Below are 57,671 nucleotides of genomic sequence, written 5' to 3' on the forward strand. Positions count from 1 at the left end.
TGCTCAAATAAACTTCGAGAAATTTCTACCAATCATCAATGATAATATATATCGATCAATCAACCAGTAAAAATCCACACAAGTTGTTCTTCATAATCTCTTAATGATCTTTCTAACATCTCGTCAATGCTAGAAGCTGGACTCGAAACACTTAACAACTCAGCAACTTGCTTCGTTCGTTTCCGTGTATCTCGTCGGTATGGGGTGCATTCTATAGATTTTTTCCTCCCTTGCAACCCCTTATTTTAACAAAAACTCATGCATGTTTATTTTTTAAGCAAATTTACGTTTTTTACACTAAAAAATAGACAAAAACGATTAATTAAATTAAAAAACCCCAATTAAATTGGGAATTTTCAGATCAAAAAGCTCTAAATCTTATTCTATGTATTTTTGAGTACTATAATATGAAGTAGATAATTTTCGAATTGTTTTCATTTCTTGATCACCATCTATTGAATTTAAGTAATTTAAGAATGCTTCTGCATAGTCCAATCCAACTTCTATTCGACGCTCACCTGTAATTTTTTTCAATGTATGATAGTAATCAGCACCATCAGCTAAAAAATTGATGGTTACAATTTTATATAACTGATTTAAATCTAATGGCACAAGCTGGTCAGACCCATTTCTGACTTGAATATTTGTAATACGCTTTCCAATAGGCTGCGTCATATCAACTTGCCAAGTTAATCCAGCCGTATACGGATAACTTCCAGTATTTTTTTGTTCAATCACGCCTGAAATGGCATCTTCAAGCGTATCTTTAATTTCTTGACCAGTCATATTCAATTGAACGAGCGTATTTTTGAAAGGTAAGACTTGGTAGATATCTGCTACAGAGATATTTCCTTTCGCCAAATCAACTCTTACTCCACCTGCATTTTGAAATGAAATATCAGCATTAAAATATTCTTTGCCTTGTTTAAGAAATGCTTCGGCAACCATTTGTTGAATATCACCACCATGGGCATCGACATGCGCATTCAAATTACACACATCACCTAAAGATGATCGTGAGCGATCAAATTGAGTTCCCGGCACACGTCTTGAACATAAATTATCAACTGCCTGTCCAACAACTTTGACTGCAAATAATTTTTTAGATTGCTTATAGGGCTCTAAGACACTCAAAATATTTTGATCTTCTTTAATAATAGAAAAAGGAGCTCGTTCTTTTTCGAATTGATGTTCTATATATTTTTTTTCTTGATCACTGACTCTTTCATTATTTTGCTTACGTTTAAAATCATCGCCAATTAACACATGCGGTTTACCCACACAACTTTGAACCGCACCATCTGCATTAAATTTTACGTTAAGTTCACCAACCACATAACTGTATTGCCATGCTTGAGCAACACAAACAGATTCGCCATTTTTATTTTTCAATTGTAATGGGTAGGTAGCGACAGGAGACATACCATACTTTTCTAATATATGAGGTCCAAACAATGTGTGAGAGTCGCCTCCAATTATCACATCCACATCCGTAAGTTCTTGTGCTAATTTTTGATCAAGTTCATAGCCTACATGTGTTTGTAAAATAATTTTTTTAATTCCCTGTTTTTTGAGTTGATTAATCTCATTTTGAGCTACTGTAATTTCATCTCGGAATAATGTGTCTTGATTTGGTTGAGAGGAGTTTTTAGTTTTTGATGCAATGGTGAGCCCCACAACCCCATATTTTTCCCCATTCCGCTCAAGAACAATAGATTTTTGAATCCGATCTGTCTGATATAAAGGTGAACTCACCCCAAATTCAACATTTGCAGAAAGAATCTCTGTTTGCTCTTTACAGTGTCCTTCGTCTAAAAAACCAATAAAATCTTTTAAGCCTTGATCTTTTGCATCAAATTCATGATTTCCCAAGGTAAAAGTATCAAAACACACTGTATTCATCATTTCAGCGTCAGCTTTTCCATTTGAGAGGTTATAATACAAATCTCCTGTTATCGCATCACCAGCATGAATTTTCACTACATTCGGATGATTTTCTGCCATTAGATTCATAAATGTTGCTACACGAGAAAATCCACCACGCGAAACGACTAGTTGTTCTTCACCATGACCTAAATCAAAATTAAAGCTAAGCTCTTCACCATCTAAATGGGAGTGATGGTCATTAATATGAAGAATTTTTAACTCTGAGGGTTGTGTAATATTAGGATTAGATTTTTGGTCATCTCCACCACAACTACTTAGCAATAACGATGTCGTTAAGAGAAGAGCTGTTATTTTTTTCTTGTTCTTCATTTGAATACTCCTTATTTAAACCAAGAGTATTCAACGAAGATATGACATTATGATGGTGGATTTATGACACTTTATCGAAATGACTGATTTTATATTTTTCCGCAAATCGCTCAGCTAATGCCGTAATGGTCAAACTCGGATTAACACCGACATTCACAGGAATCGCACTTCCATCAACTACATATAAGCCTTGATAGCCAAAAACCTGATGATTAGAGTCAATCACACCTTTAGAGGAATCTTCAGCCATAACTGCACCACCCAATATATGCGCTGTAACAGATAAGTGCCCCATACTTTCCAATATATTATTCTGTGCTTGACCACCACTTACTTCAGCAAATTTTTCCGCAGCTTCATTTGCTAACGGTATAAAAGACGGCGCTCTTTCTCCAACTGAAACCTGCGTTTTCAAAAAACGCCTAAAACCTCTGAGTGCAGTACGTCCATATACAAATCGTAGTTGATTGTCTGCCTGTTGCATGACGGTTAATACAGTGACACGTTTATGCCAGTTTTTAGAACGCCATGATCGAGTTGAAACAAAGGGGTGCAGAAAAAAATGCTTTAAAACATGGAGTGCACGTTTTACAGGTTGATCGCCATTGACCAGTGGTCCCATATAAAACTTCATAAACTCATAACTTGCTGGAAATCGATTCTGAGTAATATGTGTTTTGTCATCTGCATGAAAATGACTGGAAATGGTCGTCCCTCTCGTTAAATCTATTGTTTTATCATTATTAGAGATCGCAACAATCGCCTCACTATTGGTTCGAATATGTTCACCTAACTGACCAGAAATATTCGGTAAGGTTTTAAACACATCTCTTGAAGCAAACAAAATTTCAACAGTTCCTATAACACCTGCGGATAGAATGACCTGTTTCGCAGAGTAATCTTGTTTTTCTTTGGAGTTAAATGACTGATATGTATGAATGATATATTTTCCATCAACATGTGAAAGATGAGTTACTTTGGTTTCTGGAATAATCTCAACTCCATTGTTCTCTGCAAGATATAAATAGTTTTTATCCAAACTATTCTTCGCACCCTGCGCACACCCCGTTATACAATTTCCGCACTGATTACAGCCTATTCGTTCGGGACCTTGACCATTCAAAAGCGGATCACTCACCCATTGATGAGGATCACCAAAGTAAATTCCCTGTGGTACAGTGTCAAAACTATCTCCAGAACCCATTTGTTCTGCTGTTTGTTTTAACCACTCATCTTGCTGACCTTTATATGGATTTAAACTTACACCTAGCATGGACTGAGCCATCTGATAGTGCGGTTGTAATTCCCTCTCCCAGTCTTCTGACAAATGACTCCAAGTTGGATCACGATAAAACTTTTGACCTGGTTTTAACAACACAGCAGCATAAACAACACTGCCACCACCAACGGCAACCCCTCGAACCACACCCATATGTTGGAATACGTCTTGTGCAAGAAAACCCTTCATCCCTAACGTCGGTGCCCAATTTAAGTATTTAGAACTCCGACTTGCTCGATGTAAATCATCTTCAGTGAGCCTTCTTCCCTGCTCTAGCACAGCTACTTTTAATCCAAGCTCAGACAATCTTAGCGCAGATACACTTCCACCAAAGCCTGAACCTACAATAATGACATCATATTCAAATTTTGATTTCATACATCACGACTTAGAATAAATGGAAATGAAAAATGCTTTAAAAAAGGAAGATTAATGATAGTCATACACAACATCGTATGTTCATCAAGCTGTCTTAACTCATCAACCACCCAACGCCATGGAATTGGTGCTGTCTTGCCATAATACAAGGCGATCGTTTGTTTTCCATCAATCAAAGACGCCTCTTCTAGACACTCCATTTGAAGCTTTTCACTTCTCTGCCCGCGATTGAGTAAAATATTAGTGACTAAATTTTGACTGATGAATTTTTTCCCAAACCACCCCCCCAATCCACTTAAAAATAAACTCGGTGCTGCAGACACTCTTAACCACCAAGGACCAATAAACTGAGCCTGATATTCTCCTTGTCTCATGGCAAGTGGCGCGGATGAAAGTTGTTGATAGGTTGCCTTAATCGAGGACAACGAAGCAGTGATTAAATGCTCCTTACGGATCATGAATTTCTCCCTCAATGATTTTTGTTTTATTCAGCATGTCCTATGCTTCTTTATGAAATATATCAATCGTTTAAATTTTATTCCACATACATACTTTGATCGATTGCATAAAAAAAGCCGAATGTATGTCACCTCCGGCTTTTCAACTCAAATTAATTTCACTTTATTTCTTTAAAAATCCTGATACAAGATTCAACACATTTTGTATATCTGAATTCGCTTCTTGTGGATCGGTCTTATTTGCTTGAGGTGTAAGCGAATCAATAATTTGTGGTAAGACTGAAGAAATCGCATTGTATACATCCTGTTTAGGAACTTGCGCTTCTTGTGCAACTTGCTCTACATCTTGCTGATCAAATAAATTTTGAACTTGTTGCGTGCTGACATTGGCATTTTCGCCAGGACCAGTTGAAACCCAATCATCCACTTGACTCGTCAGCCCCTGACCTTTCAGTTGATCAAGCGCACCTTGCAAACCGCCATTCTTTTGAATCCAATTAAGAATTAAAGGAACTACTGCGATTAATAAGGTTTGAGCGTTTAGACCTGATGATTTGCCAACACCACCAGATTGACTACCAGATAGACCACCAAGTACAGATCCCAAAATCCCTCCCAATCCACCTTGTTGTTGGTTTTGATTGGTCTGATTATTTTGTCCCGTTAAACTCCCGAGTACCGAACCAAGTACACCACCCAATCCCGATTGATTAGATTGTTGATTACCGCCTAAAGCCTGTTTCGCTAAAATTTCAACGATATTACTTAAATTTGTCATCAAGACACCTTTAGATTCTTATTTTCATTAATCAGCATATCGTTAAAAACATGGCTTTGTACATTGAAATTGTTGTGTTTTGATAAACTCAAAGTTTGCCATTACCATCGAAACTTATTCCAATTTTCTGGATTAGCCCAAAACTTAGAATTGAACCAATCTGGCACATGCTTATAATTCAAAATATTGAATTGCCATAAGGCGAAATCTTGCTCTGTATTCTTTTGCTCAATGAGCTGCGTGAATCCAAGACTTCTTAATAATTGTTCATCTGCAATATGACTCAACACGACGATTCTTTTTGCCATTAAATCACGCAGTTTTACCAGCATTTGTGATTTATGATGGGTTGATAGTGTATCCATCTGTTCATTATTTAAAATCACAACACCTAGATCATAGCGTTGCTGAAAAGGAAGCATTAAAAATTCAGTTACGTTAAAATGATTCCACTGGATTGTTTGAGCATAGTCTTGGCTGAGATCCTGACCAAGACATACGGCAGTTTGAATTGGCTGTTCTTTAGATAAATCGTCTAGCATTGACGTGATGACATTTTTCTCAGCCATGAGCTGCACCTTATTTGAGTGAGATTAAAGCATGGAATTACAGGGCATTTGTCATAAAATGCACGCTGGTTTAACCAACCTAAGTGTAACTGAACAACAAACACAACAGGCAAATGTTGAATATAAATTTATTTTAGATCGTTCAGAAATCAATCTCCCGTTCAACTTAGGTCAAGAAATTGAAATTGAATGGACCGGCAAAATTTACTGTGTTTCCTGTGGGAATAAAACACCAAAATCATACTCCCAAGGTCACTGCTTTAAATGCATGAAAACGAAAGCAGCCTGTGATATGTGTATTATGAAGCCAGAAACATGCCATTACCATTTAGGGACTTGTCGTGAAGAAAGCTTTGCTCAAGAAGTATGCTTTCAACCCCATATTGTCTATCTTGCCAATTCAAGTGCATTAAAGGTTGGCATTACCCGTTTAGGTCAAATGCCAACACGTTGGCTAGATCAAGGGGCTACCCAAGCTTTACCTATTATGAAAGTGGGCTCTCGTCGGTTATCAGGACAACTTGAAGTCATGTTTGGTACGCAAGTCGCTGATAAAACAGACTGGAGAAAATTGCTGAAAGGTGAAGCGGAAAAGGTAAATTTGTTAGAGATCAGAGATGAATTGCTCACGGAGTTTGAACCTCAAATTGAAACTATTCGAGATGAGTTCAGCATGAGCCTAGATTTCAATGAAAATGTAGAAATTTTAGAAAACGAACTTCCTCGTGAATTCATTTATCCTGTCGATCAATATCCTGAAAAAATTAAATCGCATAACTTAGACAAAACGCCAGTCATACGTGGAAAACTGCACGGTATCAAAGGACAATATCTGATTATGGACACAGGTGTAATCAATATACGCAAATATACGGGTTATGAATTAAAAATTCGTGCTGATTCATAATACTAAATCAATAAAGCCTCAATATGAGGCTTTTTTTAAAGGATAGATAGAATTGCGTGCACTGGATCTTCATTTTGATCCGACAATAGTTGCTTGTGCATCGTCAACAATTGCATAGATTGTATTTTTGAGTTTTCGATATTCATCAACAACTCAATCTCATGTGCTAAGTTTTCTGGAGTTGCATCATTCTGGATTAACTCCTGAATTACTTTTTTACCTGCAATAATATTAGGTAAAGAATAATAAGGAATTTTCACTAAAAGTTTCGCAATCCAGTAGGTCAAACTATTTAACTTATAAAAAGTCACCATGGGACGATGCAATAACATCGCCTCAAGTGTTGCAGTACCCGATGCCAACGCCACAATATCACTGGCATCCATGACCATCCGACCTATTTTAGATTCCGCATCAATATTTTCCATTAACTTGATATTATCTCTGAGCCTATCTGGGTAACCTATTAAGATCTGCTCAATTTGTTGTTTACGAGCCTCATTGATGGCTGGAATTAAAAATTGATACTCAGGATATTTTTGATGGACAATCTTCGCTGCATCTAATACAAGTGGCCCTAACTTATCAACTTCACCACGACGACTTCCAGGCAGTAATGCGATATGTTTTTGTGCAGGATTTAAACCAAGCGCCTGCTTTGCATCGAGTATATGATTTTCCAGCGGTAATTGATTAGCGAGAGGATGTCCAACAAATACCGCTGGCACATTAAATCGATCATAAAAAGTTTTTTCGAATGGGAATAGGCAAAGCACCAAGTCAATTGAGGCTTTGATACCATGAACACGACCTTGACGCCATGCCCAAACCGAAGGACTCACATATTGAACAGTCTTAATTGGCAACGATTTTTGCTTTATTTTCTTTGCTAAGCGCAAGTTAAAATCTGGTGCGTCTATCCCTATAAAAATATCAACAGGTTGTTTAGTCCATTGATCAACCAAGCCATCTCGAACCGCAAAAAGTTTTTTAATATCTTTTAATACTTCAACAATTCCCATCACCGATAGAATATCCATCGCATAATAGCTTTTAAAACCCTCTGCAATCATTTGAGGACCGCCAATTCCTTCAAATTCAGCATTAATTCCCTGCTCTCGAAAACGACGTATTAATTTGGCGCCTAAGGTATCACCTGAAACTTCACCAACCACAATGCCAATTTTAAGTTTTCGATTTTGCAAATGAATATCCTCTTTCATGCTCTATAAGTATCTTAACATAAGCATCTCATAACAGATTGAGTTCTTGAAATATCCTAACTTAGTAATGCTTTATCTTATTTTTGAATAAGTAAATGAATAATCAAGACAACAGCTTATATTCAAAAATCATAAGATATGCCGGTTTTCTGATAAGTAGCACAAACGATGTACGGTTCTATTGAATATATTTTAGCAGGTGTTTTAGTTGGTTTCTGTGTAGGGGTCACTGGCGTGGGTGGTGGCTCACTTATGACGCCTATCTTAATTGGTTTATTTAAAATTGAACCACATATTGCAATTGGTACAGATCTACTTTATGCCGCGATTTCTAAGTTTTGCGGCTCTTTTGTACATGCAAAAAAGCTTAATATTGTTTGGCCCATCGTCATTTGGCTTGCGATCGGAAGTATTCCAGCCTCTTTAGCCACAACTTGGGTTTTAGACAACTATTTGAGTCAATCCACACATTACAAAGCCATTCTCACGATGGTTTTAGGCTTTATGCTCACCATTACTGGTATTTCAATTGTATTCCGTACACAGGTAGAAAAATTCTTCAAAAAATTTTCCAAAGAAGTTACTGAAGAGGAAGTTGAATTAACTCGAGAAAAATTAAAGCAGAAGCGTTTATATATTGCTTTAATGGGTATTATATTGGGCATTTTTGTGACCTTATCTTCAGTTGGCGCGGGTGCATTCGGCATTATGGCGCTGATCATCATGTTCCCTAATTTACCTATGATTAGAATTATTGGTTCAGATGTTGTCCATGCAGTTTTACTGACGCTCGTGGCAGGTATGGGGCATATGAATTCAGGTAATGTGGATTTCAATTTATTGATGTGGCTTTTAGTCGGATCGATTCCTGCAATCATCGTTGGTACGCTGGTGAGCTCCCATTTACCTGAAAAAATTATTCGCAAGGTACTAGGCATCACCTTATTTGCCATTGGTGTTAACTTCATGCTTAATCCAGTCAAAGCGAAACCTGTGACCGCACCTGAGGCAGTTATTGAAACCTCAACTCAAGCCCAGTCTTAGTTAATATCATGTTCAAACTGTAACCTCAGTGAAGCTGTATAATTCACTGAGGTGAAATTAAATGATTTATTCAATTTAATAATTTTCAAAAATTAAATCATTCTATACAATACAAGTAGAAACTCTGATTAATACCAAAAAGACAATTTGATTACTTTTTTTTATTAAATCCATTCAACTTTTTGATAACAAATGATCTACTGAATCATGCTATATTCAATAGATTGAACATTTTCTTGTAAAAACGAACCAGTGACGGCAATGAATACTTTACAGTCAAATTCTATCACCCAAAACGACATTGATGACGTGAATGTACAAAGCATTCAGCCTCTTGTTACTCCTGCTGAATTAAAAACAGAATTACCGTTAACTGATAATGCATACCAAACAGTCCTAAAAGGTCGTGAAACTGTACGTAATATCTTAGATGGCAACGACAAACGTTTATTCGTAGTCATTGGACCATGCTCTATTCACGATCCTGCAGCAGCTCATGATTATGCTGATCGTTTAAAAGTTTTAAGCGAAAAAGTGAAAGACACGCTTTATATCATCATGCGCGTGTATTTCGAGAAGCCTCGTACAACAGTGGGTTGGAAAGGCTTAATTAATGACCCTGACATGAATGACTCTTTCAATATTGAAAAAGGTTTACGTTTAGGCCGTAAATTGTTGCTTGAACTCAATGAGAAAGGTCTGCCATGCGCAACTGAAGCGCTTGATCCAAACTCTCCACAGTACTACCAAGACTTAATTTCTTGGTCAGCAATCGGTGCACGTACAACAGAGAGCCAAACACACCGCGAGATGTCTTCAGGTTTATCATCTCCAGTCGGCTTTAAAAATGGTACGGATGGCGGTCTCACTGTTGCGACCAATGCGATGCAATCTGTAAAACATGGCCATAGTTTCCTTGGCTTAAATGACCAAGGTCAAGTTTCGGTGATTCGTACTAAAGGTAACCAATATGCCCATGTCGTGTTACGTGGTGGTAATGGCAAACCAAATTATGATGCTGGCTCTGTAGCAGAAGCTGAAAATGCATTAGCGAAAGCAAAAGTAAGCAACAAGATCATGATTGATGCGAGTCATGCCAACTCTAATAAAGACCCATACCTTCAGCCATTGGTTCTAAAAAATATCACTGAACAAATTTTAGATGGCAATAAATCGATCGTAGGTATTATGGTTGAAAGTCATTTAAAAGGTGGCCGCCAAGATATTCCTGCAAATCTTTGCGATTTAGAGTATGGTAAGTCTGTTACAGATGGATGCATCGATTGGGAAACAACTGAAAAAGTTCTGTTGGAAATGGATGCAGCTTTGAAAGACGTTCTACCACAACGTTAATCAGATAAAACGCCATCACACGATGGCGTTTTTTTATAAGGTTAAATCATGGATCAACTCGAAAAAGAACTAAGCTCAATCCCCCATTTTCAATTTGTTCATGAGCATTTGTTTAGCTCAGGTCAGCCAAACGAAGAACAACTTAAATCAATTAAAGCCTATGGTATCGATACCATCATTAATCTCGCTTTTAATGATGCTACACCCAACTTAAATCATGAAGATCGCTTGAGTGCTGAAATTGGTCTTAACTACATCCAAGTGCCTATTGATCCAGAATTTCCACATGATGATCAATGTTTATTTGTACTCGATCTGATCGATCATCTCGTTAAAGAGAGAATGGTCTGGATACATTGCACCAAAAATCATCAATGTAGTTCATTAATCTATCTGTACCGACTACATTATATGAATATGGATTTACCTACAGCACATGAGCTATTACACCAAGTATGGGAACCCAACAACACTTGGACTGGGTTAATGCACGCGGTCGGCTTACAGTTGCAAGGACGTAAAGCCACTCAAGAACTGCAAGCCTCTTTGATGAAAGCGCAAAACTTTGAATGATCAAAATTGTTTATTGATGACTAATTAATACGGTCGCTATAGACAGAATTCCTTCCTGACGACCAGTAAATCCTAATTTTTCAGTGGTGGTGGCTTTAATACTAATCTGATTGATATCCACATCAAGTACATCTGCAATACTTTGACGCATATCTAAATTATGTTTCGCTAATTTTGGACGCTCACAAGCCACTGTAATATCCGCATTATTCAGTTGATAACCACGATCCAATATCAACTGATAAACATGCTTTAATAAAACCTTACTGTCCGCGCCTTTGAACTGTTCATCAGTATCTGGAAAGTGCTGTCCAATATCACCGAGCGCTAAAGCACCCAACAATGCATCACAAAGTGCATGTAAAACTACATCTCCATCAGAGTGTGCTTTCAAACCATGTGTATGCGGAATACGAATACCAGCCAATGTGACATAATCGCCTTCCTCAAAAGCATGAACATCAATACCTTGACCTATACGAATAGCTAAGCTCACATTGAACTCCTTTACACAGTTTTTGAAAATGAAATCTTGTATTCTTTGATTCTTGTTCGCTATAGTAGATGCGCAAACATTTGAAAGTATAAGCGATGATGTTGTCAAAAAGCGTATCAAGTTGGATGAAACCTTTAATTTCTATCTTTTTCATTGGATTAAGCAGTGTTTCTGTCGCACAGGCACAACTTATTCAATGTGATAAGCCGCAATCAAGTTTTAAAAATTCCATGATTTGTGCTGCTGATTTTTCATCTTTGAGAGATGAATTGAATGAACGCTTTTTAACATCCTACTTAGTTACTGATGCACCAACTCGATTAATTCAAGATACACAACAGCTTTGGCTGAATCGACTGCAGCAGTGTAAAAATAAAAATTGTGTGTCATTACAAATCAATCAACGCATTGATGATTTAAACTTTTACATGTCGATGAATCAAACGCTTACTCAGCATTACATCAAGTTTGAACAAGGTAAAATTGCAACGCAACCTGTACACCTTAAGATTCATCAATTAAGCAAGGATCGCGTCAAAATTGAAGGTATTGCTTATCGTAGCCCTAACAATCGCCTAGAAACTCAAACGATTCCGTTATTGGCTTATACGACCACTCAAAGCAAACACGAAATTATTGATAATGAGCATGATTGTCAGTACAAACTCAAATATCAAAAATCATTACTAATTGTCTCAACTGAGCAAACAGGCTGTGAGCGCTTTAGTGGAATCTATCGACTATATGATTAAACAGAATGTATGCAAATTCACAGTTAAATAGCGAATGCTAAACACAACACTCCTGTGATCGCTAACAGAATCCCCAAGCTATTTTTTAACGTTATTTTTTCTTTAAAAACTAATATACCTGCGATCACACCTAACACTACGACCAAAATATTCATGCCAGCGAATACAATTGCGGGTGAATCCTTTAACAACATATGTGCTTTCACATAAAGTGCAATATTGGCAAAATTCAATACACCTAAACTTAGTCCAGCAAGAAAATTTTGCAATGTCCATGATGTTTGACGCAGGGACAAATATCCCATAGAAATAATGAAAGCAAACACAAACATCAAGTTTAAACTGACTGCAAATTTTAATCCTAAACTTGTACTGTATTTTAACAGAACATCTACGAGTGCATAGCCAAGCCAAACTGCGAGCAAATACATTCCTGCTTTTTTTGTTTGCAATGTTGGTGTCGATGTTTTAGAGAAAATGATCAAAACAATTGCACCCAAACCCAATGCAATACCAATCAATTTCAGGGTGCTAAATTTTTCTTGGAAAAGAAAATAGGCTGCCAACAATGAAAGAACAACGGATAATCTTTGCGCGATTTCAGTTCTGATAATTCCAGCTTGATCAAGTGATTTGGAAAGCAGCAAGAATATTGAGGGTAAAGCTATTCCCAACAACCCAATAAGCCACCAAGGTGTGGAGGTTAATGATATTTGGTAGAGATCTGGCTTAAACCAAAAAAAACAGAGTATCGTGGCGATAGCATAATTCCATGCAATCATTTGCATGTCATCAAATCCACGAGATTTACTAAACTTCAGTAAAATCGATACTAGTACGCTGCACAAAGCTGCTGAAAAAATCAGTTCCATAATTTGCTCTTATTTTTTTATTCAAGAAAAAGCCCACAATCACTGTGGGCTTTTTAAAATTATAAATAATTTTATTAATTATTTATAACGATCTACCATTTTCTCTAAAGAAATTGGACGAATCTTGTCAGCATGACCTGCTGTGCCAAATGCAGTATAACGATCTACACAGATTTGCTTCATTGCTTCAACAGTTTGAGCAAAGAATTTACGTGGATCAAATTCGCTTGGTTTTTCAGCCATCATACGACGCATAGCACCTGTTGAAGCTAAACGTAAGTCAGTGTCGATATTGATTTTACGTACACCGTGCTTAATTGCTTCAACCAACTGCTCAACAGGAACACCGTAAGTTTCTTTGATGTCACCACCGTATTGGTTAATAATCGCTAACCATTCTTGTGGAACTGAACTTGAACCATGCATTACAAGATGAGTATTTGGAAGTGCGGCGTGGATCTCTTTAATACGATCAATCGCTAAAATATCACCTGTAGGTGGACGCGTAAATTTATAAGCGCCATGTGAAGTACCAACTGCAATTGCTAACGCATCAACGTTAGTATCAGCGACAAATTGAGTCGCCTCTTCAACCGAAGTAAGGAGTTGTGAATGATCTAGAACACCTTCAGCGCCAACACCATCCTCTTCACCAGCCAGACCAGTTTCAAGGCTACCTAGGCAACCAATCTCACCTTCTACAGATACACCACACGCATGTGCCATTTGAACAACACGACGAGTTACATCTACGTTGTAATCATAAGTTGTTGGTGTTTTACCATCTGCACCTAATGAACCATCCATCATTACTGATGAAAAGCCCAATTGGATTGAGCGTTGGCAAACGTCAGGATCAGTACCATGGTCTTGGTGCATCACAACTGGAATGTGTGGCCATTCTTCGATTGCAGCCAAAATAAGATGGCGTAAGAATGGAGCACCAGCATATTTACGAGCACCAGCAGATGCTTGAACAATAACAGGTGAATTTGTTTCATCTGCGGCTAACATAATCGCGCGCATTTGTTCTAAGTTGTTTACGTTAAACGCTGGTACGCCGTAACTATGTTCTGCGGCGTGATCCAAGAGCTGGCGCATTGAAATAAGAGCCATAATTTCCTCCCAGGTAATGCTCCATATTCTAACCTGACCTGTGTTTCAATTCAGCAACAATTGACAGTATTTCATAAAAAATCCCTGCAATTGCAGGGAGATTTTCAATTTAATACTTATTAAAGTAGAAAATCACTCCGCCGTTGCTTGATCAGCAGGTGCATTTGCAACTTCTTCTGGAACATCAGTATTATTTTCATCTTGTAATGGCTGATCAATAGCATCGATAGCCGCTTGTTGTTCAGCACTAATATCTGATGCTTCAACAGCAACTTCTGATGTTGATGTATGATCTGCAGCTGGTGCACTTTCTTGTTTAGAACAAGCCGTCATTGCAAGAGTAGCAGCCAATAGTGTAATTACGCCTAATTGTAATTTCATGATGTTATTCCGCATGATAAATCAGATTATGATCATAATATTTCAAAATTATTTCATTTTCATGACGAAAATTAGTCATAAAAAAAGACCTTCTTAAAAGGTCTTTTTTCTTAAATCCAATTAAGCGCGTTCAAGTAGAACAGCGACTGCTGGTAATGTCTTGCCTTCTACAAATTCAAGGAAAGCACCACCACCCGTCGAGATATATCCAATTTTGTCAGCCACTGCATACTTATCAATCGCAGCTAAAGTATCACCACCACCGGCGATAGAGAAACCTTCAGATTCTGCAATCGCTAAAGATAGCGCTTTCGTGCCCTCACCAAATTGATCAACCTCAAATACGCCTACTGGACCATTCCAAAGAATTGTTTTTGAAGTTTTTAAAATTTCAGCAAATGCTTGAGCTGTTTCTGGACCAACATCAAGAATCATGTCATTGTCAGCAACATCTTCAACTTTTTTCACTACGGCTTTTGCTGCCGCTAATGAGCCAAGGAAGTCATCAAAGTTAATTTCTGATGCGTCAGCAACAACAACATCTGTTGGCAATGGAACCGATACTTTCGCAGCAATTGCTTTAGCTGTATCGATTAAGTCATTTTCACAAAGTGATTTACCAACGTTATAGCCCGCAGCTGCTAAGAATGTATTCGCTATACCACCACCGACAATGAGCTGATCACAAATAACTGATAACGATGTTAAAACATCTAGTTTAGTCGATACTTTTGAACCCGCTACAATAGCAACCATTGGTTTTTCAGGCGTCTGAAGCGCACGACCAAGTGCATCTAATTCAGCGGCAAGTAATGGACCTGCTGCTGCAACTTTAGCAAGACGAGCCACACCTTCTGTTGATGCTTCTGCACGATGTGCAGTACCAAATGCATCCATCACAAACACATCACAAAGTGCTGCATATTTTGCTGCCAACTCTGGATTATTTTTCTTTTCGCCTGTGTTAAAGCGACAGTTTTCAAGTAACACAACTTGGCCTGGTGCAACTTCAACACCATCCAAATATTCAGTGAGTAATTTAACTTCTTGACCCAATGCTTCAGTTAAGTAGGCAGCAACAGGTGCAAGTGATTGTTCAGCTTTAGGCTCACCTTCAACTGGACGACCAAGGTGAGAATAAACCATTACTGCTGCGCCTTTTTCAAGAGCGGCTTTAATTGTTGGTAATGCAGCGCGTAAACGTGCATCACTCGTAATCACACCATTTTTAACAGGAACGTTTAAGTCTTCACGGATCAGAACACGTTTACCTGCTAAATCGAGGTCAGTCATACGCTGAAAGTTCATGTATAGCTCACTTTATAGATATCAAAACCGCATAGATTCTAAATGATTATGCTAAAAAAAGTGAGTAAAATTTCAGAAAAGCTGTAGAAATCTTTAGATTTGATTATGATAGATGGAGTCGAACCACAAAGTGTTGCTATGTCTATCCATCCAGATCCAAGTATTAATCGTTTAAATGTTTTCGGCGAACCGCTCGCCAGTTGTTGTTTTGATCCTATCACAGGATATTTCAGAAATGGTTTTTGCCACACTGCACCCTCTGATTTAGGTCAACATACAGTCTGTGCCGAAATGACGTCTGAATTCTTAAGTTTCTCGCAACGAATTGGGAATGATTTAACAACACCACTACCCGAAGTTGGTTTTCCCGGTTTAAAACCTGGTGATTTCTGGTGTATTTGTGTGACGCGCTGGGTCGAAGCTTATCAGAATGATATGGCACCGAATCTAAAACTTCAGGCATGTCATCAGTCAGTACTTGCTTATGTCCCGATCGATATTTTAATGGAATTCTCTGTGTAATGAATCATCATGTTGCTTCAACGTCAGCAAGAATTATTTTAGCTTCTGGCAGTCAGACACGTAAGGAATTACTTAATCGATTACATATCGATTTTGAACAAATATCACCCGATATCGATGAGACTCCGCGTGGGGAAAGCCATGCCGATGATCTTGCCTATCGACTTGCATATGAAAAAGCAAAATATTTTGCTGAGAAAGATCCAGATGCGATCGTTATTGGTTCTGATCAGGTGGCTTGGCGTGAAGGCGCACCTGACATATTTATTGGAAAACCTTTATCTCCTGAAAAAGCAATCAAACAGCTTCAAGCAAATTCAGGAAAAATTGTTTATTTCAGTACTGCATTGAGTGTTCAACACGCTTCATCTGAGTTTGAAGAAACCATTGTTGAACATTACAAGGTCAAATTTAGGCATTTGAATCTGGAAGAAATTCAGCGTTATGTCGCACTTGAGCAACCTTTGCAATGTGCTGGAAGTTTCAAATGCGAAAGTTTAGGAATCAGCTTATTTGAAGAAATGATCGGACAAGACCAAACCACGTTGATGGGTATGCCGATGATCCAATTGTGTAAGATTTTACGTGAATTGAAAATTCTAGTACCTTAATTCTTTCTTAGATTTGCAAAAACCGAGCATGATTGTTCGGTTTTTTGGTTCATTTTTCAATATTTCAATAAATTTATAATTTTTTAAAAAACTTAAACTAATGAGAAATAATATTATTTAAGTGTATTTGAACTCCTCAAAAATATCTTTATCAAATTTAATTTCTGCATAAGAAAAATCATATTTTTCAGAATCTACTATGTTTTTAGGATATTTAACTCTAAAGAATCCACCAATACTTGACTCAAACTCATCTGTTTGACGTCCATTTTCTACAGTAAACACATTAGAACCTGAACTAAATGACCAAGTATAAAATTGAGATGCCATCAAAACTGCTAATCCAGATACTGCATTTATTAAATTTTTAAGGTTTGCTTCTTCAAATTTTTCATGGCGATCGTGTTTAGTGCTGTTATATGCTTGATACCAAGACAGAGGTGCTGAATTTGAAAACTCTTGGAATGGTACTGTAGTACCATCATTGCCTTTCCAATTTGGTATACATACCTTATATTGAGAAAGATAATGACTTTGCTCAACTTTTCTATAGTCCTTCATATTCCAATTCTTCGGATTAATAGGATATTTATTTTCTTTAAGAATAGCAGTAAAGTTAGCTTCTACTTCTATACACGTCCTTACAAGTAATTCATGAATTCTATGAGAATAAGTATTAGAGTTTTTATCTGCAGGTTCTATGTAATTAAAAATTTTTTTCAGATCTTCCTGTATCAATAAAAAAGCTCTAATAAAATCTGCAGGAGATTTTGCATATCGTTCATGCTGAATGTACTCCGATTTTCCTCCATACCCATACGTGTTATCTGTAAACATTCTAACTGTTCGTCTATAAGGTTTTTTAATACCCATTTTCAATTATTCTCTTAATTTTTTTTAAAACATCAATCGCTTTTAACACAATTTTATAAAAATAATTCAAACTTATATAGCTTATCCAAAACAATATCCCCACTTATTAATTTCCATCACTTGCAGAGCTTCCACAGTTCAAGAGACAATAAGCCAAACTAAATTGTAGTCCTTATCATGTCCCAAACTTTAGACGTTCTCGGCGGTATTAGCGCTGAACAATTCCTTACGGAATATTGGCAAAAAAAACCGCTCCTCGTACGTAATGCAGTTCCTGAAATTGTGGGTTTACTTGAGCCCAATGATGTTATGGAGCTTGCACTCGATGAAAACGTTACTGCGCGTTTAATCAAACAAAAAGATCGTGACCCTAATCAATGGAATGTGAAGTCATCACCACTACTCAAAGCAGACTTCCAAAAAATGCCAAAATTATGGACACTGCTAGTTCAAGCGGTCGATCACTATTCGTTTGATCTTGCTGAATTATGGAAAAAATTTCCTTTTATTCCTCAATGGCGTCGTGAAGATATTATGGTGTCTTACGCACCACAAGGTGGTTCTGTCGGTAAACACTTCGATTTTTATGATGTATTTTTAGTTCAAGGATACGGACATCGCCGTTGGCAATTAGGGCAAATGTGTGATGAGCAGACATCACTCGTTGCAGGTCAGCCTTTAAAACTTTTGCAAGAAATGGAAGTTCATTTTGATGAAGTTTTGGCGCCAGGAGATTTACTATACGTCCCACCTGGTCTTTCTCATTATGGCGTAGCTGAAGATGAGTGTTTGACCTATTCTTTCGGTTTCCGCATGCCAAATATCTCAGACATGATGGATAGTCTTGGTGATTCTTTTTCAGAACAAGAGCAACTGAAAAAACCATTATTAGATATCACACGCTCTGTCAGCACTGCTGTCGGCGAAATTACTGATCATGAGCTTAGTTATCTGCGCGAACAACTTTTAGCTCAACTGCAAAATCCTGAGATGCTTAATGAAGCCATCATGTGTCTCGCTTCGCAACCAGGTTATCCAAACAATATTCCAGAAAGTGACGAAATTGGAACAGGTGATTTAGAAGAAGCACTTGAAGAAGGTTATTTATTAAAAATCGAACCTGCTTCACGTTTGCTTTATAGCAACTTCAATGATGAACTTAACTTTTGGGCGAATGGAGAGCGCTTATGTATCTCCGAAGAATTTAAACCTCATTTAAAACGTATCGCTGATGGTGAAATGATCGCTTTAGATGAAAGTTTATATGATCAACATATTCTTGAAGATCTCGCAGAACTTTTGAACAGTTCGATCATTATGTTGCTGCCTTCCGAAGAAAACTAAACCCATAAATATAAATTGTTAGCTTACAGCTGTAAGCTAACAATTCACTACTTGTCTGATTCCATAGAAGTTCGTAAGGTAATTACAGTAAAGAACGATGGAAAATAAAAATGGCAAGTCCTGCTCAAGCAATAAGACATAAATTACTGAACACTTTTTTTTCAAGACATTCTGTATGGTTCGCATGTATTATCATCGCCCTAAGTATTACGTGGCTTAGGCTATTTTACAGTCCCCATTATATTTATTATTTTCTATCCGACAGTGTCATTAATATTATTTGGCTACTGACCAGTTTACTCAGTGTCTTAGGCCTATATGATGTACTTCAAAATAAACATTCGATTTTAAAGAACTACCCAATCATGGGGCATTTTCGCTTCTTATTTGAAGATTTCAGACCCGAAATTCGTCAATATTTTATTGAATCAGACCAAGACGCTTTACCCTTTTCAAGAATGCAACGTAGCTTAGTTTATCAGCGTGCAAAGAATGAAAATGCTGATAAGCCTTTTGGTTCAATTATTGATGTATATCAAGATGACTATCGTTTCATTACTCACTCTCTTGCACCGAAACTCCCAGCTGATACCAGCACCTTCCGTATTAAAGTGGGTAATGATCAGTGCGCTCAACCTTATAGTGCATCAATCATGAATATCTCAGCAATGAGTTTTGGGAGTTTAAGTGCTAATGCAATACGCGCACTTAATCTCGGTGCCCACATGGGTCAGTTCTATCATGATACTGGCGAAGGAAGCCTAAGCCCCTACCATCTTGAAAATAATGGAGATATTGTTTGGCAAATCGCCAGTGGATATTTTGGTTGTCGAACTGAAGACGGTCTATTTGATCCTGAAAAATTTAAAGCTCAAGCCAAACATCCCAATATCAAAATGATTGAGCTAAAACTGTCTCAAGGTGCAAAACCAGGTCACGGCGGTATTTTACCCAAACATAAGATTACAGAAGAAATTTCGAAGATTCGTGGTGTTCCTCGTGATCGCGATTGTATTTCCCCGCCAAGCCACCCTAGCTTTAATACACCGATTGAAATGATGCATTTTATTCAAAAGTTACGTGAACTATCAGGTGGTAAACCTGTTGGATTCAAATTATGTATCGGACAGCCTTGGCAATTTATGAGTATTGTCAAAGCAATGCTTGAAACCAATATTGTTCCTGATTTTATCGTCGTAGATGGATCAGAAGGTGGAACCGGTGCTGCACCGATTGAATTTAGCGATAATATCGGAACACCACTGCGTGAAGCGCTCTTGTTTGCACACAATACCTTAGTAGGTGCTGGATTAAGAGATAAAGTAAAAATTGGTGCAAGTGGTAAAATCATCAGTGCTTTTGATATTGCAAGTACCTTTGCCTTAGGTGCAGATTGGGTGAATTCAGCTCGTGGATTTATGTTTGCTGTCGGTTGTATCCAAGCTCAAAGTTGCCATACCAATCAGTGTCCAGTTGGGGTAGCAACACAAGATGCTGAGCGCCAAAAAGCAGTACATGTACCAACGAAAGCAGAACGTGTTTATAATTTCCACAAAAATACATTACATGCACTAGCGGAAATGATAGCAGCTGCAGGTTTAAATCATCCGAGCGAAATTAAAGCTCATCATCTCGCGCAACGTATAAATGATCGTGAAATCAAAAATTATGCTCAATTACATTTTTGGTTAGAATCAGGTCAATTATTAAACTGTAAAGATAGAGATGAAGAAAATTTCTATTTCAGAATGTGGAATTTGGCAGATGCCAGCAAATTCTAGTTTCATCAAAAAGGTGCTGAAACCAGCACCTTTATTTTAAAAGTATCCTTTGTGACTTTGAGCATGCAAGAACGCTGGGATTAAACCCGTTAATGCTGCCCGTATATCCGCACGCTCATTGATCAACTGATGAGATCCCTCCTCTAACATGAGCAAGGTCTGAAGGCGAAACTTTCTGCGTATAAATTCGATATTATAACGCCAGTCTACAGTTTGATCTTGGGCACCTTGAGCGAGCCAAACTGGAATTCGGCATGCAGGTCGATTTTCCATTTCCAACATCCACTTTGACATTGCTAATATCCAATCCATCCCCATCATGCGCGGTTGTAATGGATCTTTTAGACGTACAAATCTTAAAAATTCAGGATTGTGATTATTGCGTTTAAAATGTCTTGGAACTTCACGTTTGATACGGCGAATGATGCCCAAGCCTACTGGATTATGCCACCATGCTGTTTTTGCAGGTCTGACTAATGGCGACAAGAGTAATACACGTTCTACAATTGGATTTTTACGTTGTTCAGCAAACTCCAACAAATGATGCATCCAAATTGCACCACCAGTACTCTGTCCAATACCTAGCCATGGTTTAGGCAATTGATCAGCTTGTTTTACATATTGGTGAACCGCATGGAGTACTTGCTGATAATGATCAAAATTCTGAATGCTGGCAGCATTGCCATCACTTAACCCATGTCCTGGCAAATCATAGGTCAAAACACTAAAACCTTGATCCAGCAATTCACCAATAATTGGTTGGTAAATCCCACTGTGTTCCAAATAGCCATGCAATAAGAATACAGTACCTTTCACCTGCTCTATGCGAGGTTGATACACCTGCACATGAAGTTTGAACAAAGGCATTTTGATATAACCCTGCCAATAATTCGCTTCAAGACGATCAAGTGCATAAAGATGACGATAAGCTTGAATCTCTTTCGAAGGAGAATAAGGTCGATTTAAGTTTAAAGGTTCCAACCTTAATGGTGTTTGTTCTCGATTCGGAATGGGTAAATCGAGTTGTTTCAACACATTTGGATTCAGAAACGGAATATCAGACATTATGGCACCTCCCGACAACCGCTAGAGCCAAACATTACATCTCTGATCGTGGCAAGTAATTCATAATTTGCACGACGGCTGTGATCGTAATTTAATTGGCTAGGACGCCATGTTGTCAGCATTGTAGGCATGGGCGCTTCAACAGGAATTGTTTTGATACCGTTCAAAGCAAAAAGACGTCGTGTACGTGTCATATGATAACGATCGGTAATCAAAATCACTGTCGGCGCTCCTCCTTTTTTTTGTAATAATAATGAACTAAAGCGTGTATTCTCACAGGTATTCATGCTGCGTTGCTCTAATAGATTCGCTTCTACCCCACGCGATGCTAACCACGCTTGCATGTACGGTGCTTCAACACCACTCAACACAATAGGTAAATCCGTTTGCTTCTCAATCTCAAGTGTTTTTTCTAGTCTAGAGCGTGTGTAATCATTAACTACGATATCAATTTTATTATCCCCTAGCGTCAACCCACCACCCAACACAACTATCGCATAAGGTTTATCTTTCTGATTTGATAAAGTTTTATTTTCATTTTGAATCAACGCGATATCTTTATAGATTTGCGGATCTAATGTTTGAACCTCATCTTCTTCTAAGGGATGATTTCTAAGGAAAAATTCATATTTTTCCATTAAAGCCAAGCGCTGATTTTTTTCTTCATTGATGGATGAATTTGTTGAATCAGTTTGGCTTATGGCAACATCACTGGCTAAATCAGGCTGATCAATTGCGAAGACAACATCCTCTTTAGTTTCATTCTTTGTATTTATATCTGTAAGCAATTCATCTTTAATTTTTTGTTTTAATAACACATAGCGAGTTTGAATTTCAGCAAGCTGTTCAGCCCCTTGATCATTCAATTGTTCTTCAATAAGTTTGAGATAAGCTTGTCTTGCAATCCACAGCCTTGAACCAGGCTCCAAATCCTCCTTATCAGTTAACGCTGCCATTTGCTGGCTCTTGGCCGCAATTTCGTCAACTTTGATAGGGACAAATGCGTGAAGTGATTTCACAACAAGTGCTGAATAAAATGGTGTATACCAGAAAACCATGAGACAGCCCAAAAGTGCGAATATGATCGCCATCATACGCACCGTTGCCACCATCCAATGTTTTCTAGACATACTGTCCTTTTTAAACCAAATGAGATTGAATAGAACCTTTTTGATCGAACAAAACAGGCTCAGGTTCTAATAAAATACCAAACTTATTTAACACATCTTGCTGCACAGAGCGATAGGTTGCTTGCACATCTGTGAGAGATGCATCGGCGTAATTGACTAAAACTAAAGCCTGTCGATCAAACATTCCCACTTTTCCTAATTTTTTTCCTTTCCAGCCTGTTTGGTCAATCAACCAACCTGCTGCAACTTTTACAGAACCATCCGCTTGAGGATAGTGTGGAATCGTGGGATGAAGCTGTAAAACTTCCTCAAATTTCGTTTTAATTAAAATCGGATTTTTAAAAAAGCTCCCTGCATTTGGATATTCTGCAGGATCTGGAAGTTTACTTTTACGAATTTTGATCACTTGTTGCTGTAAATTATATGGCGTAATGTCATCGCCCATCGCAGCTTTTAAATCTCCATAATTCATTTTGAGTTGTGGCTGTTTAAGTAATTTAAAGATGACCGCAGTAATAACAAACCGCTCAGGCTGATCTTTAAAAATGCTGTGTCGATATGAAAAATGACAATCACTCGCTTGGATTTGAACGATTTCATTTTTAGTACGATCAAAAGCCTCTACAAATTCAATAAATTCACCGACTTCAACGCCATAGGCACCAATGTTCTGAACAGGTGCAGCACCCACCCACCCTGGAATCAATGCGAGATTTTGCAATCCATAGAAACCTTGCTCTGTTGTCCATAGCACGAACTCATGCCAGTGACGTCCAGCACCTACTCGAATTGTTACATTGGTATCATCTTCAGCAAGCAGGACAAGATCATTTAAATGTAATTGAACAACTAAAGCATCTAGATGCTCAGGGAGCAACATATTACTCCCCCCTGAAAGTATCATCATGTTTAATTGAGCTTGCTCAGCAAATTCAATTGCTTCACGCAAATCTTGAAGAGATCGCACAATACAATAATGAGATGCAACAGCATTTAAATTCAACGTATTGAAAGACTGGAGTTGTATATTAGTTTGAATATCAATCATATTTTTATCTTACTCAACGTTTGACTGCTGCAACATTGGTTTTAAGTAACTAATCCATGCTTTACTATTCGACTCACATTGATCTAAGACCAACTCAAAGCCATCATCTCCACCATAGTAAGGATCTGGTACGGGTTGATTTAAATATGAAGGATCTTTGGCACTCATGAGCTCTATTTTTGCTCGCAATTCATGGTTTTGAAATATCTGCGCTGCTTCAACTTGCAGTTTCTGAATATTTACTAGATTTTCATGATCCATCGCCAAGATTAAATCGAATTCCTTAAAGTCTTCAATACGAATCTGTCTCGCACGTAATGAAGATAAATCATACCCTCGTTTCAATGCGTGCTTTTGACTTCGATGATCAGGCGCTTTGTTTGGGTGGTAGTTACTGGTTCCAGCTGAATCAACTTCAATATTTAATTTTTCTAAATCAGCAAAGTGTTTCATTACCACTTCTGCTGTTGGGGAACGACAAATATTTCCTAAACATACACATAAAATTTTGTATGGCATTTTCGTCGTCATCTTCGCCTCAAAAATACATATACTTTCGCAGTGCATATGTTAAGTTATTTAAGGAGTGAATCCTATAGAACTGTAAAACAATAATCTTATTTAAAGCGCAAAAAGGATGTGTGATGAGCCAATTTCAATTTCAAACTGTCGGGAATATTATTTCTGGTTTAGGGAGTATTCAACAGCTTGGCTCAATTTTAAAACAACATCGATTTAATAAAGTTCTTCTCGTCACAGATCAAGGAATGATTGATCATCACCTCCACCAACCTATTCTTCACATTTTCAACGCTACTGGGACTGAGTTCAGTATTTTTTCCGATGTCGTTGCAGACCCTCCTGAGGAAGTCATCTTAAATGCAGTAGATGAAGCAAAACGTTTACACATTCATGCAGTCATTGGTTTTGGCGGTGGTAGCTCCTTAGACGTGGCAAAAATTATTGCCGTACTTGCACACCCCAATCAAACCCAAACGATTTCTGAGTTATATGGCGTCAATCAAGCTCAATCGCCACGATTACCACTTATCTTAGTGCCTACAACTGCAGGTACGGGTTCTGAAGTTACACCAATCTCTATTGTCACTACAGGCAAAACAACAAAAACAGGAATTGTTTCACCCGTTCTGTATGCGGATACTGCCATTTTAGATGCAACTTTTACTCAAGTTCTTCCGGCTCACATCACTGCAGCAACAGGAATTGATGCAATGGTGCATGCAATTGAAGCCTACACCTCAAAACTAAAGAAAAATTTCTATTCTGATTTGCTCGCTAAACAAGCATTGGATTTATTGAATCAAAATTTAAAACTTGTTCTAGAGCAACCCCAAAACCTAGAAGCGCGCCAAAAAATGCTCTTAGGCTCTATGTTGGCTGGACAAGCATTTGCAAATGCTCCTGTTGGAGCTGTTCATGCGCTTGCCTATCCTTTGGGCGGGCATTATCACTTATCGCATGGTCATACCAATGCAATCGTGCTTGTTGAAACACTGAAATTCAATGCACCTCAAGCGAAGAAATACTATGCTGAACTGATGCAATGGATTGACCCATATAGCAAAGGCAATACTGATGGCTTATGTGATTTATTTATTGATCATATGGAAAGGCATGTTAGCCAGAGTGGGTTGAGCTTAAAACTCAATGAGCTAGGTGTACAAGAATCAGATTTAGAGATGTTAGCTAATGATGCGATGCAACAAACACGCCTCTTACAAAACAATCCTAGAGCTCTAAGCTATGCTGATGCTTTAAGCATCTACCAAGCAATTTATCATTAAATGACTCGAAATCTTTAATCAACTTTCTGAATAAAATATGACAACTATTTCAAAAAAAACTAGAGCAGACTATCAATTCTTTTTTCCCATCCAAACCCGTTGGGCTGATAATGACGTGTATGGGCATGTCAATAACGTCACTTATTACAGCTACTTTGACACCGCCGCAAATGCGCTACTTATTCAACACGCACTATTTGACTTTAAAACTTCGCCTATCATTGGACTCGTTGTTGAATCAAAATGTACATATTTTTCTGAACTATCCTACCCCGAAGTGATTGATGTTGCTGTCGCTATCGAAAAGATTGGACGATCTTCAGTGACGTATAGCATTTCAATATTTAAGAAAAATCAATCAGAGCCTGCTGCTCAAGGTTATTTTGTCCATGTATTTGTCGACCGTGACTCTCGTAAAAGTATTGAATTACCAAACTCAATACGCGAAACCTTAACTACGTTTATGACGAAATCAACTTAAGACTTAAGCTGAATATTATGTAGCTCACCGCCGAAAATTTTTAACAAGTCTTCCACGACGGGTTCTTGATGAATCAATTCTTCAGCACGTCGATATGCCTTTTGCTTACGCTTTTCCTGCAGATCGAAAGGCGTCTCACCGTTTGGTTCGTTGTATTTTACGATTAATTGAGATTTTGAAAATGATTGCTTGAGTACTGCTTCTAAACTCGGAATGAGTGAGTGCAATAAAGCTTCGTATTTTGCAGGGATATAGAATTCACATGTTCCATCAATTTGACCTTGCATAAGACCTTGTTGTGCTAATTCTTGTACCGCAGGTGTTAATGGACTATTTCTGAACCAATATTCCCACTTTTGAGTATCCCATTCACCTACCAATTCGACAGGCTCAAGCCTTAAAATATCTTGAGGCATTAAACCTTTTAAGCCAGCATCTGCGACAACATTTTTATTCTCATCAAGTAGATCTAGACTTGGGCAATGAGTGCCATTCGATGATCCTTCTTCTTGAACTGACAATTCAGCGCTTTCAGCAGAATGTTCACTTGGCTTAGGCTCTAAAAAGAAAATATTGTCTTGATCAACAATAGAAGATTCAACAGGCTCTGAATTAAAGCTTGCTCCAAATGAAGTCAGCTCAATCTCCCCACTGCCTACCACAGAGTTGGTTAAATTCTCTTGTTTCACTTCAACAGATACAGACTGACCGACATCATCCGCATGATTTAATTCTGTTGAATGCAAGCTTTCAGATTCAGATTTTTCAGGATGAACTGACTCCGTAGGAACAGCCTCATCATCAGATGCCATCATCTGCTGAAATAAGATTAGATCCGTATTTTCCTCATCATTTACATCACGACTACGCTGAATCGAACTCGTATTATTCTCAGGCGAACTGATTTTCGATCCTGCTTCTTGATGATCAGCCGATATAGATTCTGAATTCTCTGTCGAAATCTGATTGAAATTTTCAGCTTCTTTTAAGACATTTGATTGTTCTGGAGGTGCTTGAGTGGTCAGCTGCTCATTATTCGCCATCGGGCGGAATGCCAACAACCTGAGCACACACATTTCAAAGCCTTGCTCTTGAGTCACTGCAATTTGTAATTCAGCACGACCTTTACATGCAATTTGATAATACAATTGTAGATCTTGAGCAGAAATCATGCTCGAAAGCTGCATAATTTTCTGATTAATCTCAGTACTATATTTTAAACTCAAGTCTGGTAAGTATTGGAGTAAAGCCAACTCATGTAAAGTTGAAATGAGTTGATCCAACACCAAAGAAACATCAAGTGCTTGTTGACGGAATTGGTGTAATAAAGCACTGACTTTAGCACGTTGATTTTGATGTATCGCCAAAATAAGGTCGAAAATAATCGTGCGATCAATCAAACCCAGCATTTCTTTCACATCTTGGTGGTGAATCGCACCTTGCCCATATGCAATTGCTTGATCTGTTAGCGACAGTGCATCACGTAAAGAACCTTGTGCTGACTCAGCGATCTGCCAAATCGCATCAGTTTCCGCATTAATTGATTCTTTAGTTAAAATTTGTGTGAGATGTGAAGTGATTTCATCAACCGCCAATGGGCGTAAAGTAAATTGCAAACAACGTGAAATAACCGTAATTGGAAGTTTTTGAGGATCTGTCGTCGCAAATAAAAATTTGACATGTTCAGGCGGTTCTTCAAGTGTCTTGAGTAAAGCATTGAAAGAATGTGTGGACAGCATGTGTACTTCATCAATGAGATACACTTTAAAACGACCTTGCGTTGGTGCATAAGGTACGTTATCCAATAATTCTCGTGTATCCTCAACTTTGGTTCGGGATGCTGCGTCAATTTCAATTAAGTCTATAAATCGACCTTCATTGACTGCGGTACACGTTGGGCATACTTCACACGGTGTAGATGTTACACCTGTTTCACAGTTCAGACATTTAGCAAGAATCCTTGCAATCGTTGTTTTACCAACGCCACGCGTCCCCGTAAAAAGATAAGCATGATGCAGTCGACCACGCTCTAAAGCACTGGTTAATGCACGCGACACATGGTTTTGACCAACCAATTCTAAAAAATTACGTGGACGATATTTACGCGCAAGAACCTGATACATGAATGCTCCCTAATTACAGGACTAAGCATACTGTTTTTTTTGGCAAGAGTGAATGCGTTACAGATCATTCATACATTCAAAAAACAATTTAAACCCAACTCTTTTTTCTTGGGAAAATTTAACCTGTTAAATTCAAACTAAAATCATCAAAATTTTCGTATTCCTCACCAGTCCCATCGATACGAATTTCTAGCATTTTGTTGACCAAATCGACAAGAATGATATTTCTGGTTGGAACACCGTTTAATTGAATCAAAGACTTCTCAGTATTAATGAATTTGAACTGACCTTTGATTTCTTCTGCTTGGTTATGACCGCTTAGACTTAATCGTGACAACACATACGTTTGGTCTGCGTTAAGTTGTAAATCAACAGCCATACCAGGACAATCATCACAACGCGAAAAACACCCCATACATGGCGTAGTACCTTGATATAAACCAATATATTGAGGTGTTACTTGATTTTTTATTGAATCATTCTGTTTCAAGAGTTGATTTGATTGCGTGGACTGATCGCAAGAAGCCATATGAATCGACGATATCAAAACGAATGGGATGACAGTACTACGGCGCATAATCACAAATCAATTTTAACAATTTTGTGAAAATTACCATATCTCAAGTCTGCATATGAATCAATGCGTATGTTGGTGCACGTGAACCCCATCATCATGTAAAACTTGATCAGGGTAAGCGAGTCCAATCCCTTTAATTACTTCAGCAAAATATGACCCTTTATCTGTATAAACTTTAATAATTGCATATTGATCTTCAATACTTTGAGTAATCGTAAAATAGTTTAGATCAGCAGGATAATCCTCAAATTGCCCCTTATATCTCACAATTCCATCCTCAACTTGTTCAATCTCAGTAATTTCGGCCACACGATTGATACCAAATTGCAAAAGTTTCAAGGGAAATTTACTGCCCTCTTTCATGCTCGCCACTTGATCAGGGCTAAACTTAAATAAATAACCCGTGTCAGCCCGATGCTGAAAACTTTCTGGAAGAATCATATGCCGTTCAACATTTTGTTCTAGTACAGGCATAAGCTCAGGCATCAGATGAGAACTCGATGACTCATTCTTATTTTTAAGGCGTTCGTCATGAGCATAAACATTTTGACCCAGTTCATTTTCAACTTGATGCTGCTGTAAGCTTGCAGATGGTTTGTCTTTTTCGGGTTTTAGATATAACGTAAATGTAGCAGTCACAAAAACTGCTACACCCAATAAAATATAAATTACTTTCATAAATTATTTGAATAGCGACACTGCTTTAGCATTTTTATTAATCATAGTGACAGCATCACGATCATTCGTACCCCCTAATTGGTATCCATACTTTGGATGGAATAAATCTGGGCTTGAGAAATAAGAGATACTATTACCTCCCATAATCGTACTACCCAAAGGATGCTCCAAACCACGTGCTGGTCCAGCGGTATCATGATGATCCACCCCCATATTATGACCGAATTCATGTCGTAAAACCGTGATTCCACAGTTAATACTTCCACTACCGATCATATAATTGGAGTTAGGGTTTACAAGTAAGTACGCTAAACCACAGCCCTCTTCATCACCTTCATAATATATAGCATCAGCTTTTAAGCGATTACGCTCATTCTGAATAACTTTGTCCACACGACCAATATCAAGGACATTGTTTAATGTTTTAGAACCTGGTGTTTTATATTGCAGATAACCAACGTTGCGTAGATAAAACTTGGCATTTGAATTCTCTGCAGACACATTCGTTAGGTCAAAGCCTTCAATCAATCTAATTTTCGCTGCATTTGCACCTAATTTCTCTGCAACAGCAGGACTACTCACCAAAAGCATGTCAATCGTTGAACTATCAGCTTGCCATCCTTGAGATGTATAGACAAAACGTAGTGTTTCACCAGTTTGAATCGTTTGTCGTGAATTATTGGATGCCTGAATTGTGCTGCTCCACGCCGCTCCAGAACTTATGATTATCTTGTCATTGATTTGAGCACGATCAGGTAAATTAATTACTGATTGCCAATTTCCATTTGCCAACTTAACACGTGTCACTGGTTGTTTAGGATCAGGAACTTTTTGATTATTTAAATCTTTCGCTTGTATCACACGTTCTGGTGCAGAAACTAAAATCCACTTCGCTAATTCTTTTACAAACATAAATTCATATCGATCACCTCTATTTATTTTTAAAGTTGCTGAGGTATTGATATTCTGATTTGAAATAGTAGCTTCCCATGTTGCAGTCGACTTCACGATCACACGATCACGGTCATATGCTGAACTTGGTAACGTGAATTGTGACACCCAGTTTCCATTACCAAAAATAATTTCAGTTAAAGGGCTATCGGTTTTATTTAACTGAGTACCCACTGAACTAACATTTATTTGCCTCGGCTTGATATATTCAGGAACCCATTTTTTTAGTTTTTGATTAAATACAAACCAATAGCGATCTCCTTTTTTTAAATTAAAATTACTCGAAAAAAGAAGATTTGTTGTATCAATTGATGAATCCCAGCCTGCATCAGATTCAATCAACATTACCGTATTGTTAGTTACATCGCTCGGCAATACTATTTTCTTTGCCCAAGCGCCATCTTTTAGATGAACTCGCTGTATGATTTGTTGATTAGATATAATATTTTGTACACTTGAATTATCGACAATGGCACTTGGTGTACTGTTGATTCGCCATTTTTTTAAAGATTCACTATAAATAAAGTCGAATGTGTTTCCTCTATTGATTTGAATTGATTCAAGTGGAATATCTATATTGGAAGTATCTAGATATGCCGTATATCCCGCCGATGAAGAAATTCTAATCTTGTCATTATTTTTTGGATTGTTTGGCAGATAGATTTGCTTCGTCCAATTTCCATCACCTAATTTAAATTCTAATTCAGCATAACCGCTCGGAATCTGACCGCTTTGCTGATTTTGGTTTGGTGTAAGTACTGTACTTGCCACAACACCACTCATCAAACAACCCATTAGTAAAAAGGTAATTTTTTTATTCATCATGTCACTATTTGTTTATTTTAGTTAAAGTTAGTGTACATTATAAATACAAATCCCCCTTTGTAAATGTTAAAACCATCCCTTTTTACCATTATTAATGTGATCCACACATCTCAATGCCTCTTGCGATAAACTCCACAAACGATAATCCCCTGTAATTGACCCAACAGGATAATTATGGGTATAGGCAAAACTTAATTTTCTTTCAGGATCACACCAAGCTCCTGATCCGTTGTAGCCCATATGACCAAAACCATTTTTTGCACTTTTACCGAGCGTGATAACTCTGTGATAACCCAAACGCCAATGCATAGGTATTGGCATCACCTTGTCTCGATCATAACTTTGAATTTGCGAAAGTTGTTTGAATACAAGTGGCTTGATAAATTGTCTTGATTCGAACTGACCATAGTGCGCCATCATGGCATAGATTTTCGCTAAACTTCTGGCTGTAAAGACACCATTAGCAGCAGGAATGGGTTGAGTCAGAACACGATCATCAAAAAAGCTAAACCCCTTCATTCCCTTTGGAATCATTGCATCTATAAAATCATCAGGATTTTGACCAGAATATTGAATGATACGATCCGAAAATGAAACTTTCTGTTTTTTCTTCTTTTGTTGTGCAACTTGAGTAGTTGATGACTTTCTTTCAATATTTGTTTTTTCTAAAGGTTTGGCTATTCTTGAAAGTTGATCCTGAGGGACACCAAAATAGGCACCATCTAATTGAAGTGGTTCTACTAAATATTGATTCATCAGCTCAGAAAGATTTTGCTGAGTCGCTTTTTCAATCAGCCCTCCTAATAACCAGCCATACGTAAGTGCTTGATATGCATAATTTGAATTGGGTTTAAAACGTGGTGTCGCGCTAGCCATCACATTGAGCATGTGATCCCAGTCTGCCATTTCAGATGCTTGAGCAATGACATTTCTAACATCATATAAACCACTACGGTGACTCAATACGTCAGCCAAAGTAATATTAGATTTTCCATGTTCAGCAAATTCTGGCCAATAATCAGCTATGGGTTGACGATAGTCTAATTTCCCTTCACTCACTAGAATATGCGACAAAGTCGCTAAGATCCCTTTTCCGGTGGAATAGCACATCGCCATCGTGTCTTCTGACCACTCTTCACTCGAAGACTTTTTTCCAACATAAATATCAACCACTTTTTCTTGACCATAATATACAGCCAATGATGCACCACCTTGTTCAGTACGAGAGTCTTGTAAACGACTAAATAAATGTGCCAAATCTGCAAACTGATGGTGAACGATACCCTTATAATTATGTGTGTCAGCGTAAATTAAATCTTTTAGAATTTTCATCTTCTATCCTTGATTTATAGTTATAAAAAAGCCTAACAAACATGTTAGGCCTAGAGCATCTATTAAAGTGGTTTCACAACACCAGAAACATGAGGTTTTTGTGATTTTGCATTACGAACTAACAAATATGTCGCTTGATCTCGCTCACCCGTTAAAAATTCAACCTCAGATGGTAAAAACATAGGCAACTTAAAATAAACATCAGCATCATAAGCATCCGGTAAACTAATACTTGCTAATGCTTTAGCTTTACTCCACATGCCATGCGCAATCGCTTGTTTAAAACCAAATGCTTTCGCTGTAACTGCATGAATATGAATGAGGTTAAAATCACCTGAAACGAGCGCATAGAGACGCCCCGTGTTTTCAGCGACTTTCCAATTACCCTGTGATTTAAATTCAGGCAACTGATCTTCTTTCGCCTTTGAAGCGGATGAAGTATTTGTTTTTTGACGAGAAAGATAGGTCGTTAAACCTTCCATCACTACATCATTTCCTACTTTTGCAGTCGTAATGAAGTCAAATTGCAAACCTTTGTCATGTGGTTTTAACTCACCAAATTTGCATGATAGCGTGATAGTTTCATTCACTCCAATTTTGCGATACTGCTTAACTTGATTACGAATATGAACCAAACCCAGCAAAGCAAATGGGAAAGGTTCTTGTGTCATCATTTGCATCTGCAAACTTTGAGAAATGACTGCCAAGTAAGTCGATGGTACATATCCATTATTCTTATAACCACAAATTTCGTTATAAGATTTTAAATGGTCATGATCAACACGATATTCATCAACGATGTAATCCACTTGTGGAAGTGTCTTTTCGCCTTTCGGTTTTTTAAAAATTAAACCTTTAATGACTTTAGGATAAGCTAAATAAGCTTTTGGCAATTGACTAAAGTGACGTGTTTTCATGTTAAAAATTCCCATTTATCTTTATAAAAAATTTACAGTTTGCAGCTCAACAAAACGATCATAACAAATCATACGAGCAATAAAGAGAGCAATGCCTGAACATTACTCTCTTTCATTTAACAATCTATGACCACTAAAGCTTAAGCACCTAATAAACTTTGACCGCACACACGTACAATGTTTCCATTCAGCCCCGTTGAAGCAGATGAAGTAAATAATGCGATTGTTTCAGCCACATCAACTGGTTGACCACCTTGACTCATCGAATTCATACGGCGACCCGCTTCACGAATTGCGAATGGAATCGCTGCTGTCATTTGAGTTTCAATAAATCCAGGAGCAACAGCATTAATCGTTACACCATTTTTCAAAATTGGTGCTGTAAATTTCACTAAACCAATCACACCAGCTTTAGAAGCTGCGTAGTTCGTTTGACCGAGGTTACCCGCAATACCTGAAATCGAAGATACGCAAACGATGCGACCATTTTCATTGATGCCTTCATTAGACAACAAATATTCATTCACACGCTCAATCGCAGATAAGTTAATGTTAATCACAAGATCCCAAAGCTCTGGCTTCATATTAGCAAGCGTTTTATCACGTGTAATACCGGCATTATGGACAATCACATCTAGCCCGCCTTGAGCAGCCGCTGCAGCTTTGATTTTTTCTCCAGCATCTGGTGCAGTGATATCAATCGCTAAAGTCGATCCACCAATTTCACTCGCAACACGATCAAGATCTGCTTGTTGTTGTGGTACATCTAAGCAAATGACATGAGCACCATCACGCGACAAAACATGCGCAATCGCTTCACCAATACCACGACTTGCACCTGTGACCACTGCAGTTTTGCCCGCAAGTGGTTTAGTCCAATCAACATCAACAACATTTGCTTTTGAAACACGAATGACTTGACCTGATACATACGCTGAGCGCGGAGAAAGTACAAAACGAAGTGTAGATTCAAGATTTAAAGCAGCATCTTGATCTACATAAACCAATTGTGCAGCAATACCTTTCTTAAATTCTTTACCTACAGATTTCACGAAACCTTCTAATGCACGTTGAGCAATCGCTTGTTTCACTGTAGGTGCTGATTCTGGTGTCAAGCCAACGACGACTACACGACCTGAAGTTTGAATTTGGCGAGCAATTGGATTAAAGAATTTATACAATTCAATTAACTGTTCAGAGTCCTGAATACCCGAAGCATCAAACACAACTGCTTTGAATTTCGACTCTTTATCGCCTTCATTAAACGCACCTAAGTTCAACCCTACTTTAGCTGCAGCTTGTTGTAACTCAGCATTGTTTCCCGCATAGCTGTTGGCATGAATATTACTCAGAACTTGCGCAATTTCACCATTAAAAAGACTTTTAGACGCAGAACCGAATAAAACAGCGCCTTGAACAACAGGCGTTGCTGATTCAAAGCGATCTAAGTGAATTGGAGATGGTAAACCTAAATTTTTGATGACAAATTTACCAATTGGAGATTTTGCAAAAGCTTGATATTGGTCAGTCATGAATATGATCTCTCGATAGAATAATTTTTTGAAGGATCTATGATGTAGATGAAGTTCAGTTCAAACTCTGATACTTAGTAAATTAATCGATCCCTGCGTTTCAGTTAAATAATACTTGAGTTACTCTATGTATGTCTTGACCTGAAAGCATTGCTAAATGTCATTTTAGTCAATACGACCTCTTAGCGATTATGCTAATGTAGCACTCAAGAATATCCCAAATATGCTTGGAAAAGCCTTATGAGCAAAACAACTCAAGAAAATCCAACAACTGAGAATTCTGCGAAAGCGACTGTGTCAAATACATCAAAAGCTCGTTCAAATGCGAGTAGTGGTAATGCAAACAGTGCCAACAACGCAAATACTCCAAAAGCGACTCGCCCTCGTACGTCGACGACTCGCAAAAAAACAGCAGCAACAAATAAAACTAAAGCTGAAAATCAAACTTCAGCAACTACGACTCAATCTTCCGCTGAACAGGAAAAAACTATGACTCAAAATACTGTACGCCGTGTTGCAATTATCGGTGGTAATCGTATTCCTTTCGCACGTTCTAATGGTGCTTATTTCACAGCCACAAATACGGATATGCTTACAGCAGCATTGAATGGTCTAGTTGAGCGTTTTAATCTTCAAGGTCAACGTCTGGGTGAAGTCGTTGCTGGTGCTGTACTAAAACACAGCCGTGATTTCAATATGACGCGTGAATGTGTGTTAAGCACAGAGCTTGCACCTGAGACTCCAGCTTACGATATCCAACAAGCTTGTGGTACTGGGCTTCAAGCTGCTTTCCTCGTAGCGAACAAAATTGCATTAGGTCAAATTGAGGTGGGTATTGCAGGTGGAGTAGATACCACTTCAGATGCTCCTATCGCATTTGGTGATGGATTACGTAAAGCCCTCTTAGAACTCAACGTTGCAAAAACAGGTAAAGATCGTCTTAAAGCGTTAACTAAAATTAACGTAAAAGATTTGCTAGATGCTCCTAAAAATGGTGAACCTCGTACTGGCTTATCTATGGGCGATCACCAAGCGATCACAACACTTGAGTGGGGCATTTCTCGTGAAGCTCAAGATGAACTTGCTGCATCGTCTCATCAGAAAATGGCTGCAGCTTATGAAGCAGGATTCTTTGACGATTTAATGACGCCATTCCTTGGCCTTGAGCGCGACAACAACTTACGTCCTGATTCAACTGTAGAAAAGCTTGCAAAACTTAAGCCAGCGTTTGGTAAAGGTGATGCTCGTACAATGACTGCTGGTAACTCTACTCCACTTACCGATGGTGCTTCTTGTGTATTATTAGCATCAGAAGAATGGGCTAAAGCAAATGGTCACGAAATTTTAGCGTATTTAAGTTTCTCTGAAACTGCTGCTGTAGATTTCATTGGTAAAAAAGAAGGTTTGTTAATGGCTCCTGCTTACGCAGTTCCACGTATGCTCGAGCGTGCTAATTTAAAACTTCAAGATTTTGACTACTATGAAATTCATGAAGCATTTGCATCTCAAGTTCTTTCTACATTAAAAGCTTGGGAAGATCCTAAATTCTGTAAAGAACGTCTAGGCTTAGATGCGCCTTTAGGTTCAATTGATCGTGCGAAGTTAAACGTTAAAGGCTCTTCGTTGGCTGCGGGTCACCCATTTGCCGCAACGGGTGGTCGTATTATCGCAACTGCTGCAAAAATTTTAAATGAAAAAGGTTCAGGTCGTGTACTTGTGTCAATCTGTGCTGCAGGTGGTCAAGGTGTAACGGCAATTATTGAAAAATAATTTCTATGACAACAAAAAAGCATCTCAATAGAGATGCTTTTTTATTTTGAGTTTTAGTGATTTAAAGCCTCAGGTGCATAACCCAGTTTAGCTTCGATCCCATCATAGAACCATTGAAATATAAACGTATACACCAGAATACTAAGCGTCAAAGCTAAGTCGACGATAAAAGCTTGTATGAGCGTCATATCCATCATATATGCAACAATTGGAATGGTCACTAACATCAAGCCACCTTCAAATCCTAGCGCATGCAATATACGAACTTTTACAGTACGCTTCCACTGATTGCGCGCTTCAATTTTTTCGAAATAATGATTGAAAATCATATTCCAGATCACTGAAAGTACAGCCATAATCACACCTAATGTACCTGCAATCTCCAGTGGAACTTCGAAAATAAAACTCAAAGAAATTGCGATGATCACCAATAGAATGATTTCATAGCTTATTGCGTGAATAATTCTTCTCTTTGAAAAAAACATGGGTTCACTCATCAACATTGTTATATGAGCGCATTTTATTTTCATAATATTGAATGATCGAGTTAGAATCTATCAAAATTTCTGAAAGAACAAACATGAATATTAATCAAGAACAATTGGTCGTTTTTAAAACGGTGATGGAAACAGGTTCTTTTTCCGCAGCCGCACGTCAATTAGGCAAGGTCCCGTCTGCTGTCAGTATGGCGATTTCCAATTTAGAGATTGATCTGAATCTTCATCTGTTTGAAAGAATAGGACGTGAACCACAACCAACGCTTCAAGCTAAAGTTTTGTATGAACGTACTAATCATTTATTGATTGAAATGAATCAATGGAAACAACATGCGTTTGGTTTGAGTAGCGGCATCGAAACCGAATTAAATATTGTGGTGGTATCAGAGTTACTACATAGTAGATGGACTGATTATATTGTTTTATTAGAACAACAATTTCCTCAACTACAAATCAATATATTCAGCGCACCACAAGAAGATGCTCAACAAATGATTTTAACAGGTAAAGCACATTTAGCATTGATGTTTGAGCGTGAACATATTGAGGCGAATGAACAATTTGTGGAATTAATGAAAGAAAGTTTAATTCCAGTTGCATCTGTTCATCATCCGCTGTGCCAAAATCAAAAAGTGAGCTATGAAGAAATTTTTCAAAGTCGTCAGATTGTAGTCGCTAGTCGCGATCGGAACATTAAGCCTGAATTACTTTTCTCCAAAGATGCATGGCGTACAGACAATCACCATTCTGCATGTAGATTAATTTCACAAGGACTTGGATGGGGAGTTTTACCCACTGAAATGCTTATCGAACAACCAACATTAAAGAAAAAACTTAAAGTTCTACGATTTTCAGATTTCACTCCAAAATTTGATTATTTTATCGATCTGGTTTGGAGTAAAGAGAAATCATTGGGCAAAGCTGCTCAATTTTTAATTCATCACATCAGAAATAAAAGAAAAATGTAGGAAAATAACTTGATTTAAAACTTTTGTAGCATGTTTCAAAATAATCATGTGTTATAAAGATGGTATAAGTAATGAAACAAAGAATTAGATCGCAATGACTGAAACAGCTTTATCTCAATTAAAAAACTTCACTACAATTGTTGCAGACACAGGTGACTTAAACGCTATAAAAAAATTTAAGCCATTGGATGCTACCACTAACCCTTCACTCATCACGGCAGCAGCTTCATTCCCTGAAAACAAAGAACTGATTGAAGCTGCATTTGATCAAGCAAAGTCAGAGGGTTATCAGTCAGATGAGTTAATCGATAGAACAATTGATATCCTGACTGTCAAATTAGGTGTGGAAATTCTAAAAGTAGTTGAAGGTCGAGTATCAACAGAAGTTGATGCAGCACTTTCATACGATACAGCCGCGACAATTGCTAAAGCTAAAGAATTACTCGCTCTCTATGCGACGTATGGTGTTGATCAAAACCGAATTTTAATTAAAATCGCCTCAACATGGGAAGGTATTCAAGCTGCTAAGGTTCTTGAAGCAGAAGGCATTCATTGCAACTTAACTTTGTTGTTTGGCTTACATCAAGCAAAAGCATGTGCGGATGCTCAGGTCACATTAATTTCACCATTTGTAGGTCGTATTCTCGATTGGTATAAAAAAGCTGAAAATGTGGATCACTATCCAATTGAACAAGATCCTGGTGTGCAATCCGTTAAACAAATTTACGAGTTCTACAAACAAAATCAGGTGAAAACTGAAGTTATGGGCGCAAGCTTTCGTAGCATAGAACAGGTTCTCGGACTTGCTGGATGCGACCTCTTAACTGTATCACCGAATTTACTTGACGAATTGGCTCAAGATCATCGCCAAGTTGAAGTTCAGTTAAATGCAAATGCACACAGCTCAAATATCGAATCACTTAGTCCAATCACTGAAATAGATTTTAAAGCGCAAATTCAGAAAGATCTTATGGCATCGCAATTATTGCAAGGCGGTATAGATGGCTTTATTAAGGCAAGAGATCAACTCAGCTCTCTGTTAAAACAATCATTTGGCATAGATGCTGATATAAAAGCTTAATTGCACCTATCCATCATTCTTTCAATCGAGCTCTTAGGAGCTCGATTATTTTTTAAGAGATAAATGAGTGTTTGGTATAACTGATCTTCCAACCTATTTAATAGGTACATTACTTATTATTTTATTACCTGGACCTAACTCGCTCTATGTCATGTCTATTGCGACTCGCTTTGGCATAAAAGTGGGCTATCAAGGTGCTTTCGGTATTTTGTGTGGAGATAGCATCCTTATTTTGCTAACTGTCTTAGGTGCCGCAACATTATTGCATCAATTTCCCTGGATTTTTTTCGCCCTAAAAATTATTGGTGCTTTATATCTTAGTTATTTAGGTATCCGTTTAATATATGCAGCCTATTTAACTTGGAAACGTCCAAGTAAAGATCAAGCTAATGTTTCTATTGTACAAAAACAAGAAAAATTTCATCCTTTTCGTACCGCATTACTCATTAGTCTGATTAACCCAAAGGCAATACTGTTCTTTTTATCGTTTTTTGTTCAATTTGTAGATCCAGCTTATCCTTATCCAGCCCAAAGCTTTTTAATGCTTGCTGTAATTTTACAATTAATGAGTATAGCCTACTTAAGTATGTTGATCTTTACAGGTATCAAAATTTCAAATTACTTCAACACGCATTATAAATTAGCAGCTGCTTCTGTTGCCGCTATTGGTATTTTATTTGGATTGTTTGGGATCAAACTTGCGACATCAACAATGTAATCTTAACTTCACAGAATCATTAGGGAAATAATATAAAAATGCTCATAGACGTGATAACAAGAATAAAAAAAGACTTAAGTCTACCTGCTGTTTTCGCTGGCTTTATTACATTTTTAATTGGCATTAGCGTTTCATCTGTACTGGTTATTCAAGCTGGACAAGTATTAGGTGCAAATCAAGCACAGATTAGCTCATGGTTTTGGGCACTGGGTTTGAGTATAGGATTATCAGGACTGATCTTAAGCTGGAAGTTTAAATATCCAGTTGCAACATCATGGTCAACAGCAGGACTAGCACTGATTATCGCTACAGGCTCAGGATACAATTTGAATGAGGCGATAGGGGCATTTTTAATATGCGGAATTATGACTGCTGTATTGGGCTTTTTTGGAATATTTCAAAGAATTCTTGAATTTTTACCGCAATCTCTTACAAGCGCCATGTTAGCTGGAGTGTTATTAAAATTTGGCATTTCATTATTTACGGTCATGCAAGACCAATTGATCTATGTTTTAATCTTGATCAGTACATATTTTATAAGTAAAAAAGCATTACCCCGTCACTCCATTGTCATTACATTGTTAGCTTGCATTATCGCCACACCTTTTTTCTTTGAATATACAGCAACCAAAATTCACTACGGAATGACGTATCCAGTATGGATTCAGCCTGAATTTCACTGGTCAAGTATTCTGGGTTTAGCTATTCCCCTCTTGATCATCAATATGGCTTCACAATATTTACCTGGTTTAGCAATGATCAGATCCTATGGTTACAAACCTCATGTCAACCAATTAGTAAGTTGGACAGGAATTGCTCAAGCAATATTCGCTCCGTTCGGGGCATTTTCAACCAATATCGCAGCAATTAGTGCAGCTGTGAGCCTTGATGAACAAGTTCATCAAGACCCTGCTAAACGCTATATTGCAGGTATGGCTTGTGGAGTGTTCTATATTTTTATGGGCATTTTTGCAGCGACACTAACGGGAATATTACTGTCATTCCCTAGAGAAATGATCACCACTTTGGCGGCGATCGCACTTTTTGCAACGATTGGACATAACATCAGTATCGCATTTAAAGAAGATTTAGATCGTGATGCTGCTTTAATCACTTTTTTAATGTCTGCATCTGGAGTTCAGTTTTTGGGCATTGGATCTGCTTTTTGGGGATTGGTTATTGGATTTATTATTTATCATTTGATGCGTATACAAATTAAAAAGCCTATTTAAAAAAATAGGCTTTTGGGAATTAAATTACAGGATATTCACCCGTACCTTCAGGCCAAGGTGTCAATAATTCATATCCTTCATCAGTCACAGCAACCATATGTTCCCATTGTGAAGACCAAGATTTATCTGCTGTAACTACTGTCCATCCGTCTTTTAATTCTTTAACTTTGGCTTTGCCTGCATTCACCATAGGCTCAATGGTAAACACCATTCCTTTTCTTAATACTAATCCCTGACCAGGCTGTCCGTAATGCAATACATTCGGTTGCTCATGGTAGGTTTTTCCAATACCGTGACCACAATATTCACGTACAATCGTAAAACCTTCGCGTTGCGCAACTTGTTGAATAGCATGACCCACGTCACCTAGTGTCGCGCCAGGTTTAACCGTTTTAATACCTGCAAGCATCGCTTCATAAGTCGTATCGACTAATTTTTTTGCTTCAGGTTTAATTGTACCTACATAGTACATTCGACTGGTATCACCAAAATAACCATCCTTGATGATTGCAACATCAATATTAATGATGTCTCCATCCTCTAAGATAATATTGGAAGCAGGGATACCATGACATACAACTTCATTTTTCGAAATACAGGTTGTTTTTGTATATCCGTAATAACCCACATTTGCTGGCGTCACCTTGAGTGTATTGACGATGTAATCATTACAGATATCATCAAGATACTCAGTACTCACACCTGGCTTCACATAATCACCAATCATTGCAAGCACTTGTGCCGCAAGCCGACCCGATATTCTTAGTTTTTCAATATCTTGTTCAGTTTTAATGGTGACAGCTGTTGCCTTCATGATGAACCCCTTTTTAATTCAGGATTCATTATAGGACTTTCATTTGTCGATCACAAACGCTATAGACTATCTGTAACTTAATCATTTTCGACTATTATTTAACCATTCAGTACATTATTTTATTTTGCGAATCAAGATCTATGCTCTGCTTGATTTCAATTCAATTAATAAATTTATTTTATTAGTTTTATAAATACATAGACTTAATTTAACTCATAATTTCCCATCCAATAAAATTATTCGCTTCTTGCTTTTTTACTATTCCATTCGATGGATGACCGCCCTCCCTATTTACTGACATTTGCTCTAAAATCGCTTTCTTTTTTCTTGAACCGATCTCCCTTATGACCAATTTGCGTACACGGGACATTATTGCCTTAGGTTTTATGACCTTTGCACTATTTATCGGTGCAGGCAATATTATCTTCCCACCTATTGTTGCTCAACAAGCGGGTGAACATGTTTGGTTAGCTGCTTTTGGCTTCTTAATTACTGCTGTTGGCCTTCCTGTTATCACGATCATTGCGCTATCGCGTGTTGAAGGCTCTATTCAACTTTTAAGCTCTCCACTGGGTAAGATTGCAAGTTTAATCTTAACCGTAGCATGCTATCTTGCTGTTGGACCACTTTTCGCGACACCTCGGACAGCTACAGTTTCTTTTGAAATTGGTTTTTCGAGTTATTTTGGAACGTCTTCATCGACCTTGTTGATCTACAGTGCAATTTATTTTGCATTTGTAACGTTAATCTCACTTTATCCGAATAAAATTTTGGATACTGTCGGCTATGTTTTATCTCCACTCAAAATTCTCTCTTTGATCATTTTAGGTGGTAGTGCCTTTTTAGTTTCTGCAGATTATATCCCTGCACCTATTGGAAACTATATCAATAGTCCTGTTTCAGAAGGATTTGTTAATGGTTATTTAACCATGGACACTTTAGGAGCTTTAGTATTTGGTATTGTCATTATTAATGCGATACGTTCACGTGGTGTAAATGATCAAAAATTAATTACCAAATATGCAGTGATCGCAAGTTTAATTTCAGGTATTGGCCTTACACTGGTTTACATTAGCCTATTTAAACTTGGACTGAGTAGTCACGAGGCTGCACCTAACGCTGCAAATGGTGCCATTATTCTCCATGGCTATGTTCAGCATGCCTTTGGTGACTTTGGCTCATATTTTCTAGGGGCGATGATTTTTATCGCATGCATGGTTACGGCAATTGGTTTGACTTGTGCATGTGCAGAATATTTCTCACAAATCACGAAGATTACTTACAAAAAATGGGTTTTCATTCTTGTTGGTTTCTCATTTGTCATTTCCAACTTAGGTTTAACCAAGTTAATCGCCTTCTCTGTACCTGTATTAAGTGCAATCTACCCACCAGCGATTGTGGTGATCATGATGGGATTTATGTGGAAGTTCTTTAATTCCGCTCCACGCGTCATTGCGCCTGTTACAGCGGTTGCTTTCATATTCGGTATTATTGATGGACTTAAGGTTGCAGAATTAGATCATTTCTTGCCAGCATTTATGAACAATCTACCATTGGCTGAACAAAATTTAGCATGGTTGATTCCTTCTTTAGTTGTATTTGTCATTGTCTACACACTGGATAGACTGAAGAAGTAAATTCAGGTGATTTATCAATAAATATTGTTTTACCCAAGCCGTATTTGTTCTGTAATCAATAATTGTCTCGTTTATCCAACAGACTATTATTGCTTACCCACCTTAACTTTGACCTCATCAGTCAGATTTGGAATGACTTTTGCTACTATTTATTTGTTTTGCAAGATGCTAAAAAGTAAATAGATTAAAGAATTACAAGAAACTCTATTCATCTCATCACGATTTATCGAAATAATTCTAGCATTTAGCTCAAATAATATTTTAACTTCAAATATTTCGACTTTTGTCATATTAATGTCATAATTTATTTACATAATAGAGTGTTAAAAACTTGCTTTATTCTTCAATCCCCTGTACAAGTATGTAAACAAAGTCGACTAAATCATTCAGATTTGTCATGAATTATCAGGAGGGATGGAGATGTTATCATTACATTTCAACAAGCAAGTCTTCATTAATACTCTTAAAGCGAACAACAATGCTGTCGTTTTTTTAAGCACAATGTTTGCTCTCATGCTGACACTTGTTGTGCAAGGTACAATTCAAGGCACGTTGAAGCTTGAATATTTTGCTTATGCACTTGCTGCGACGCTAGCATTTTACGTGTGGGCCTTTATTGACACGAAATATCGTACTCAAAAGCTTTCTGATCAAGAAGCACATTTAGACTAAGAGATGGATGCCAAAGCATCCATCTTAAAGTCAATGTCATCATTCAAATCACACTATCAAAATAACAAATTTTTCAATTCTGCGCTTCTACTGATTTACTTAGAATAACCCAATATACAAACCATAAAGCAAACCTAAGGTCGCCCCAACCTCACCTACGACCAATAGTACCATCGCACCTCTCATGAGCAATTTTGGTAATTCAATACGCCCTAATTGATGTGGTTCTTTGAACTGATTTGTCGTATCTTTCAATAAGCCATGCAAAATATAACTTAAAATTGAGAATGCAAAAAAGAAAATATTAATCAAAATAAAGAGCAAATTGATTGATTCATTCAATGCTGAAAAATATGCCATAACCGCTAGAATTAACGTTGCAGGTGCATATAGCAAACTACTTCTATGCGCAATATCAACATAATAATGTGCTCGAGCTTGTTTAGATAAGCTGATTTGCACATACTTCCAAACGCCAGTAAGCATACCGGTCAATAAAAAAATACCACTAAAAAATATAGCGAGTCGTACCGATAATTCCATTTGATCAACCATGATCTTACATTCCTTCGCTAGAATACACATTGCAATATGTATAGCATCTTATCTCATATTTCAAATTATGACTTGGCTATATACATGCTTTATATAGAGATTTAAGCCAAAAAAAAGCTCCTTTACGGAGCTTTTTTTTATCAGACACTAAAGCGTAATTTTAACGGTTTTAATTCGATTATCTTCCATTTCTAGAATTTCAAAATTAACCCCTTGATGTTCGATCACCATACCAACATCAACCGCCCCACTCGTTTTATCTAAAATTAGTCCTGCAACACTGAAATAACCAGAGTCTTCTTGCACCAGAACTAAATCTAAAATATCAAGAGCCAGCTCTAATTGATATAGATCCAACATACCAGATGCCTTCCAAGTGGTATCGTCGATTTTGACCAATTCAAGCTGTTCATCAGCATCTGGGAATTCACCAGCAATTGCTTCAAAAACATCCAACGGTGAAATTAAACCTTGAATATTGCCATATTCATTTGTAACAAGTACCAATGAACCTTTTGAAGTTCTTAATGTATTAATTGCATCAATCACTTTCATTTTTTCATAAATGAAAATAGGACGCACACGTTTCATCAAATCTTTCAGTTGATCTGGATCATCTAATGCATCAATCAATTCTTTTGCACGTACAATCGTGATGACTTTATCTAATTGTCCACGGCAAACAGGGAAAAGACTATGAGGTACAGCTAAAACCTGTTCGCGAATTGCTTCGGCATCGTCTTCAATATTTACCCAAGAAATTTGATTTCGAGGTGTCATAATTGAAGCAACTGAACGTTCAGCAAGTGATAGCACACCACCAACCATATAACGTTCTTCATCACCAAAAGCTTGTTGAATTTCTTCAACTTCTTTGGATGTTGCAATATCGGCATCCAATTTACTGCCCATCAATTTCAAAATTGAATCTGCAGTTCGATGACGTAATGGGATCTTCGCTTGATTTTTTTCAAGATTACGATTCGAAAATTGATTGAATGCTTCAATTAGAATTGCAACACCAATACCTGAATAAATATAACCTTTAGGGATATGGAATCCAAAACCTTCAGCGATTAAACTTACACCGATCAATAACAAGAAACTTAAACAAAGGATAACCACCGTAGGATGGCGGTTAACAAACGTAGTTAACGGTTTTGATGCAATTAACATAACAACCATAGCCACAATCATCGCAGCCATCATCACGTAAATATTATCTACCATACCAATCGCAGTGATCACTGAGTCGAGTGAAAATACCGCATCAAGCACGACGATCTGAGCCACAACTGCAGCAAAACCAGCGTATACGACATTGTTATTTGTTTTAATCTCGGGTTTACCCTCCATTTTTTCATGGAGTTCATTGACAGCCTTATACACAAGGAATAGACCACCAAATAGTAATATCAAATCTCGACCTGAGAATGTTTTTCCAAAAATTTCAATCAATGGTTGAGTTAAAGTCACTAACCACGAGATCGCAAAAAGTAGACCTAGACGCATTAATAATGCGAGGGATAAACCGATTACACGGGCTTTATCACGTTGTTCTGGAGGAAGTTTTTCTGCAAGTATCGCAATAAATACTAAGTTATCAATACCTAAAACGATTTCAAGAATGATAAGGGTAATTAACCCTATCCAAATGCCAGGATCCAATAAAAATTCCATATTAGATCTCCTGGTTCTTATTATTTAAGATAATGTAAGAAGCTAAATTAGGCCAACACGGCGACGGGTCCATATATAAAGTTACCTTTTCAGAAATGATGAAACTATTATGCATAAGAATTTTATTTTGTAATTACTTTTTTTATGTTCAAAACAATTTTTTATGTAAATTTAGATCATATCTTTAGTCGTAATTGCCATCCTTGAATAGTCTTTGACATTTTCGACACAAAAAAAAATATCAGTGCCAAGTTATAGTTCCTCTATTTTTCAATAGAATTTGGTCAGCGTGGAATTGACATAAAGATATAATCACGAAGATCAGAAGAGCTGTATTTTTAGAATCTTCTGTTTTGATATATATAAAGATATTTAAAGATCATTGAAATATGTTTTATAAAACTGAAGCCTATAGGTATCATGCCTTTTGTCTGATTTAAGGTAAGCGCTTGAACATAAGTTGATTATTTGAACAAAGTTCTTTTAATATAGGTTATGCTTCATGTAATATTTAAATCAATAAAAACAATTAAGTTACACTGACAAGGACGTAGCGATGTCAAAAAAATATGCAAAATTTTTACCTTCATCTGAAAATTTTGAACTCGAAAATTTTCCATTCTATTGGATCACTCAAGTCCATTCTCAGTATGTACTGAATGTTGACCATGTGCTCAAAAAGTATGGCGTTGATAATTCTCGTCGACGTTTGCTTGTCGCATTGTCTACTAAGCCAGATGCAAGTGTTTCAGAACTCTCTGACATGATTGTGTCAAAAATGTCGACGACTACAAAAATCGTTTACCGTTTAAAAGATGAAGGAATGGTTGATACTTACTCGTGTGAAAACGATGCCCGTATTACACGTGTGGTACTAACACCAAAAGGTTTGGAAATGACAAAAAAAATTAATGACCTGATGAGTGTGGTTCTTGAACAAACATTTGAGGGATTAACTCCACTTCAAATTGAAAAACTAATGGAAAGCTTAAAGCATATTTTCAAAAATTTAGCGCATTAATTTTCCTAAACTTTAGATTAAAGCCCATCATCAAACATATTGAGTTGGGCTGTATTGTTCTGCCGTGGTTTTGGACAATAAAAACATTCAAATTCCTCTACTGGAAAGCCTTCAACAAAGTTCTGAATGTCGGGGGATTTTAAACTCAACCACTGATCTAATTTATGGTGCGGAATAACAATTACTGACCGTTTAACATCTCCAGGCTCATGAAATTCCCTCATCATTTCGTGATGAATAGCATCCATGGTAATCATCGTTGCTGAGCGATAAATGCTTTGATCAATTTTCGTGATTTCATATAACGCTGCGATAAAAAATGCCTGACCATCTTTTCTTCTCACACCCCATCGTTGCGGTCGTCCATTAATATATTTTGCTTCATAAAACTCAGTGACTGGAATTACACCAAATTTACATTTTTCAAATGCTTCTTGAAAACTTCTTTTTTCGCTTAATGTTTCATTGCGTGCATTATAGGTTTTCTTCGCTATTTCTGTATCAGTTGCCCATTTTGGTATAAAACCAAAATTAACTAACCTCCACTCGTAGCCATGATCAGATTTAAATAACAACGGGGTTTCGTAGCTTGGATAAACCTCTTCCACATATTCAAATGGAATATGTGGAAGTTCTAATGCTTGGATTTGATGCGCTTGTATTGGCTTAAAGTTGGCACACATAGCATAATTTTCAATACTATAAAAAACTTAGGCTATTATAGCCGATCCAATTCAGTTCATTATGATGATATTGGTACTGTCATCCAGTGTGTACGCGTGAATTCATCCATAATCCAATGCCCATTAAAGCGCCCTAATCCAGAGTTCTTTTCTCCACCGAATGGTGCATTAGCATGGTCCGCGACACTTATACCATTAATATGTGTCATTCCAATATCGAGTTTTGAAGCGATTTCTACTCCGCGCTCTATATCAGATGTACATACAGCACCAGATAAACCAAACGGTGTGTCATTGGCAATTTGAATTGCATGTACCTCATCATCTGCTCTGATGATCGGCAGAGTTGGTCCGAAGCTTTCCTCTTGAGCAATTGCATATGTCGGCAACACATCGATAAACACATGAGGTGAAACCAAATTATTTTCAATACCCCCAGCATAGACCAACTTAGCACCTTCTATTTGAGCCTGATCAATGATTCGTTGATGCTGCTTCACTTGTGTATTATTGATAATAGGCCCTATGAGCATCTCATCAAGATTAGGATCACCCACAGGAATATCTTTTACTTTGTTTAAAAGCTTTTCAACATATTCATTGTGAATCGATTGATCTACGATGACACGATTAGTGCTCATACAGATTTGGCCTTGGTGAAGGAAGCGCCCCTTGATCGTCAAATCGACTGCCAAATCTAAATCTGCATCTTTAAGAATTAATAATGGCGCATTCCCCCCAAGCTCTAAAGCAAGTCGTTTGATTCTAGAGCTGGCCATCGCTTTAGCACCAACATTTTTTCCTACTTCTGTAGAACCAGTGAATGAAATCATCTTCGGAATAGGATGCTCGACAAAATAATCCCCTATTTCACTACCACTACCCACAATGACATTCAGTACACCAGCGGGCACACCCGCCTCTTCAAACAATTTCCCTAATAATGTTCCACCTGTAACAGGTGTGTCACTCGCAGGTTTAAGTACCACTGTATTTCCACATGCGATTGCGCAAACAACCGATCGCATTGACAAATGAAATGGAAAATTCCAAGGGCTAATGACAGCAATAACACCCAACGCTTTGCGTTGATAAAAACTTTTTCTCGCAGGATCTTTACTTTCTAGCTGAACAGTTTGGATTTGATCAGGAAAAGTGAATGATTCTGAGATAATACCAAGCGCAGCACCCACTTCAATATTTGCTTTGAGACGCGTACTTCCAGACTCGGTAATCAGCCAATCTATAATTTCGTCTTTACGTAATTGTATAATGTCATGCAGCTTCTGAATGATTTTCTTGCGATCTACAGCAGAGGTAATTAAGCCAAGATCAAATGCTTGTTGTGCTGCAGAAAAAGCGAGATCAACATCAGACTGATTCGCCGCTTGAATTTGGTGTATTTCTTTTAAATCAAATGGATTTAAATTTTGTACGACACGCTCTGAAGAGCCTTTTAACCAAGAACCGTTAATAAACTGTTGATTTAAATTTGAATATTGCGTCATTTTATGTCCCTCTACATGCCACTTTTTACCCAATGGTCAACTATTTTACACAATCGTAAAAAAAGCCTCCGGAGAGGCTTTTTTATTTTAATTAGTCACCAGTGTAACCTTTAAGCTTCAAGCGGTAAGCATGAAGTAATGGTTCTGTATAACCTGATGGTTGTTCAGCACCTTTAAACACTAAATCATATGCTGCTTGGTAAGCATAACCGTCAAACCCAGGCGCCATTGGTGTGTACGCTGGATCGTTCGCATTTTGCTCATCTACAATTTTAGCCATACGTTGCATTACTTCATCAACTTGCTCTTTAGTCACGATACCGTGACGTAACCAGTTAGCAACGTGTTGAGATGAAATACGTAAAGTTGCACGGTCTTCCATCAAACCAACGTTGTTGATGTCTGGAACTTTAGAACAACCAACACCCAAATCAACCCAACGAACAACATAACCAAGAATACCCTGAAGGTTATTTTCTAACTCTTTGGTTTTCTCTTCATCAGTCCAATTCGTATCAGTCGCTAATGGTGGAGTTAATAAATCATCTAAAGGTAATGCTTCAGTTTTTAACAACTCTTGTTGACGCGCTGAAACATTACATTGGTGATAGTGAATCGCATGAATTACAGCACCAGATGGTGATGGAACCCAAGCACAGCTCGCACCAGCTTCAGGATGCTCAATTTTGGTTTTATACATATCTAAAAGCATATCTGGTTTAGGCCACATGCCTTTACCAATTTGTGCTTTGCCACGTAAGCCTGCTTGTAAACCAACCATCACGTTACGGTTTTCATATGCAGGGAACCAAATTTGAGATTTAACTTCACCCTTACGAACGAATGGACCTGCTTCCATAAAGGTATGGATTTCGTCACCTGTACGGTCCATGAATCCTGTGTTAATGAAGATGGTACGATCTTTCGCTTGAGCAATACAGTTTTTCAAGTTTACAGAAGTACGGCGCTCTTCATCCATGATCCCGATTTTAAGCGTTTTTGCTGGCAAACCTAGAGCTTGTTCAGCACGCTCAAATAGTTCAACTGCAAATGCAACTTCTTCAGGGCCATGCATCTTAGGTTTAACGATATACATAGAACCTTTACGAGAGTTCTTGATTTCATTTTGACCTTTGATGTCAGCAAACGTTAACAACGGTGTGATCAATGCATCCATGATACCTTCATAGATTTCTTGACCATCCACAAGGATCGCCGGGTTCGTCATCAAATGACCAACGTTACGAAGAAGCATCAATGAACGACCGTGTAAAGTTGTTTCGCCACCGATCAGATTCTTGTGGGTACGGTCTTTGTTTAAAGCACGAGTAATGGTTTTACCATTTTTCTCGATTTTCTCTTCCAAAGTACCCTTCATCAAACCTAACCAGTTACGGTAGCCTTCAACTTTTTCTTCAGCATCAACCGCAGCAATTGAGTCTTCCAAATCTTGGATCGTTGTTACCGCAGATTCTAAAACAAGATCTTTTACGCCAGCAGCATCCGTTTGACCAATTGGGCTTGTCGCATCGATTTCAATGATGACATGCAAACCATTATTTAATAAAACGATTTCTGTCGGCGCAGACTCTTCACCATTAAAACCTACAAATTGAGCTTCTTTAGCCAAATTCGTTGTGCTGCCATCTTTAAGCGTTACCACTAATTTTTTTGCTTCAACAGCGTATTTCGTAGCATCCGCATGTGATCCATTTGCTAAAGGGAAAGTTTCATTTAAGAAATTTTTAGCAAAAGCGATAACTTTTTCGCCACGAACAGGGTTATACCCCTTACCTTTTTCCGCACCGCCTTCTTCCGAGATGACATCGAAACCATACAATGCGTCATATAAAGAGCCCCAACGAGCATTTGCAGCGTTCAAGCAGTAACGTGCATTACGTACAGGCACAACCAATTGTGCACCCGCCAATAGTGCGATTTCTTCATCTACATTTTCAGTTGTAATTTGAAAATCTTCTACTTCTGGTAATAAGTAGCCAATTTCTGTCAGGAAAGCTTTGTAAGCTCCTAATTCAAATTTATTATTGCGGTGCCATTCATCAATTTTCGCTTGAATGTCATCACGCTTAGCCAAGAGTGCTTTATTTTTTGGGCTAAGATCAACAACGACTTGTTCAAAGTTTTTCCAGTAAGTTTCACTGTCTAAACCAGAACCTGGTAGTGCTTCATTTTCGATGAAATCGTAGAGTTCTTTAGCAATCGCTAACTTGCCTTTCTGAATACGTGCAGTCATTGTCTTTCCTGATATTGCTACTTTTTATACAAGAGAATCTAGTATACCCATTTATAAATTGCTGAATAGTAATATCACATTGCTAAATAGTGATCATTTATTATAGACACCAATCAGATGAGACTTTTGATCTATTACTTATTGAGTCGTTTTAATTCAACAATCTAATTACAGTGTATAAAGTTTTATAAAGGTAGAAATTAGACTTAAGTGCCAATTTCCATCAAATCTGATTTAATTTAAACCAATATGTCTATTTTCTCTACGCTTTTAAGGAACGATTTCAAATTTATTCCACTCCAAATAAAAAAACCCAAACATCATCTGTTTGGGTTCATTTGTGAATTCTCACATTTATTCAGCGGGCTTATCAATTTGTCGATGCGCAGATTGTAAATAGTCATCTGATTGCATTTCAAGTAAACGTGAACGTGTACGTTCGATTTCAAACGCTAATTTTTCGCCACTATATATATCAATGATACTGGCATGTGAGGTCAGTAATAATTTAACACCACGATCATAGAACTCGTCGACTAAATAAATGAATCGGCGTGTTCCTTCTGATAAATAATCATTCAGATCGGGAACATTACTGACTAGGACAGTGTTATAAGTGTTCGCAATTTCGATAAAGTCCGCAGGACTTCGTGGCTTCATACAGAGTTCAGAAAACTCACACCACAATACATCTTCAGTATGACCAATCGTATCGACATTACGTCCATTAATGATAATCGGTTCTTCACTCACATTTTGAGCACTGGTTAATGCTGAAAAACGTTGTGCCATCCATACCTGATTATCATGGCTTAAAGGTGATTTGAACAATTGCGCTTGTTTCAGTACACGCAAACGATAGTCAACACCTGCATCCACATTCAAAATGACACAGTTCTTTTTTACCATTTCAATCGTTGGAATAAAGCGGTCGCGATGTATGCCGTTCTTGTATAAACCATCTGGTGCAATGTTTGATGTTGCAACAAGTGTAATTCCACGTACAAATAGCTTTTGGAATAAATCACTTAAAATCATCGCATCCGTGACATTTGATACAAAGAATTCATCAAAACAGATCACAACCGCATCTTTGTAAATTTGATCAGCAACGATGTCGAGTGGATTTTGCTGTCCTGAATTTTTATTTAACTCTTTATGCACATATTGCATAAAATGATGGAAATGCATACGCGTCTTACGACGGAATGGTATCGCATCGTAAAACTGGTCCATCAACCAAGTTTTTCCACGCCCAACACCACCCCACATATAAACACCCTTAGGGGCTGTTTGACGGCGAAAACGTCGAAACGCTTTTTTAGAAGCTTTATATCGTAAGATCAGTTCTTCCCAAACACGATTAAGTTCATGTACAGCTTGAGCTTGAGCATCATCAGGCATAAATTGTCCTGACGAAATTGCGTGAGCATAACGTTCTGCAGGTGATTGCGGAGTGTGACTTAAACTATTTTGCGAAGAATGAGAATGGAACATAGATATTGATTACTTTTTTAGGCCGTCGGAAGTATAACGAATATTTAAAAAAATGATAAATAACACTTTGGCATATACCATTTGAGCATACATGCTGAGGTTATTTCCCATACTGTCGTGGACTTTGTCCAAACCATCTTTTAAAAGCATGGTTAAATGCTGCAGGTTCTGAATATCCAAGCATTTCAGCTATTACTTCTATCGAATACTCTTTGTACTCAATTAATCGAAGCGCTTTCTCTCGAATGAGTTGCTCCCGTATTTGCTTATAGCTTGTATTCAATTGGTTAAGCTGATGTCGCAAAGTACGCTCTGGAATATTCAAAGCTTGAGCAGTTTCTGCCATTGTTGGAATCTGCCCCGTTTGTAAATCCAAATAATCGTGAATTCTTTGAATCAACTGGTGTTGATTCAATTGTTGCGCATTTAATCTTTCGATCTCAGCATTACATCTTTGTTGGTAGACATTAAATGTGATTTGATCAGCTGAAGGCAACTTCAATTCTAAAATTTCTGCATCAAAAATCAGTCGAAATTTATCATGTTCAAACCGAACTTGCGCACCGAAATAATTCAAATACTTGTTCAAAAAAATGGATTCTTTCGGTCGTGAAAACGGCAATTCAACCTGCACTTCAGGAAAAGGCAATCCTATCATTTTGTAGATATCTTGCACGAATTTAACCGTACCTGAAATTTCACATTGAGCCCTGAACTCATCAACTTCACTTTGTAAATTGAGAGGCTCATAACATAAAGCCGCATAGACACTCGTCTGCTCTAATGTAAGTCTACCCGATAAATGGGTAAGCGCTTGATAGCGTATTCCATTTGTGAGAGCCGCACCGACATTCGGGCTTGTGACCAACAGCATAAGAAGCGGACCATAGCCTGCGAGCGCATAATGTTGACCGACATCTAAACCGAGCAACGGGTTAACCCCTTTAGCAATAATTCTTTGAATGATTTGTTCTAATTCAGGTTGAATCGTTGAACTCGGATCTAAAGCATCCGCCTTTAAACCGACAGCTTCCAATCTTTCGTCCACATTTATTCCGATTTGTCGCATACCCTGTATGAGATACAACAAACCGAGAATCGACCTTTTCATAAATCAGAATTTTAAAATTAAAGTTGCATATGTTTTACCCTAAAAAAAAGGGAAAGAATATTGCCGAAAATATCAATATTAAATGTCAATGAAATCATGTCAGTTTCAGTCCAGACTGATTATGATAGCTTCAAATAATATAAACGAGTATTAAAATGGAAGTTACATCAGATCAGCTAGATACAAATTCAGTCGACTTAACTGAAACGCAATTCATCAAGAAAAATACTAAAATTGCGATTATCGGCGCCGGATTTGGAGGATTAGCCACAGCTATTCAACTTCTTAAACGCGGTATCAAAGATTTTGTTATTCTTGAAAAAGCTTCAGATGTAGGTGGTACTTGGCGTGAAAATCAATACCCGGGTGCTGCATGTGATGTGCAGTCTCATATGTATTCATTATCTTTTGCACCAAAATCTGACTGGACAAAACGATATGCTGAAGCACCTGAAATTTTCCAATATATTCAAGACCTTATTCAAGAATATGATTTAAAAAAATTTATTCAATTTGATACCGAAGTCATTTCGACACGCTTCGATGAGCAAGCTCATGCGTGGGAAATCTCCATCAAGAATCAAAGTGCTCTACACAGTCAATTCCTTATTTTTGCCTCTGGTCCATTGCATATTCCTCAAATTCCAAAGATTAAAGGAATCGAAAAATTTAAAGGCGAAGTATTCCACTCATCATCTTGGAATCATGCTTATGACCTGAATGGTAAACGTGTAGCCAGTATCGGCACAGGTGGAAGTGCAATTCAATATATTCCTGAGATTGCACCAAAAACCAAACAGTTATACGTGTTTCAAAGAACGGCTGCATGGGTAATACCGCGCGATGAACGAGCTTATAATGCTTTAGACAAAAAACTATTTGCCCAATACGACTGGTTTAGAAAATTGCATCGAGCACGCTTATATTGGTCTAACGAATCACGCGTAGTTCCGATTGTAAAACCTCAAATGATGCGACTGGGTCAAAAACTTGCAGAAGCTTTCATTCGCTTCCAAGTCAAAGATAAAGAAATAGCAAAAAAACTGACACCAGATTACACCATGGGGTGTAAAAGAATTTTGGTATCAAATCGATATTTCCCAACATTTAATCGCAAGAATGTAGAGCTCGTGACGGACAGCATTCAAGAAATTACTGAAAATGCGATTGTTACCAAAGATGGTCAAGTACGAGAAATAGATTGCTTAATTTACGGTACTGGTTTTATTACTGATCCACGAATTTATTTAAAAGATTTTAAATGTTATGGCGAAAATGGTATTGAGTTGAAAGAAGCATGGAAAGAGGGTGCTGAAAGCTACTATGGAATTTCTACCAAAGGATTTCCAAATCTCTTTCAACTTTTAGGCCCGAATACTGTTTTAGGTCATAACTCTGTAATTTTTATGATCGAATCTCAAGTGAATTACATTCTACAACTGATTGAAGCTGTAGAAAAATCCAAAACCAAAGCAATCGTGGTCAAAGATGTAGTCCAAGAAGAATTCAACCGTAAAATCCAAGAAAAATTTGCAGGCACAGTTTGGCAATCTGGCTGTGTGAGTTGGTATCAGCAAGAAGGCGGAAAGAATTTTTCACTTTGGCCGAGTTATACATGGAAGTATTGGCTAGAAACCAAAAATGCAAATCTAGCCGATTATCGTTTCTTGAATTAAATGAATAAAAAAATCAGCTCAATTGAGCTGATTTTTTTTACTGAGCCAGTGCTTTTTGAATATCATCTTCGATGCTTTCTGGTTTAGTTGTAGGTGCATATCGATTAAGCACTTTGCCATCTTTTCCAATCAAAAATTTGGTAAAGTTCCACTTAATTCCACTTCCTAAAATTCCTTTGCTGTTGTTGGTGAGATACCGAAAAATCACATGGGCTTCAGGACCTTTTACATCCACTTTAGCGAACATCGGAAAGGATACACCGTAATTTCTCTGGCAAAAACTACCAATTTCTTCATGCGTACCCGGATCTTGCCCACCAAATTGATTACACGGAAATCCTAGTACCTCAAAACCTTGATCTTTATACTTTTCATACAGCGCTTCCAACCCTGCAAATTGTGGCGTAAATCCACATTTGCTGGCTGTGTTGACTATCAATAGCACTTTACCTTCATAGTCCGAAAATTGCTTATTTTCCCCTTCTAGCAATTCTGCCTCAAATTGATAAATATTAGTCATGGATAGGTTTCCTCATCATTTTTTTCTTGGGTTTTTAATTCTAATGAAGCTGAGTTTACGCAATAACGAAGACCTGTAGGTTCAGGTCCATCCTCAAAAACATGACCTAGATGTGCGTCACAATGATGACAAACAATCTCAGTACGAATCATGCCATGTGAGTGATCGTCATGTTCTTCAATGACTGTTTGGTTGATTGGACGATAAAAACTAGGCCATCCACAGCCACTGTCATATTTGGTTTCTGAAGTAAATAAAGGTTCGCCACAGCAACGACAAACATAAGTTCCTTCTTGTTTGGTATTCCAATATCGCCCTGTGAAAGCAGGCTCAGTTCCCTTTTGACGGGTAATGCGATACTCCTCTGGTGATAACTCTCTTTGCCATTCTCGGTCTGTTTTATTGAGTTTTCCCATGATTAACTCCTTTAAATCTTTGA

At 37.6% G+C, this 57,671-nt stretch carries 54 protein-coding genes; 20 read left to right on the plus strand and 34 right to left on the minus strand.

Annotated elements, in window-relative coordinates; translation table 11 throughout:
* Positions 1–378: 378 nt before the first annotated feature.
* The 5 genes from AC1M9K_RS10920 to AC1M9K_RS10940 form a co-directional block, all read right to left on the minus strand.
* On the minus strand, positions 379–2,256 hold the full coding sequence (locus AC1M9K_RS10920) for a 5'-nucleotidase C-terminal domain-containing protein (protein WP_481589278.1): 1,878 nt from the start codon (positions 2,254–2,256) through the stop codon (positions 379–381).
* A 61-nt stretch (positions 2,257–2,317) separates the two neighbouring features.
* A complete protein-coding gene (locus tag AC1M9K_RS10925; RefSeq protein WP_481589279.1) occupies positions 2,318–3,913 on the minus strand; it encodes an FAD-dependent oxidoreductase in 1,596 nt (531 codons plus the stop codon).
* Positions 3,910–4,371 carry a hypothetical protein gene (locus tag AC1M9K_RS10930; RefSeq protein WP_481589280.1) on the minus strand — a complete coding sequence of 154 codons (462 nt, stop codon included), beginning with the start codon at positions 4,369–4,371 and terminating at the stop codon, positions 3,910–3,912. The genes AC1M9K_RS10925 and AC1M9K_RS10930 overlap by 4 nt, the downstream gene beginning before the upstream one ends.
* 163 nt (positions 4,372–4,534) lie before the next feature.
* The gene (locus AC1M9K_RS10935) at positions 4,535–5,149 is read right to left on the minus strand and encodes a YidB family protein (protein WP_481589281.1); all 615 of its coding nucleotides are present in this window, start codon (positions 5,147–5,149) and stop codon (positions 4,535–4,537) included.
* Positions 5,150–5,250: 101 nt separating this feature from the next.
* Entirely contained in the window at positions 5,251–5,718 is a 468-nt protein-coding gene (locus AC1M9K_RS10940) for a DUF6231 family protein (protein WP_092767830.1), read from the minus strand.
* 31 nt (positions 5,719–5,749) lie between these two features.
* Between AC1M9K_RS10940 and AC1M9K_RS10945 the strand changes: the two genes are divergently transcribed.
* Positions 5,750–6,625 carry a DUF2797 domain-containing protein gene (locus AC1M9K_RS10945; protein WP_092767828.1) on the plus strand — a complete coding sequence of 292 codons (876 nt, stop codon included), beginning with the start codon at positions 5,750–5,752 and terminating at the stop codon, positions 6,623–6,625.
* A gap of 35 nt (positions 6,626–6,660) precedes the next feature.
* On the opposite strand, the gene lpxB is transcribed toward AC1M9K_RS10945, so the two are convergent.
* Positions 6,661–7,830 carry a lipid-A-disaccharide synthase gene (gene lpxB, locus AC1M9K_RS10950; RefSeq protein ID WP_481589282.1) on the minus strand — a complete coding sequence of 390 codons (1,170 nt, stop codon included), beginning with the start codon at positions 7,828–7,830 and terminating at the stop codon, positions 6,661–6,663.
* A gap of 186 nt (positions 7,831–8,016) precedes the next feature.
* Between lpxB and AC1M9K_RS10955 the strand changes: the two genes are divergently transcribed.
* The 3 genes from AC1M9K_RS10955 (at position 8,017) to AC1M9K_RS10965 (ending at position 10,818) form a co-directional block, all read left to right on the plus strand.
* Entirely contained in the window at positions 8,017–8,892 is an 876-nt protein-coding gene (locus AC1M9K_RS10955) for a sulfite exporter TauE/SafE family protein (protein ID WP_481589283.1), read from the plus strand.
* Positions 8,893–9,153: 261 nt separating this feature from the next.
* The gene (locus AC1M9K_RS10960) at positions 9,154–10,245 is read left to right on the plus strand and encodes a 3-deoxy-7-phosphoheptulonate synthase (RefSeq protein ID WP_051586615.1); all 1,092 of its coding nucleotides are present in this window, start codon (positions 9,154–9,156) and stop codon (positions 10,243–10,245) included.
* A gap of 48 nt (positions 10,246–10,293) precedes the next feature.
* Positions 10,294–10,818, plus strand: a complete 525-nt coding sequence (locus AC1M9K_RS10965; RefSeq protein ID WP_481589284.1) for a protein-tyrosine phosphatase family protein — start codon at positions 10,294–10,296, stop codon at positions 10,816–10,818.
* A 10-nt stretch (positions 10,819–10,828) separates the two neighbouring features.
* Here AC1M9K_RS10965 and ispF read toward each other — a convergent pair whose 3' ends face one another.
* Positions 10,829–11,314: a 2-C-methyl-D-erythritol 2,4-cyclodiphosphate synthase gene (ispF, locus tag AC1M9K_RS10970; RefSeq protein WP_481589285.1), complete on the minus strand. Its 486-nt coding sequence runs from the start codon at positions 11,312–11,314 to the stop codon at positions 10,829–10,831.
* A 98-nt stretch (positions 11,315–11,412) separates the two neighbouring features.
* Between ispF and AC1M9K_RS10975 the strand changes: the two genes are divergently transcribed.
* Positions 11,413–12,066 (plus strand): A1S_1983 family putative colistin resistance protein, encoded by a 654-nt coding sequence (locus tag AC1M9K_RS10975; protein ID WP_035269186.1) that lies wholly within the window; start codon positions 11,413–11,415, stop codon positions 12,064–12,066.
* A 23-nt stretch (positions 12,067–12,089) separates the two neighbouring features.
* Here AC1M9K_RS10975 and AC1M9K_RS10980 read toward each other — a convergent pair whose 3' ends face one another.
* From AC1M9K_RS10980 to AC1M9K_RS10995, 4 genes are all read right to left on the minus strand, one after another.
* Complete coding sequence (locus AC1M9K_RS10980) at positions 12,090–12,938, minus strand: EamA family transporter (RefSeq protein WP_481589286.1); 849 nt, start codon at positions 12,936–12,938, stop codon at positions 12,090–12,092.
* A 78-nt stretch (positions 12,939–13,016) separates the two neighbouring features.
* Positions 13,017–14,054: a class II fructose-bisphosphate aldolase gene (fba, locus tag AC1M9K_RS10985; protein ID WP_035269168.1), complete on the minus strand. Its 1,038-nt coding sequence runs from the start codon at positions 14,052–14,054 to the stop codon at positions 13,017–13,019.
* Between the two features lie 132 nt (positions 14,055–14,186).
* The gene (locus tag AC1M9K_RS10990) at positions 14,187–14,435 is read right to left on the minus strand and encodes a hypothetical protein (RefSeq protein WP_481589287.1); all 249 of its coding nucleotides are present in this window, start codon (positions 14,433–14,435) and stop codon (positions 14,187–14,189) included.
* Between the two features lie 120 nt (positions 14,436–14,555).
* Positions 14,556–15,743, minus strand: coding sequence for a phosphoglycerate kinase (locus AC1M9K_RS10995; RefSeq protein WP_092767819.1), 1,188 nt, complete (start codon positions 15,741–15,743; stop codon positions 14,556–14,558).
* Positions 15,744–15,881: 138 nt separating this feature from the next.
* Here AC1M9K_RS10995 and AC1M9K_RS11000 point away from each other — a divergent pair, with 138 nt between their 5' ends.
* Together AC1M9K_RS11000 and AC1M9K_RS11005 are read left to right on the plus strand one after the other, a co-directional pair.
* The gene (locus tag AC1M9K_RS11000; RefSeq protein WP_035269188.1) at positions 15,882–16,265 is read left to right on the plus strand and encodes a DUF2237 family protein; all 384 of its coding nucleotides are present in this window, start codon (positions 15,882–15,884) and stop codon (positions 16,263–16,265) included.
* Positions 16,265–16,876, plus strand: coding sequence for a Maf family protein (locus tag AC1M9K_RS11005; RefSeq protein ID WP_481589288.1), 612 nt, complete (start codon positions 16,265–16,267; stop codon positions 16,874–16,876). Before AC1M9K_RS11000 ends, AC1M9K_RS11005 begins: the two co-directional genes overlap by 1 nt.
* Positions 16,877–16,993: 117 nt before the next feature.
* On the opposite strand, the gene AC1M9K_RS11010 is transcribed toward AC1M9K_RS11005, so the two are convergent.
* A complete protein-coding gene (locus AC1M9K_RS11010; protein ID WP_481589289.1) occupies positions 16,994–17,749 on the minus strand; it encodes a hypothetical protein in 756 nt (251 codons plus the stop codon).
* A 177-nt stretch (positions 17,750–17,926) separates the two neighbouring features.
* On the opposite strand from AC1M9K_RS11010, the gene AC1M9K_RS11015 reads away from it, so the two are divergent.
* Positions 17,927–19,093: a ribosomal protein uL16 3-hydroxylase gene (locus AC1M9K_RS11015; RefSeq protein WP_481589290.1), complete on the plus strand. Its 1,167-nt coding sequence runs from the start codon at positions 17,927–17,929 to the stop codon at positions 19,091–19,093.
* A gap of 110 nt (positions 19,094–19,203) precedes the next feature.
* On the plus strand, positions 19,204–20,874 hold the full coding sequence (locus tag AC1M9K_RS11020) for an FMN-binding glutamate synthase family protein (protein WP_481589291.1): 1,671 nt from the start codon (positions 19,204–19,206) through the stop codon (positions 20,872–20,874).
* A gap of 36 nt (positions 20,875–20,910) precedes the next feature.
* Here the strand turns inward: AC1M9K_RS11020 and AC1M9K_RS11025 are convergent, their stop codons facing one another.
* The 4 genes from AC1M9K_RS11025 to AC1M9K_RS11040 are packed head-to-tail and all read right to left on the minus strand — an operon-like array spanning position 20,911 to position 24,648.
* Positions 20,911–21,939: an alpha/beta hydrolase gene (locus tag AC1M9K_RS11025; RefSeq protein ID WP_035266046.1), complete on the minus strand. Its 1,029-nt coding sequence runs from the start codon at positions 21,937–21,939 to the stop codon at positions 20,911–20,913.
* Positions 21,939–23,069: a YdcF family protein gene (locus tag AC1M9K_RS11030; RefSeq protein WP_481589292.1), complete on the minus strand. Its 1,131-nt coding sequence runs from the start codon at positions 23,067–23,069 to the stop codon at positions 21,939–21,941. The genes AC1M9K_RS11025 and AC1M9K_RS11030 overlap by 1 nt, the downstream gene beginning before the upstream one ends.
* Positions 23,070–23,079: 10 nt before the next feature.
* A complete protein-coding gene (gene murB / locus AC1M9K_RS11035; protein WP_481589340.1) occupies positions 23,080–24,114 on the minus strand; it encodes a UDP-N-acetylmuramate dehydrogenase in 1,035 nt (344 codons plus the stop codon).
* 12 nt (positions 24,115–24,126) lie between these two features.
* Complete coding sequence (locus tag AC1M9K_RS11040; RefSeq protein ID WP_481589293.1) at positions 24,127–24,648, minus strand: low molecular weight protein-tyrosine-phosphatase; 522 nt, start codon at positions 24,646–24,648, stop codon at positions 24,127–24,129.
* A gap of 113 nt (positions 24,649–24,761) precedes the next feature.
* Between AC1M9K_RS11040 and AC1M9K_RS11045 the strand changes: the two genes are divergently transcribed.
* Positions 24,762–25,922, plus strand: a complete 1,161-nt coding sequence (locus AC1M9K_RS11045) for an iron-containing alcohol dehydrogenase (RefSeq protein WP_481589294.1) — start codon at positions 24,762–24,764, stop codon at positions 25,920–25,922.
* A 37-nt stretch (positions 25,923–25,959) separates the two neighbouring features.
* On the plus strand, positions 25,960–26,403 hold the full coding sequence (locus tag AC1M9K_RS11050) for an acyl-CoA thioesterase (RefSeq protein ID WP_481589295.1): 444 nt from the start codon (positions 25,960–25,962) through the stop codon (positions 26,401–26,403).
* On the opposite strand, the gene dnaX is transcribed toward AC1M9K_RS11050, so the two are convergent.
* The 7 genes from dnaX to AC1M9K_RS11085 all read right to left on the minus strand — a co-directional run bounded on the left by dnaX (position 26,400) and on the right by AC1M9K_RS11085 (position 35,338).
* The gene (gene dnaX / locus AC1M9K_RS11055) at positions 26,400–28,526 is read right to left on the minus strand and encodes a DNA polymerase III subunit gamma/tau (protein WP_481589296.1); all 2,127 of its coding nucleotides are present in this window, start codon (positions 28,524–28,526) and stop codon (positions 26,400–26,402) included. The two genes, AC1M9K_RS11050 and dnaX, sit on opposite strands and share 4 nt — an antisense overlap.
* Before the next feature lie 118 nt (positions 28,527–28,644).
* Complete coding sequence (locus AC1M9K_RS11060) at positions 28,645–29,103, minus strand: copper resistance protein NlpE N-terminal domain-containing protein (protein ID WP_092767797.1); 459 nt, start codon at positions 29,101–29,103, stop codon at positions 28,645–28,647.
* Positions 29,104–29,163: 60 nt separating this feature from the next.
* The gene (cpaB, locus tag AC1M9K_RS11065) at positions 29,164–29,781 is read right to left on the minus strand and encodes a metalloprotease secretion chaperone CpaB (protein ID WP_092767795.1); all 618 of its coding nucleotides are present in this window, start codon (positions 29,779–29,781) and stop codon (positions 29,164–29,166) included.
* Between the two features lie 3 nt (positions 29,782–29,784).
* On the minus strand, positions 29,785–31,554 hold the full coding sequence (gene cpaA / locus AC1M9K_RS11070; RefSeq protein WP_481589297.1) for a metalloendopeptidase CpaA: 1,770 nt from the start codon (positions 31,552–31,554) through the stop codon (positions 29,785–29,787).
* A gap of 69 nt (positions 31,555–31,623) precedes the next feature.
* Positions 31,624–32,883 (minus strand): serine hydrolase domain-containing protein, encoded by a 1,260-nt coding sequence (locus tag AC1M9K_RS11075; protein WP_228143123.1) that lies wholly within the window; start codon positions 32,881–32,883, stop codon positions 31,624–31,626.
* Positions 32,884–32,951: 68 nt separating this feature from the next.
* Positions 32,952–33,806, minus strand: coding sequence for a MaoC family dehydratase (locus tag AC1M9K_RS11080; RefSeq protein WP_481589298.1), 855 nt, complete (start codon positions 33,804–33,806; stop codon positions 32,952–32,954).
* A gap of 140 nt (positions 33,807–33,946) precedes the next feature.
* Positions 33,947–35,338, minus strand: coding sequence for a 3-oxoacyl-ACP reductase (locus tag AC1M9K_RS11085; RefSeq protein ID WP_481589299.1), 1,392 nt, complete (start codon positions 35,336–35,338; stop codon positions 33,947–33,949).
* Between the two features lie 240 nt (positions 35,339–35,578).
* On the opposite strand from AC1M9K_RS11085, the gene AC1M9K_RS11090 reads away from it, so the two are divergent.
* Positions 35,579–37,108 carry an acetyl-CoA C-acetyltransferase gene (locus AC1M9K_RS11090; protein ID WP_180028195.1) on the plus strand — a complete coding sequence of 510 codons (1,530 nt, stop codon included), beginning with the start codon at positions 35,579–35,581 and terminating at the stop codon, positions 37,106–37,108.
* Positions 37,109–37,161: 53 nt separating this feature from the next.
* Here AC1M9K_RS11090 and aceI read toward each other — a convergent pair whose 3' ends face one another.
* Positions 37,162–37,593: a chlorhexidine efflux PACE transporter AceI gene (gene aceI / locus AC1M9K_RS11095; protein WP_481589300.1), complete on the minus strand. Its 432-nt coding sequence runs from the start codon at positions 37,591–37,593 to the stop codon at positions 37,162–37,164.
* A 95-nt stretch (positions 37,594–37,688) separates the two neighbouring features.
* On the opposite strand from aceI, the gene aceR reads away from it, so the two are divergent.
* The 4 genes from aceR (at position 37,689) to AC1M9K_RS11115 (ending at position 41,604) form a co-directional block, all read left to right on the plus strand.
* Positions 37,689–38,573, plus strand: coding sequence for an HTH-type transcriptional regulator AceR (gene aceR, locus AC1M9K_RS11100; RefSeq protein WP_481589301.1), 885 nt, complete (start codon positions 37,689–37,691; stop codon positions 38,571–38,573).
* Between the two features lie 94 nt (positions 38,574–38,667).
* On the plus strand, positions 38,668–39,654 hold the full coding sequence (gene tal, locus AC1M9K_RS11105) for a transaldolase (RefSeq protein WP_481587645.1): 987 nt from the start codon (positions 38,668–38,670) through the stop codon (positions 39,652–39,654).
* Between the two features lie 67 nt (positions 39,655–39,721).
* Positions 39,722–40,372, plus strand: a complete 651-nt coding sequence (leuE, locus tag AC1M9K_RS11110) for a leucine efflux protein LeuE (RefSeq protein ID WP_481587646.1) — start codon at positions 39,722–39,724, stop codon at positions 40,370–40,372.
* A 53-nt stretch (positions 40,373–40,425) separates the two neighbouring features.
* A complete protein-coding gene (locus tag AC1M9K_RS11115; RefSeq protein WP_481589341.1) occupies positions 40,426–41,604 on the plus strand; it encodes a benzoate/H(+) symporter BenE family transporter in 1,179 nt (392 codons plus the stop codon).
* 19 nt (positions 41,605–41,623) lie between these two features.
* On the opposite strand, the gene map is transcribed toward AC1M9K_RS11115, so the two are convergent.
* Entirely contained in the window at positions 41,624–42,418 is a 795-nt protein-coding gene (gene map, locus AC1M9K_RS11120; RefSeq protein ID WP_092767779.1) for a type I methionyl aminopeptidase, read from the minus strand.
* A gap of 344 nt (positions 42,419–42,762) precedes the next feature.
* Between map and brnQ the strand changes: the two genes are divergently transcribed.
* Together brnQ and AC1M9K_RS11130 are read left to right on the plus strand one after the other, a co-directional pair.
* Positions 42,763–44,055 (plus strand): branched-chain amino acid transport system II carrier protein, encoded by a 1,293-nt coding sequence (brnQ, locus tag AC1M9K_RS11125; protein WP_481589302.1) that lies wholly within the window; start codon positions 42,763–42,765, stop codon positions 44,053–44,055.
* A 420-nt stretch (positions 44,056–44,475) separates the two neighbouring features.
* Positions 44,476–44,727 (plus strand): hypothetical protein, encoded by a 252-nt coding sequence (locus AC1M9K_RS11130; protein ID WP_035266079.1) that lies wholly within the window; start codon positions 44,476–44,478, stop codon positions 44,725–44,727.
* Positions 44,728–44,826: 99 nt separating this feature from the next.
* Here AC1M9K_RS11130 and AC1M9K_RS11135 read toward each other — a convergent pair whose 3' ends face one another.
* The gene (locus AC1M9K_RS11135) at positions 44,827–45,282 is read right to left on the minus strand and encodes a hypothetical protein (protein WP_257227597.1); all 456 of its coding nucleotides are present in this window, start codon (positions 45,280–45,282) and stop codon (positions 44,827–44,829) included.
* Between the two features lie 147 nt (positions 45,283–45,429).
* Entirely contained in the window at positions 45,430–46,962 is a 1,533-nt protein-coding gene (locus AC1M9K_RS11140; protein ID WP_179999510.1) for a TerC family protein, read from the minus strand.
* Between the two features lie 556 nt (positions 46,963–47,518).
* On the opposite strand from AC1M9K_RS11140, the gene AC1M9K_RS11145 reads away from it, so the two are divergent.
* Complete coding sequence (locus tag AC1M9K_RS11145; protein ID WP_035266085.1) at positions 47,519–47,983, plus strand: MarR family winged helix-turn-helix transcriptional regulator; 465 nt, start codon at positions 47,519–47,521, stop codon at positions 47,981–47,983.
* A gap of 17 nt (positions 47,984–48,000) precedes the next feature.
* Here AC1M9K_RS11145 and AC1M9K_RS11150 read toward each other — a convergent pair whose 3' ends face one another.
* The 5 genes from AC1M9K_RS11150 to AC1M9K_RS11170 form a co-directional block, all read right to left on the minus strand.
* Positions 48,001–48,666 (minus strand): SOS response-associated peptidase, encoded by a 666-nt coding sequence (locus tag AC1M9K_RS11150; protein ID WP_180028200.1) that lies wholly within the window; start codon positions 48,664–48,666, stop codon positions 48,001–48,003.
* A gap of 59 nt (positions 48,667–48,725) precedes the next feature.
* Entirely contained in the window at positions 48,726–50,174 is a 1,449-nt protein-coding gene (locus tag AC1M9K_RS11155; protein WP_481589303.1) for an aldehyde dehydrogenase family protein, read from the minus strand.
* A gap of 91 nt (positions 50,175–50,265) precedes the next feature.
* On the minus strand, positions 50,266–52,428 hold the full coding sequence (locus AC1M9K_RS11160; protein ID WP_481589304.1) for a malate synthase G: 2,163 nt from the start codon (positions 52,426–52,428) through the stop codon (positions 50,266–50,268).
* A 354-nt stretch (positions 52,429–52,782) separates the two neighbouring features.
* Positions 52,783–53,925: a cell division protein ZapE gene (zapE, locus tag AC1M9K_RS11165; protein WP_092767765.1), complete on the minus strand. Its 1,143-nt coding sequence runs from the start codon at positions 53,923–53,925 to the stop codon at positions 52,783–52,785.
* A gap of 100 nt (positions 53,926–54,025) precedes the next feature.
* Complete coding sequence (locus AC1M9K_RS11170; protein ID WP_180028203.1) at positions 54,026–55,036, minus strand: AraC family transcriptional regulator; 1,011 nt, start codon at positions 55,034–55,036, stop codon at positions 54,026–54,028.
* 155 nt (positions 55,037–55,191) lie between these two features.
* On the opposite strand from AC1M9K_RS11170, the gene AC1M9K_RS11175 reads away from it, so the two are divergent.
* Positions 55,192–56,712: a flavin-containing monooxygenase gene (locus AC1M9K_RS11175; protein ID WP_481589305.1), complete on the plus strand. Its 1,521-nt coding sequence runs from the start codon at positions 55,192–55,194 to the stop codon at positions 56,710–56,712.
* Between the two features lie 37 nt (positions 56,713–56,749).
* Here AC1M9K_RS11175 and AC1M9K_RS11180 read toward each other — a convergent pair whose 3' ends face one another.
* Complete coding sequence (locus AC1M9K_RS11180; protein ID WP_035266096.1) at positions 56,750–57,232, minus strand: glutathione peroxidase; 483 nt, start codon at positions 57,230–57,232, stop codon at positions 56,750–56,752.
* Positions 57,229–57,648 (minus strand): peptide-methionine (R)-S-oxide reductase MsrB, encoded by a 420-nt coding sequence (gene msrB, locus AC1M9K_RS11185; RefSeq protein WP_035266138.1) that lies wholly within the window; start codon positions 57,646–57,648, stop codon positions 57,229–57,231. Before msrB ends, AC1M9K_RS11180 begins: the two co-directional genes overlap by 4 nt.
* Positions 57,649–57,671: the final 23 nt, after the last annotated feature.

It is taken from the genome of Acinetobacter sp. 24-47-67 (assembly GCF_056779735.1).

Coding starts and splice junctions, on each gene's coding strand:
- AC1M9K_RS11005 (WP_481589288.1), top strand. CDS start 16,265: ATGAATCATCATGTTGCTTCAACGTCAGCAAGAATTATTTTAGCTTCT.
- AC1M9K_RS11135 (WP_257227597.1), bottom strand. CDS start 45,282: ATGGTTGATCAAATGGAATTATCGGTACGACTCGCTATATTTTTTAGT.
- AC1M9K_RS10965 (WP_481589284.1), top strand. CDS start 10,294: ATGGATCAACTCGAAAAAGAACTAAGCTCAATCCCCCATTTTCAATTT.
- AC1M9K_RS10940 (WP_092767830.1), bottom strand. CDS start 5,718: ATGGCTGAGAAAAATGTCATCACGTCAATGCTAGACGATTTATCTAAA.
- AC1M9K_RS10920 (WP_481589278.1), bottom strand. CDS start 2,256: ATGAAGAACAAGAAAAAAATAACAGCTCTTCTCTTAACGACATCGTTA.
- zapE (WP_092767765.1), bottom strand. CDS start 53,925: ATGTTCCATTCTCATTCTTCGCAAAATAGTTTAAGTCACACTCCGCAA.
- map (WP_092767779.1), bottom strand. CDS start 42,418: ATGAAGGCAACAGCTGTCACCATTAAAACTGAACAAGATATTGAAAAA.
- aceI (WP_481589300.1), bottom strand. CDS start 37,593: ATGTTTTTTTCAAAGAGAAGAATTATTCACGCAATAAGCTATGAAATC.
- AC1M9K_RS11140 (WP_179999510.1), bottom strand. CDS start 46,962: ATGGAATTTTTATTGGATCCTGGCATTTGGATAGGGTTAATTACCCTT.
- AC1M9K_RS11045 (WP_481589294.1), top strand. CDS start 24,762: ATGAGCCAATTTCAATTTCAAACTGTCGGGAATATTATTTCTGGTTTA.
- AC1M9K_RS11085 (WP_481589299.1), bottom strand. CDS start 35,338: ATGACTGACCAATATCAAGCTTTTGCAAAATCTCCAATTGGTAAATTT.
- AC1M9K_RS10925 (WP_481589279.1), bottom strand. CDS start 3,913: ATGAAATCAAAATTTGAATATGATGTCATTATTGTAGGTTCAGGCTTT.
- AC1M9K_RS10980 (WP_481589286.1), bottom strand. CDS start 12,938: ATGGAACTGATTTTTTCAGCAGCTTTGTGCAGCGTACTAGTATCGATT.
- AC1M9K_RS11030 (WP_481589292.1), bottom strand. CDS start 23,069: ATGTCTAGAAAACATTGGATGGTGGCAACGGTGCGTATGATGGCGATC.
- AC1M9K_RS11020 (WP_481589291.1), top strand. CDS start 19,204: ATGGCAAGTCCTGCTCAAGCAATAAGACATAAATTACTGAACACTTTT.
- tal (WP_481587645.1), top strand. CDS start 38,668: ATGACTGAAACAGCTTTATCTCAATTAAAAAACTTCACTACAATTGTT.
- AC1M9K_RS11145 (WP_035266085.1), top strand. CDS start 47,519: ATGTCAAAAAAATATGCAAAATTTTTACCTTCATCTGAAAATTTTGAA.
- AC1M9K_RS11160 (WP_481589304.1), bottom strand. CDS start 52,428: ATGACTGCACGTATTCAGAAAGGCAAGTTAGCGATTGCTAAAGAACTC.
- AC1M9K_RS11155 (WP_481589303.1), bottom strand. CDS start 50,174: ATGACGCAATATTCAAATTTAAATCAACAGTTTATTAACGGTTCTTGG.
- AC1M9K_RS11175 (WP_481589305.1), top strand. CDS start 55,192: ATGGAAGTTACATCAGATCAGCTAGATACAAATTCAGTCGACTTAACT.
- AC1M9K_RS11170 (WP_180028203.1), bottom strand. CDS start 55,036: ATGAAAAGGTCGATTCTCGGTTTGTTGTATCTCATACAGGGTATGCGA.
- AC1M9K_RS11040 (WP_481589293.1), bottom strand. CDS start 24,648: ATGACGACGAAAATGCCATACAAAATTTTATGTGTATGTTTAGGAAAT.
- AC1M9K_RS11025 (WP_035266046.1), bottom strand. CDS start 21,939: ATGTCTGATATTCCGTTTCTGAATCCAAATGTGTTGAAACAACTCGAT.
- AC1M9K_RS11150 (WP_180028200.1), bottom strand. CDS start 48,666: ATGTGTGCCAACTTTAAGCCAATACAAGCGCATCAAATCCAAGCATTA.
- AC1M9K_RS10930 (WP_481589280.1), bottom strand. CDS start 4,371: ATGATCCGTAAGGAGCATTTAATCACTGCTTCGTTGTCCTCGATTAAG.
- fba (WP_035269168.1), bottom strand. CDS start 14,054: ATGGCTCTTATTTCAATGCGCCAGCTCTTGGATCACGCCGCAGAACAT.
- AC1M9K_RS10935 (WP_481589281.1), bottom strand. CDS start 5,149: ATGACAAATTTAAGTAATATCGTTGAAATTTTAGCGAAACAGGCTTTA.
- AC1M9K_RS11000 (WP_035269188.1), top strand. CDS start 15,882: ATGTCTATCCATCCAGATCCAAGTATTAATCGTTTAAATGTTTTCGGC.
- AC1M9K_RS11050 (WP_481589295.1), top strand. CDS start 25,960: ATGACAACTATTTCAAAAAAAACTAGAGCAGACTATCAATTCTTTTTT.
- AC1M9K_RS11015 (WP_481589290.1), top strand. CDS start 17,927: ATGTCCCAAACTTTAGACGTTCTCGGCGGTATTAGCGCTGAACAATTC.
- AC1M9K_RS10975 (WP_035269186.1), top strand. CDS start 11,413: ATGTTGTCAAAAAGCGTATCAAGTTGGATGAAACCTTTAATTTCTATC.
- AC1M9K_RS11130 (WP_035266079.1), top strand. CDS start 44,476: ATGTTATCATTACATTTCAACAAGCAAGTCTTCATTAATACTCTTAAA.
- AC1M9K_RS10995 (WP_092767819.1), bottom strand. CDS start 15,743: ATGAACTTTCAGCGTATGACTGACCTCGATTTAGCAGGTAAACGTGTT.
- AC1M9K_RS10945 (WP_092767828.1), top strand. CDS start 5,750: ATGGAATTACAGGGCATTTGTCATAAAATGCACGCTGGTTTAACCAAC.
- AC1M9K_RS11080 (WP_481589298.1), bottom strand. CDS start 33,806: ATGAAAACACGTCACTTTAGTCAATTGCCAAAAGCTTATTTAGCTTAT.
- AC1M9K_RS11180 (WP_035266096.1), bottom strand. CDS start 57,232: ATGACTAATATTTATCAATTTGAGGCAGAATTGCTAGAAGGGGAAAAT.
- AC1M9K_RS11010 (WP_481589289.1), bottom strand. CDS start 17,749: ATGGGTATTAAAAAACCTTATAGACGAACAGTTAGAATGTTTACAGAT.
- AC1M9K_RS10955 (WP_481589283.1), top strand. CDS start 8,017: ATGTACGGTTCTATTGAATATATTTTAGCAGGTGTTTTAGTTGGTTTC.
- dnaX (WP_481589296.1), bottom strand. CDS start 28,526: ATGTATCAGGTTCTTGCGCGTAAATATCGTCCACGTAATTTTTTAGAA.
- AC1M9K_RS11060 (WP_092767797.1), bottom strand. CDS start 29,103: ATGCGCCGTAGTACTGTCATCCCATTCGTTTTGATATCGTCGATTCAT.
- AC1M9K_RS11090 (WP_180028195.1), top strand. CDS start 35,579: ATGAGCAAAACAACTCAAGAAAATCCAACAACTGAGAATTCTGCGAAA.
- aceR (WP_481589301.1), top strand. CDS start 37,689: ATGAATATTAATCAAGAACAATTGGTCGTTTTTAAAACGGTGATGGAA.
- AC1M9K_RS10990 (WP_481589287.1), bottom strand. CDS start 14,435: ATGAAATTACAATTAGGCGTAATTACACTATTGGCTGCTACTCTTGCA.
- cpaA (WP_481589297.1), bottom strand. CDS start 31,554: ATGAATAAAAAAATTACCTTTTTACTAATGGGTTGTTTGATGAGTGGT.
- AC1M9K_RS10960 (WP_051586615.1), top strand. CDS start 9,154: ATGAATACTTTACAGTCAAATTCTATCACCCAAAACGACATTGATGAC.
- cpaB (WP_092767795.1), bottom strand. CDS start 29,781: ATGAAAGTAATTTATATTTTATTGGGTGTAGCAGTTTTTGTGACTGCT.
- msrB (WP_035266138.1), bottom strand. CDS start 57,648: ATGGGAAAACTCAATAAAACAGACCGAGAATGGCAAAGAGAGTTATCA.
- brnQ (WP_481589302.1), top strand. CDS start 42,763: ATGACCAATTTGCGTACACGGGACATTATTGCCTTAGGTTTTATGACC.